Source organism: Halomonas sp. Ps84H-12 (assembly GCF_024124725.1).
Taxonomy (GTDB): domain Bacteria; phylum Pseudomonadota; class Gammaproteobacteria; order Pseudomonadales; family Halomonadaceae; genus Vreelandella; species Vreelandella aquamarina.
Genome location: NZ_JAMXSJ010000004.1, coordinates 1 through 55,814, shown reverse-complemented (window position 1 = coordinate 55,814; position 55,814 = coordinate 1). Strand labels below are relative to the sequence as shown.

59 protein-coding genes and 1 pseudogene (1 of these 60 running past the window's edge) are annotated in these 55,814 nt (G+C 57.2%); 20 read left to right on the top strand and 40 right to left on the bottom strand.

The window, feature by feature from the left end; translation table 11 throughout:
• Positions 1-904, top strand: the 3' portion of a protein-coding gene (gene chrA, locus NH344_RS02910) for a chromate efflux transporter (protein WP_062359217.1). It extends 473 nt beyond the left edge of the window; only the last 904 of its 1,377 coding nucleotides appear in the window; its start codon lies beyond the left edge, outside the window; it ends in the stop codon at positions 902-904.
• Positions 905-1,050: 146 nt separating this feature from the next.
• Complete coding sequence (locus NH344_RS02905; RefSeq protein WP_228168775.1) at positions 1,051-1,488, top strand: cation diffusion facilitator family transporter; 438 nt, start codon at positions 1,051-1,053, stop codon at positions 1,486-1,488.
• A 35-nt stretch (positions 1,489-1,523) separates the two neighbouring features.
• On the opposite strand, the gene NH344_RS02900 is transcribed toward NH344_RS02905, so the two are convergent.
• Together NH344_RS02900 and NH344_RS02895 are read right to left on the bottom strand one after the other, a co-directional pair.
• A complete protein-coding gene (locus NH344_RS02900; protein WP_253027515.1) occupies positions 1,524-2,021 on the bottom strand; it encodes a type II toxin-antitoxin system YhaV family toxin in 498 nt (165 codons plus the stop codon).
• Positions 2,018-2,353 carry a type II toxin-antitoxin system PrlF family antitoxin gene (locus NH344_RS02895; RefSeq protein ID WP_137093994.1) on the bottom strand — a complete coding sequence of 112 codons (336 nt, stop codon included), beginning with the start codon at positions 2,351-2,353 and terminating at the stop codon, positions 2,018-2,020. The genes NH344_RS02900 and NH344_RS02895 overlap by 4 nt, the downstream gene beginning before the upstream one ends.
• Before the next feature lie 198 nt (positions 2,354-2,551).
• Here NH344_RS02895 and NH344_RS02890 point away from each other — a divergent pair, with 198 nt between their 5' ends.
• Positions 2,552-4,060: a YifB family Mg chelatase-like AAA ATPase gene (locus tag NH344_RS02890; RefSeq protein WP_137093991.1), complete on the top strand. Its 1,509-nt coding sequence runs from the start codon at positions 2,552-2,554 to the stop codon at positions 4,058-4,060.
• On the opposite strand, the gene NH344_RS02885 is transcribed toward NH344_RS02890, so the two are convergent.
• On the bottom strand, positions 4,057-5,025 hold the full coding sequence (locus NH344_RS02885) for an alpha/beta hydrolase (RefSeq protein ID WP_172416676.1): 969 nt from the start codon (positions 5,023-5,025) through the stop codon (positions 4,057-4,059). The genes NH344_RS02890 and NH344_RS02885 overlap by 4 nt on opposite strands.
• Before the next feature lie 219 nt (positions 5,026-5,244).
• Here NH344_RS02885 and NH344_RS02880 point away from each other — a divergent pair, with 219 nt between their 5' ends.
• The 4 genes and pseudogenes from NH344_RS02880 to NH344_RS02860 all read left to right on the top strand — a co-directional run bounded on the left by NH344_RS02880 (position 5,245) and on the right by NH344_RS02860 (position 9,336).
• Positions 5,245-7,419 carry a malate synthase G gene (locus tag NH344_RS02880; RefSeq protein ID WP_253027514.1) on the top strand — a complete coding sequence of 725 codons (2,175 nt, stop codon included), beginning with the start codon at positions 5,245-5,247 and terminating at the stop codon, positions 7,417-7,419.
• A 126-nt stretch (positions 7,420-7,545) separates the two neighbouring features.
• Positions 7,546-8,199 (top strand): annotated as a pseudogene (locus NH344_RS18320) (transposase); the annotation flags it as partial.
• 22 nt (positions 8,200-8,221) lie between these two features.
• The gene (locus NH344_RS02865) at positions 8,222-8,884 is read left to right on the top strand and encodes a nucleotidyltransferase family protein (protein ID WP_137093984.1); all 663 of its coding nucleotides are present in this window, start codon (positions 8,222-8,224) and stop codon (positions 8,882-8,884) included.
• 71 nt (positions 8,885-8,955) lie between these two features.
• Positions 8,956-9,336 carry an EAL domain-containing protein gene (locus NH344_RS02860; RefSeq protein WP_232068190.1) on the top strand — a complete coding sequence of 127 codons (381 nt, stop codon included), beginning with the start codon at positions 8,956-8,958 and terminating at the stop codon, positions 9,334-9,336.
• Here NH344_RS02860 and NH344_RS02855 read toward each other — a convergent pair.
• Positions 9,323-9,763 carry a DUF411 domain-containing protein gene (locus NH344_RS02855; protein WP_044629873.1) on the bottom strand — a complete coding sequence of 147 codons (441 nt, stop codon included), beginning with the start codon at positions 9,761-9,763 and terminating at the stop codon, positions 9,323-9,325. The two genes, NH344_RS02860 and NH344_RS02855, sit on opposite strands and share 14 nt — an antisense overlap.
• A 165-nt stretch (positions 9,764-9,928) precedes the next feature.
• Between NH344_RS02855 and NH344_RS02850 the strand changes: the two genes are divergently transcribed.
• Entirely contained in the window at positions 9,929-10,684 is a 756-nt protein-coding gene (locus NH344_RS02850; protein WP_074211279.1) for a glutaredoxin, read from the top strand.
• Positions 10,685-10,690: 6 nt separating this feature from the next.
• Here the strand turns inward: NH344_RS02850 and NH344_RS02845 are convergent, their stop codons facing one another.
• Positions 10,691-11,071, bottom strand: coding sequence for a DUF423 domain-containing protein (locus NH344_RS02845; protein WP_054640754.1), 381 nt, complete (start codon positions 11,069-11,071; stop codon positions 10,691-10,693).
• A 141-nt stretch (positions 11,072-11,212) separates the two neighbouring features.
• On the opposite strand from NH344_RS02845, the gene thiS reads away from it, so the two are divergent.
• From thiS to trmB, 3 genes are read left to right on the top strand one after another with little or no spacing between them, the layout of a single operon-like run.
• On the top strand, positions 11,213-11,434 hold the full coding sequence (gene thiS / locus NH344_RS02840; RefSeq protein ID WP_044629870.1) for a sulfur carrier protein ThiS: 222 nt from the start codon (positions 11,213-11,215) through the stop codon (positions 11,432-11,434).
• Positions 11,435-11,461: 27 nt separating this feature from the next.
• The gene (locus NH344_RS02835) at positions 11,462-12,256 is read left to right on the top strand and encodes a thiazole synthase (protein ID WP_062359228.1); all 795 of its coding nucleotides are present in this window, start codon (positions 11,462-11,464) and stop codon (positions 12,254-12,256) included.
• A 12-nt stretch (positions 12,257-12,268) separates the two neighbouring features.
• Positions 12,269-13,018 carry a tRNA (guanosine(46)-N7)-methyltransferase TrmB gene (gene trmB, locus NH344_RS02830; protein ID WP_054640753.1) on the top strand — a complete coding sequence of 250 codons (750 nt, stop codon included), beginning with the start codon at positions 12,269-12,271 and terminating at the stop codon, positions 13,016-13,018.
• A 3-nt stretch (positions 13,019-13,021) separates the two neighbouring features.
• On the opposite strand, the gene NH344_RS02825 is transcribed toward trmB, so the two are convergent.
• Both NH344_RS02825 and NH344_RS02820 read right to left on the bottom strand, forming a co-directional pair.
• Complete coding sequence (locus NH344_RS02825) at positions 13,022-13,624, bottom strand: glutathione S-transferase family protein (RefSeq protein ID WP_054640752.1); 603 nt, start codon at positions 13,622-13,624, stop codon at positions 13,022-13,024.
• Between the two features lie 366 nt (positions 13,625-13,990).
• Positions 13,991-14,905 (bottom strand): AEC family transporter, encoded by a 915-nt coding sequence (locus NH344_RS02820; protein WP_058577710.1) that lies wholly within the window; start codon positions 14,903-14,905, stop codon positions 13,991-13,993.
• A 122-nt stretch (positions 14,906-15,027) separates the two neighbouring features.
• Here NH344_RS02820 and NH344_RS02815 point away from each other — a divergent pair, with 122 nt between their 5' ends.
• Together NH344_RS02815 and NH344_RS02810 are read left to right on the top strand one after the other, a co-directional pair.
• On the top strand, positions 15,028-15,531 hold the full coding sequence (locus NH344_RS02815; RefSeq protein WP_062373046.1) for a hypothetical protein: 504 nt from the start codon (positions 15,028-15,030) through the stop codon (positions 15,529-15,531).
• 4 nt (positions 15,532-15,535) lie between these two features.
• Positions 15,536-16,141, top strand: a complete 606-nt coding sequence (locus NH344_RS02810) for an SCO family protein (protein ID WP_058577708.1) — start codon at positions 15,536-15,538, stop codon at positions 16,139-16,141.
• A 39-nt stretch (positions 16,142-16,180) separates the two neighbouring features.
• On the opposite strand, the gene NH344_RS02805 is transcribed toward NH344_RS02810, so the two are convergent.
• The 7 genes from NH344_RS02805 to NH344_RS02775 form a co-directional block, all read right to left on the bottom strand.
• Positions 16,181-17,248 (bottom strand): PHB depolymerase family esterase, encoded by a 1,068-nt coding sequence (locus tag NH344_RS02805; RefSeq protein WP_230834406.1) that lies wholly within the window; start codon positions 17,246-17,248, stop codon positions 16,181-16,183.
• 3 nt (positions 17,249-17,251) lie between these two features.
• The gene (locus NH344_RS02800; protein ID WP_054640749.1) at positions 17,252-17,932 is read right to left on the bottom strand and encodes an FKBP-type peptidyl-prolyl cis-trans isomerase; all 681 of its coding nucleotides are present in this window, start codon (positions 17,930-17,932) and stop codon (positions 17,252-17,254) included.
• A gap of 150 nt (positions 17,933-18,082) precedes the next feature.
• A complete protein-coding gene (locus NH344_RS02795) occupies positions 18,083-18,526 on the bottom strand; it encodes a universal stress protein (RefSeq protein ID WP_044629863.1) in 444 nt (147 codons plus the stop codon).
• A 21-nt stretch (positions 18,527-18,547) separates the two neighbouring features.
• Positions 18,548-19,831: a TRAP transporter large permease gene (locus NH344_RS02790; protein ID WP_044629862.1), complete on the bottom strand. Its 1,284-nt coding sequence runs from the start codon at positions 19,829-19,831 to the stop codon at positions 18,548-18,550.
• Between the two features lie 28 nt (positions 19,832-19,859).
• Positions 19,860-20,438, bottom strand: coding sequence for a TRAP transporter small permease (locus tag NH344_RS02785; protein WP_044629861.1), 579 nt, complete (start codon positions 20,436-20,438; stop codon positions 19,860-19,862).
• A gap of 309 nt (positions 20,439-20,747) precedes the next feature.
• On the bottom strand, positions 20,748-21,797 hold the full coding sequence (dctP, locus tag NH344_RS02780; protein WP_044629860.1) for a TRAP transporter substrate-binding protein DctP: 1,050 nt from the start codon (positions 21,795-21,797) through the stop codon (positions 20,748-20,750).
• 199 nt (positions 21,798-21,996) lie between these two features.
• Positions 21,997-22,569, bottom strand: coding sequence for a TIGR02444 family protein (locus tag NH344_RS02775; RefSeq protein ID WP_044629859.1), 573 nt, complete (start codon positions 22,567-22,569; stop codon positions 21,997-21,999).
• 29 nt (positions 22,570-22,598) lie between these two features.
• Here NH344_RS02775 and NH344_RS02770 point away from each other — a divergent pair, with 29 nt between their 5' ends.
• Complete coding sequence (locus NH344_RS02770; RefSeq protein ID WP_044629858.1) at positions 22,599-24,545, top strand: ATP-binding cassette domain-containing protein; 1,947 nt, start codon at positions 22,599-22,601, stop codon at positions 24,543-24,545.
• Between the two features lie 6 nt (positions 24,546-24,551).
• Here the strand turns inward: NH344_RS02770 and dtd are convergent, their stop codons facing one another.
• The 9 genes from dtd to NH344_RS02725 form a co-directional block, all read right to left on the bottom strand.
• A complete protein-coding gene (gene dtd, locus NH344_RS02765) occupies positions 24,552-24,989 on the bottom strand; it encodes a D-aminoacyl-tRNA deacylase (RefSeq protein WP_044629857.1) in 438 nt (145 codons plus the stop codon).
• A gap of 319 nt (positions 24,990-25,308) precedes the next feature.
• Complete coding sequence (locus NH344_RS02760) at positions 25,309-26,154, bottom strand: universal stress protein (RefSeq protein ID WP_172515100.1); 846 nt, start codon at positions 26,152-26,154, stop codon at positions 25,309-25,311.
• A gap of 120 nt (positions 26,155-26,274) precedes the next feature.
• Complete coding sequence (thiD, locus tag NH344_RS02755) at positions 26,275-27,105, bottom strand: bifunctional hydroxymethylpyrimidine kinase/phosphomethylpyrimidine kinase (protein WP_044629855.1); 831 nt, start codon at positions 27,103-27,105, stop codon at positions 26,275-26,277.
• Between the two features lie 142 nt (positions 27,106-27,247).
• Complete coding sequence (locus tag NH344_RS02750) at positions 27,248-28,357, bottom strand: TRAP transporter substrate-binding protein (protein ID WP_044629854.1); 1,110 nt, start codon at positions 28,355-28,357, stop codon at positions 27,248-27,250.
• A gap of 171 nt (positions 28,358-28,528) precedes the next feature.
• A complete protein-coding gene (locus NH344_RS02745) occupies positions 28,529-29,932 on the bottom strand; it encodes a TRAP transporter large permease subunit (protein WP_044629853.1) in 1,404 nt (467 codons plus the stop codon).
• Complete coding sequence (locus NH344_RS02740; RefSeq protein ID WP_044629852.1) at positions 29,932-30,492, bottom strand: TRAP transporter small permease subunit; 561 nt, start codon at positions 30,490-30,492, stop codon at positions 29,932-29,934. Before NH344_RS02740 ends, NH344_RS02745 begins: the two co-directional genes overlap by 1 nt.
• Positions 30,493-30,595: 103 nt before the next feature.
• Complete coding sequence (locus NH344_RS02735; protein WP_044629851.1) at positions 30,596-31,438, bottom strand: endonuclease/exonuclease/phosphatase family protein; 843 nt, start codon at positions 31,436-31,438, stop codon at positions 30,596-30,598.
• Positions 31,439-31,440: 2 nt separating this feature from the next.
• Complete coding sequence (locus NH344_RS02730; protein ID WP_044629850.1) at positions 31,441-32,073, bottom strand: thiol:disulfide interchange protein DsbA/DsbL; 633 nt, start codon at positions 32,071-32,073, stop codon at positions 31,441-31,443.
• A 116-nt stretch (positions 32,074-32,189) separates the two neighbouring features.
• Positions 32,190-32,819, bottom strand: coding sequence for a c-type cytochrome (locus tag NH344_RS02725; protein WP_044629849.1), 630 nt, complete (start codon positions 32,817-32,819; stop codon positions 32,190-32,192).
• Positions 32,820-33,129: 310 nt separating this feature from the next.
• On the opposite strand from NH344_RS02725, the gene yihA reads away from it, so the two are divergent.
• Positions 33,130-33,774 carry a ribosome biogenesis GTP-binding protein YihA/YsxC gene (yihA, locus tag NH344_RS02720; RefSeq protein WP_044629848.1) on the top strand — a complete coding sequence of 215 codons (645 nt, stop codon included), beginning with the start codon at positions 33,130-33,132 and terminating at the stop codon, positions 33,772-33,774.
• Between the two features lie 10 nt (positions 33,775-33,784).
• Here yihA and NH344_RS02715 read toward each other — a convergent pair whose 3' ends face one another.
• The 8 genes from NH344_RS02715 to NH344_RS02680 form a co-directional block, all read right to left on the bottom strand.
• The gene (locus NH344_RS02715) at positions 33,785-34,522 is read right to left on the bottom strand and encodes an HAD family hydrolase (RefSeq protein ID WP_044629847.1); all 738 of its coding nucleotides are present in this window, start codon (positions 34,520-34,522) and stop codon (positions 33,785-33,787) included.
• 2 nt (positions 34,523-34,524) lie between these two features.
• A complete protein-coding gene (locus NH344_RS02710) occupies positions 34,525-35,433 on the bottom strand; it encodes a tyrosine recombinase XerC (RefSeq protein ID WP_044629846.1) in 909 nt (302 codons plus the stop codon).
• Positions 35,420-36,142, bottom strand: coding sequence for a DUF484 family protein (locus tag NH344_RS02705; RefSeq protein WP_054640742.1), 723 nt, complete (start codon positions 36,140-36,142; stop codon positions 35,420-35,422). Before NH344_RS02705 ends, NH344_RS02710 begins: the two co-directional genes overlap by 14 nt.
• A 16-nt stretch (positions 36,143-36,158) precedes the next feature.
• Positions 36,159-36,992, bottom strand: coding sequence for a diaminopimelate epimerase (gene dapF, locus NH344_RS02700; protein WP_172515106.1), 834 nt, complete (start codon positions 36,990-36,992; stop codon positions 36,159-36,161).
• The gene (lysA, locus tag NH344_RS02695) at positions 36,992-38,263 is read right to left on the bottom strand and encodes a diaminopimelate decarboxylase (RefSeq protein WP_062373017.1); all 1,272 of its coding nucleotides are present in this window, start codon (positions 38,261-38,263) and stop codon (positions 36,992-36,994) included. Before lysA ends, dapF begins: the two co-directional genes overlap by 1 nt.
• Positions 38,263-38,391 carry a lipoprotein gene (locus NH344_RS02690; protein WP_074211274.1) on the bottom strand — a complete coding sequence of 43 codons (129 nt, stop codon included), beginning with the start codon at positions 38,389-38,391 and terminating at the stop codon, positions 38,263-38,265. Before NH344_RS02690 ends, lysA begins: the two co-directional genes overlap by 1 nt.
• Entirely contained in the window at positions 38,388-39,791 is a 1,404-nt protein-coding gene (gene argH / locus NH344_RS02685; protein WP_058577699.1) for an argininosuccinate lyase, read from the bottom strand. Before argH ends, NH344_RS02690 begins: the two co-directional genes overlap by 4 nt.
• 94 nt (positions 39,792-39,885) lie before the next feature.
• Complete coding sequence (locus tag NH344_RS02680; RefSeq protein WP_058577698.1) at positions 39,886-42,336, bottom strand: EAL domain-containing protein; 2,451 nt, start codon at positions 42,334-42,336, stop codon at positions 39,886-39,888.
• Positions 42,337-42,473: 137 nt separating this feature from the next.
• Between NH344_RS02680 and hemC the strand changes: the two genes are divergently transcribed.
• From hemC to NH344_RS02660, 4 genes are read left to right on the top strand one after another with little or no spacing between them, the layout of a single operon-like run.
• On the top strand, positions 42,474-43,418 hold the full coding sequence (gene hemC / locus NH344_RS02675; RefSeq protein ID WP_044629840.1) for a hydroxymethylbilane synthase: 945 nt from the start codon (positions 42,474-42,476) through the stop codon (positions 43,416-43,418).
• Positions 43,415-44,167 carry a uroporphyrinogen-III synthase gene (locus NH344_RS02670; protein WP_253027513.1) on the top strand — a complete coding sequence of 251 codons (753 nt, stop codon included), beginning with the start codon at positions 43,415-43,417 and terminating at the stop codon, positions 44,165-44,167. Before hemC ends, NH344_RS02670 begins: the two co-directional genes overlap by 4 nt.
• 43 nt (positions 44,168-44,210) lie before the next feature.
• Positions 44,211-45,641: a uroporphyrinogen-III C-methyltransferase gene (locus NH344_RS02665; protein ID WP_253027512.1), complete on the top strand. Its 1,431-nt coding sequence runs from the start codon at positions 44,211-44,213 to the stop codon at positions 45,639-45,641.
• Entirely contained in the window at positions 45,638-46,924 is a 1,287-nt protein-coding gene (locus NH344_RS02660; RefSeq protein ID WP_062373009.1) for a heme biosynthesis HemY N-terminal domain-containing protein, read from the top strand. The genes NH344_RS02665 and NH344_RS02660 overlap by 4 nt, the downstream gene beginning before the upstream one ends.
• A 100-nt stretch (positions 46,925-47,024) precedes the next feature.
• Here NH344_RS02660 and NH344_RS02655 read toward each other — a convergent pair whose 3' ends face one another.
• On the bottom strand, positions 47,025-47,468 hold the full coding sequence (locus tag NH344_RS02655; RefSeq protein ID WP_062373007.1) for a universal stress protein: 444 nt from the start codon (positions 47,466-47,468) through the stop codon (positions 47,025-47,027).
• 178 nt (positions 47,469-47,646) lie between these two features.
• Here NH344_RS02655 and NH344_RS02650 point away from each other — a divergent pair, with 178 nt between their 5' ends.
• Complete coding sequence (locus tag NH344_RS02650) at positions 47,647-48,549, top strand: LysR family transcriptional regulator (RefSeq protein WP_062373006.1); 903 nt, start codon at positions 47,647-47,649, stop codon at positions 48,547-48,549.
• 18 nt (positions 48,550-48,567) lie between these two features.
• Here the strand turns inward: NH344_RS02650 and NH344_RS02645 are convergent, their stop codons facing one another.
• From NH344_RS02645 to NH344_RS02610, 8 genes are all read right to left on the bottom strand, one after another.
• A complete protein-coding gene (locus tag NH344_RS02645) occupies positions 48,568-49,371 on the bottom strand; it encodes a universal stress protein (RefSeq protein ID WP_062373003.1) in 804 nt (267 codons plus the stop codon).
• 40 nt (positions 49,372-49,411) lie between these two features.
• Entirely contained in the window at positions 49,412-50,596 is a 1,185-nt protein-coding gene (locus tag NH344_RS02640) for a benzoate/H(+) symporter BenE family transporter (RefSeq protein WP_062373001.1), read from the bottom strand.
• Between the two features lie 80 nt (positions 50,597-50,676).
• Positions 50,677-51,408, bottom strand: coding sequence for an ABC transporter ATP-binding protein (locus NH344_RS02635; protein WP_253027511.1), 732 nt, complete (start codon positions 51,406-51,408; stop codon positions 50,677-50,679).
• Complete coding sequence (locus NH344_RS02630; RefSeq protein ID WP_062372993.1) at positions 51,405-52,172, bottom strand: ABC transporter ATP-binding protein; 768 nt, start codon at positions 52,170-52,172, stop codon at positions 51,405-51,407. Before NH344_RS02630 ends, NH344_RS02635 begins: the two co-directional genes overlap by 4 nt.
• 3 nt (positions 52,173-52,175) lie before the next feature.
• Complete coding sequence (locus NH344_RS02625; RefSeq protein ID WP_253027510.1) at positions 52,176-53,240, bottom strand: branched-chain amino acid ABC transporter permease; 1,065 nt, start codon at positions 53,238-53,240, stop codon at positions 52,176-52,178.
• Between the two features lie 12 nt (positions 53,241-53,252).
• Positions 53,253-54,113 carry a branched-chain amino acid ABC transporter permease gene (locus NH344_RS02620; protein WP_253027509.1) on the bottom strand — a complete coding sequence of 287 codons (861 nt, stop codon included), beginning with the start codon at positions 54,111-54,113 and terminating at the stop codon, positions 53,253-53,255.
• Between the two features lie 65 nt (positions 54,114-54,178).
• Positions 54,179-55,351, bottom strand: coding sequence for an ABC transporter substrate-binding protein (locus NH344_RS02615; protein ID WP_253027508.1), 1,173 nt, complete (start codon positions 55,349-55,351; stop codon positions 54,179-54,181).
• A 104-nt stretch (positions 55,352-55,455) separates the two neighbouring features.
• On the bottom strand, positions 55,456-55,814 hold a 359-nt coding region (locus NH344_RS02610), incomplete at its 5' end, for an aromatic-ring-hydroxylating dioxygenase subunit beta (protein ID WP_253027507.1).

Here is a 55,814-nt window from a genome sequence, read left to right as displayed (position 1 = left end):
CGCTATCTTCTTTTTTGAGGTGGCGTTTCCGCTGATTATTCTGAGCGCGGCCCTTCTGGGGTACTGGGGAGGAAAGCGCGGCATGCCGGCCTTCCAGGTGGGCGGTGGCCACGGTGATGCCGACGAGTCAGTGCTTAGCGACCGAGACTCTCTACTGGGAGAAGGGCTGCCTGCCCATGCACGCCCCAATCACCAGTGGTCGCTACGCATGTCAGGCACGTTACTCCTATTGTGGCTGACGCCCGTGGTACTGCTATTAGCGCTATTCGGTAGCGAGAATGTGTTCAGTCAGATCGCATTCTTCTTTAGCAAGATGGCGGTGGTGACCTTTGGCGGTGCCTACGCGGTATTGGGCTACGTCACTCAAGAGGCGGTGCAAAACTATGGATGGCTGGCACCGGGCGAGATGCTGGATGGCCTGGGCATGGCGGAGACAACACCGGGCCCATTAATTCAAGTCGTCCAGTTTGTTGGGTTTATGGGCGCTTATCGTGACGCCACAGGCCTTGATCCCATGTTGGCGGCAACGCTCGCCGCACTGCTGACCACATGGGTAACGTTCATTCCTTGTTTCCTTTGGATATTTTTAGGGGCTCCCTATGTGGAGCGTCTACGTGACAACCGCGCCCTAAGCGCTGCGCTGTCCGCCATTACCGCTGCGGTCGTCGGGGTTATCCTCAACCTGGCCATCTGGTTTGGCGTTCACGTTATTTTCGCTGACGTAGGCGAGTGGCACGTGATGGGGGCGCGTATTTTAGCGCCGAATTTAGCGTCTCTTGATCTATTGGCGTTGTTACTGGCGGCAGGCGCCATGGTCGCGATTTTTCATTTCAAGGTGGGCATGCTCAAAGTGCTGGCGGGTTGCGCGCTTCTGGGTATCTTAGCGTCTCTTGTGTTTTTTTAGCCAGCAGTCCCCGCCGGTGACGTTTCCGTCTCATTAGCGTCGTCCTTTATAGTTCGCTGCGCTTACTCTCACACGCTTGGTTGTGAACCCACCTGATCTCCACTAGTATCCCACCTATCCCCCCTGGGGGGATAGGTGGCGTCGCAATGCTCGATAGCGCCTACGCTGAATATGATCTTCTTTCCTTAGGTACGCCCGTCATGCATCACCATCGCCTTGACCAATGGCAACACGATCACACGTTTGGCCAGAATCATAAACGCTCCGGTGAGTCGCGGACGCTCATTGTGGTCGGGCTGACCCTGGCCATGATGGTGTGGGAAATTACGGCGGGGGTGATCTACGGATCAATGGCGCTGCTGGCCGATGGGTTGCACATGGGTTCTCACGCAGTGGCACTGGGCATTGCCGCCTTCGCGTATGCCTATGCTCGGAAGCAGGCTACGAGTGACCGGTTCTCGTTTGGCACCGGAAAGGTCAACGCGCTGGGCGGGTTTACTGGGGCGATACTGCTGGCCGTATTCGCCCTGTACATGGTGATAGAAAGCGTGGGCCGCCTGTTCGATCAGGCCAAATCCACATAAAGTGACGAAGAACCCCCAAAAAGATCTAGTATGATTTAGTTATCGTTGTTATCTGCCGCTAAAAGTAAATGAATTCGTTCAACTTCGCTCATTGAGGCTTTCTGTAAGGCTTTCCAGCTATCCGGTGGGTTGCCACTGCTGAGCATTTTCTGAAAGACAGAGTAAGCATCATGCTTACTGCCGTAAGCGCGTTTTGTGGCGTCATCATTGACCCATGCATAAATAATGATTTTGCTCGCAGCATCGTAGCGAAAGAACAGCCGGTACTGCTGGTAGAACGTTGCTCGTTGCCAATGAGTGTGCTCTGTGCCAAGCGTGTTCCCTTGACGGTAGTGAGTGCCTGATGGATCCTGCGGAATATCATTCAAGGCTAGCTTCATGATCGCTGCTAGGCGCTTGGTGGCCGCCTTGTTGCGATATCCGGCAGGATCTTTCGATTGAAGATGTCTCACTTTCAAGGTGAGTGCTTCGACTTGTTCCAAGAACAACGGATGGGCATAAATCGTCCATCCATTAACCTCCAGAGGCTTCATTCGTCGTCATCATCCTCTTCCAGCGCCTCTTCGAGGTCTACCTCAATACCTGCGGTAAGCCGTTCGGCCTCGGCAAAGCTACTGGCAGTCACCGGGCGAATATTTTCCGGATGCGCCAGAAGATCGCGCTCTAGAAAATTGAGGAAGTTGACCATCACAGGGTCGTGCTTGGCCTCATCACTCGCCCGGGAAAGCACCACTTCTCCATCAGGACGAACGGTATAATGGATACGGTCTCGGCGCTTCAGCTTTAGCGCCCGGCGAATCGATGCCGGAACAGTCGTTTGATAGCGATCCGTCAGAGTTGAGTCGTCTTCGATAAGCGTGCTCACTGTCGCTCTCCGCTTGATAGCAATGCAAAGGTAATGCATACAAAGTAATGCAGGCGCATTACCTCGTCAAGCCATCTCCGCTACTTGAACCAGTTGCTTAAGCGCTACCAAAGCCTTCTTAATTACGTTAGGTTAAATACTTAAGCTAATATAGCTTTATCCTACATTGGAGTAAGTGACAACAGCAGAGGAAAGGCGATGACGCTAGCCATTGTCGCCACGCGGGCAGGCGTGGGGTTGGAAGCACCGGCGGTGCATGTAGAGGTTCATTTAGCCAACGGTTTGCCGGGGTTAACCCTGGTGGGCTTACCGGAAACCGCCGTGAAAGAGAGCCGCGAACGGGTGCGCAGCGCCTTGATCAACGCGGGCTTTGACTTCCCCAACACCAAGCGCATTACCCTCAACCTCGCCCCGGCGGACCTGCCCAAAGAGGGTGGCCGTTTCGATTTGCCGATTGCGCTGGGCATTCTCGCGGCATCGGGCCAAATCCCGGTGGATGCGCTGGAAGGCATGGAGTGCGCAGGTGAGCTGGCCCTGGATGGCAAGCTGCGGGCGGTACCCGGTGTGCTGCCGTTTGCGCTGGCCACCCGGCGCGCCAACAAAGCGCTGATCGTGCCCCGCGCCTGCGCCGATGAAGCCGCCCTGGCGGGCGATTTGCCGGTGCTGCCCGCCGACTCTCTCTGGCAAGTGGTGGCTCACTTACTGGGCCAGGAGAAAATTCCGCCCCACCAGCTCTCCGCCTCCGTCAAATCTACCGCCCCGGTGGCGGACTTAGCCGACGTTCGCGGCCAGCATCAGGCGCGCCGGGCGTTAGAGGTCGCTGCTGCAGGAGGCCATAACCTATTGCTCGCAGGCCCACCCGGCACCGGAAAAACCATGCTCGCCAGCCGCTTGCCCGGCATTCTGCCGCCGCTTTCCGAGGACGACGCCCTGGAGGTGGCGGCGGTGCGTTCGGTATGTGGCTTGCCACTGGAAGCCGACTGGGGCCAACGGCCCTTCCGCCAACCCCACCACAGCGCTAGCGCCGCCGCACTGGTCGGCGGCGGCTCCAAACCCAAACCGGGTGAAATATCGCTTGCGCACCACGGCGTGCTGTTTTTGGATGAGCTGCCAGAGTTCTCCCGCAACGTACTGGAGGTCCTTCGGCAACCCCTAGAAACAGGGGAAATTCATCTGTCTCGCGCCAGCCATGAGCGCCGATATCCCGCTCAATTTCAGCTCGTTGCCGCGATGAACCCTTGCCCCTGCGGGCACCTGGGCGACCCACGCCAACGCTGCCAGTGCAGTGCCAGCCAAATTCAGCGCTATCAGGCACGCCTCTCTGGCCCGCTGTTGGATCGTATTGATCTGCAAGTGGAAGTGCCCGCGCTGCCCCCGGAGCAACTCACCGCACAAACCCAGGGCGAGCCCTCCAGCGCGGTGCGCGAGCGAGTGATGGCGGCCCGGGAGCGGCAAATGGCTCGGGGCGCGCTCAACAGCCAGCTCAGCGGTAAAGCGCTGGAAGCCGCCTGCGCCCTTAATGATGAAGAGCGCGCCTGGCTGGCAGGCGTGCTGGAAAAGCTCAAGCTCTCCGCCCGCGCCTACCACCGCGTGCTACGCGTGGCGCTGACGCTGGCTGACTTACAGGGCGAACCCAAGCCCTCCCAGCCGCACTTTATCGAAGCCATCGGCTACCGGCAGTTGGATCGGCTATTGAAGGGAGCTTAATGCACGTTCTCGATAAAGCGATCGAGCGCTTCAAACAGCACTTGGCGAATCGGCTCGGCTTCGTTCACCAAGTGGTGGCGCGCCTCCGGGTGGCGGTGAATCTCCGCGTTGGGGAATTTTTCCGCCAGGATGGCCAGGTTCCACTCCCAATCCACGGTGAGGTCCTGCTCGCCCTGCAGAATCAGCGTGGGCAGTGGGTTGGGCTCAAGCGCTAACAGGCGCGGCATCCAACGGCGCATGGCGGTGATCCAGGCCACGCTCAAGCGCTCGGGCTGTAGCGGGTCCTGGTCGCGTAGAAAGGCGGTGAACGCTTCATCGGTGGAGTTGGGACGATACTTGCGCGGCAGCTCTTTGACAAAGGGGCTGGCGATTAAATGCAGCCAGCTGGCTTGGCTCCAGCGCCAAGGGCGCACCAGCGGAGCCAGCAGCACGATACCGGCCCAATGGGCGGCTTCTCGGCGGGTGAGCGCGTCGGTGGCGAGAATCGCCGCGCCGGTGCTTTGGCCAACGCCCAGCCACGGTTCCGGTGCCATGCCGAGGGTTTGCAGCGCCTCTTGCAGATGCACCAAGCAGTGCTGGTAGTCATCGAAGTCCTCAATTTCCGCCCGGGGGCCGCTGGAAAGCCCGTGGCCGGGCAAATCCCACAGCACCACGCGCCAGCCTTTGGCCAGCAGGCAACTGAGCAGGTGGCGGTACAGTCCCAGATGATCGAAATAGCCATGAATCACGAACGCGGTGCCGGTGGGCGCAGGTGGGCTCCACACTTGGCACCACAGCGCGAACCGTCCGGTATCGACAAATCCGGCATGCACTTCGCTAGCGTCGTTGAGCAGCGCCTCTAAGCCGTAGTGGCGAAAGTAGTCATGCACAGCGTCCGTTAGCGCGTCGCCTGGCGTCAAGCGGGAGAGCGACGACTCCCCTTGCGCCTGCCGAAACAGACCTTCCAAGTGTTGGAAATTATGCATTAACGTCTCTCCGTGAACACCACACTTCCATGGACTGAGTAACAGCACAAAATAACAGTGGCGGTGCCGCCCGCTCTTATCATTTGGTCGAGCATTTTAACGCTTTAGGGTCTACGCTGTTTACATGCCAACGCAGGTGTGGAAGTATTTTCCATAAATCACCCTTCACCCGAACCGTGGCACTAGAACAATCCACGGGCACCTTCACAGGAGATCCCCATGAGCGAGCGTATCACGCGTCACCGTTTACAGGTGGCAGCCGACCTAGATCGTTTCATCAACGAGCAGGCTCTGCCGGGCACCGGCGTCGACGAAAGCGCCTTCTGGGCCGGTGTCGATGCCCTGTTCCACGATTTGACCCCGAAAAACCGCCAACTGCTTGAAGAGCGCGACGCGCTGCAAGAGAAGCTGGACGCTTGGCACCGGGAAAACCCCGGTCCGGTTCGTGATATGCCCGCCTACCGCAGCTTCTTAAAAGAGATCGGCTACCTGGCCGATGCACCGTCCAGCGTAAAAGCCACCACCGCTAACGTCGACCGTGAAGTGGCGATTCAAGCCGGCCCGCAGCTGGTCGTACCGGTGAGCAACGCCCGCTACGCCCTGAACGCGGCCAACGCCCGCTGGGGCAGCCTGTATGACGCGCTGTATGGCACCGATGCCATCTCCGAAGAGGACGGCGCGGAAAAAGGCACCAGCTTCAACCCGAAACGCGGCGAAAAAGTCATCGCTTACGCCCGTGGCGTGCTGGACCGTGCCGCCCCGCTGGCCACTGGCTCTCACCGGGATGCCGTGAAGTACGCCATCCGCGACGGCCACTTGGTCGTCAGTCTGGAAGGCGGCCGTGAAACCGGCCTAAAAGACGCTGGCAAGCTGATTGGTTTTAACGGTGATGCTTCCGCCCCCGAATCGATTCTGCTGGCCAACAACGGTCTGCATCTGGAAATCCAGATCGATGCCAACCATTCGATCGGCAAGACAGATCCGGCGCACGTCAAAGACGTCGTGGTTGAAGCCGCGCTGACCGCCATCATGGACTGCGAAGACTCCGTTGCGGCGGTAGACTCCGAAGACAAGGTCGGCGTGTACAGCAACTGGCTCGGCCTGATGAAGGGCGATCTGGAAGAGAACATCGAAAAAGGCGGCAAAACCTTCACCCGTAAGCTGCACGCCGACCGCACTTGGCAAACCACTGACGGCAACACCGTCACACTGCCGGGTCGTTCGCTGATGTTCGTGCGCAACGTGGGTCATCTGATGACCACGCCTGCGGTGCTGGACGAAAACGGCAACGAGCTGCCGGAAGGCATTCTGGACGCGGTAGTCACCTCGCTGCTGGCCCTGCACGACCTGAAGAAAGACGCCGACCAACCGCGCAACTCCCGCGCAGGCTCGGTGTATATCGTCAAGCCGAAGATGCACGGCCCTAAAGAAGTCGCCTTCGCCAACGAGCTATTTGGCCGCGTCGAAGACATTCTGGGCATGAGCCGTGACACCCTGAAAATGGGCATCATGGACGAAGAGCGTCGCACCACGGTGAACCTCAAGGCGTGTATTGCCGAAGCGACCTCACGCGTAGTCTTCATCAACACCGGCTTCCTGGACCGCACCGGCGATGAGATGCACACCGCCATGGAAGCAGGCCCGATGGTTCGCAAAGGCGATATGAAGAGCGCTGCGTGGATCACTGCCTACGAGAAAAACAACGTGCAGGTCGGTTTGGCCTGTGGCCTGCGCGGCCGCGCCCAGATTGGTAAAGGCATGTGGGCCATGCCCGATTTGATGCACAACATGCTGGAGCAGAAGATTGGCCACCCGAAAGCCGGTGCCAACACTGCGTGGGTACCTTCCCCCACGGCGGCTACCCTGCACGCCCTGCACTACCATCAGGTAAACGTGGCCGACGTTCAGCGCGAGCTGGAAGCCCAGGGCGAGCCGGACTTCCTGGACGACCTGCTCACCGTGCCGGTAGCGGAAAACGCCAACTGGTCAGAGGAAGAGATTCAGCAAGAGCTGGATAACAACTGCCAGGGCATTCTGGGTTACGTGGTGCGCTGGGTGGAACACGGCGTCGGCTGCTCGAAAGTGCCGGATATTCACAACGTCGGCCTGATGGAAGACCGCGCCACGTTGCGTATCTCCAGCCAGCACATTGCCAACTGGCTGCATCATGGCATCGTCGATGCGCCCCGCGTTGAGGAGACCCTCAAGCGCATGGCGAAAGTGGTTGATGAGCAGAACGCTGGCGACCCCACGTACACCGCCATGAGCGCCGACTTTGAAGGCTCTACCGCCTTTAAAGCGGCCTCAGACCTCATCTTCAAGGGCCGTGAACAGCCTTCTGGCTACACCGAACCACTCCTGCACGCGTGGCGTCAGGTGCACAAATCGAAGTAAACGCTTCGCGCTGACTAGACAATAGTCGCTAAAAGCCCCTCATGGTCTCGCACCTTGAGGGGCTTTTGTTTAGCTTAATAACATGCTTACGTTGACGTTAACGAAATAAATCATAGGAAAATAACAATGACCGTCATGAACGCCGAACAAATCGAACGCTTCCTCGATGATGTCTTTCCCCAGCGAATGGGCAAGATAGAGAGCGTTGGAGAGATGTGCGCTACCATGCTCCTAAGCATTGGCCATGAGCACCTGCGCCCTGGCCCCCGCGTTTCCGGCCCCACCATGATGGGCTTTGCGGATGTGGCGCTGTACGTGGCGATACTCGCCCAAATTGGCCCCGAAGCGATGGCCGTGACCAGCGATTTAAACTGCCACTTTTTACGCGCAGCCTCCGGCGACCACGACATTATTGCCCACGCCAAGCTGATCAAGCTGGGCCGCCGCCTGGCGGTGGGCGAAGTGCAGATTTTCTCCGCCAGCGATGACACGCGCCCCGTGGTGCATGTCACCGCCAGCTATGCGCTGCCGGATAAACTCTAGGCAGCCGAACAGCGCGGCCGTCCGCTCATCGGCCTGGAGCGCATGCTGCGGATCTACTTCCTGCAACAGTGGTATGCGCTCGCCGACGAGGCGCTCGAAGATGCGATCTACGATAGTCAGGCGATGCGCGACTTCGTGGGTATCGATCTGACCATCGAGAGCGTACCAGACGCGACCACGCTGCTGCACTTCCGTCATCTGTTGGAGAAGCATGCGCTGACCCAGCGGATCTTCGAGGTGACGAAAGGACTCAATATTGATGCAACACTTGGATCGGCAGGTGATTGAACATACTCAGCAAAACAGGCAGTGCGCGGAGAGCGCTCATCACGTCGTCGCGCTCGTGATGGCAGCAGGTTACTCACGGCGCTATGGCGACGCCGATAAGCGCCAAGCGCGCCTTGCCGATGGCAGAACGCTGTTGGCCACGACGGTGGCACGCATTGAGCAGGCGTTTCTCCAGGTAAGGGTTGCGATTCGAGAGGAAGACGACGCACTTCAGCTCGGCTTGGCGCCGAGCACGCCGCTGATTCGATTGCATCGGGCGCCACTGGGTTTGGGTGCGAGCCTTGCCGAAGCGGTGGCGGCGTTGAGTCGTGATCGTCGCCTAAAAGACGCTCAGGCCGTCGCGGTGCTGCTAGGCGATATGCCTCGCTTTCAGCCCGAAACGCTACTGACGCTGCAGCAGTGCATCACCCGAGACACCATCTGGCGGCCATGCTTCCGCGGCCAACCTGGACATCCGGTACTGTTTGGGCGGGATTTTTGGCCAGCCCTGGCAGGCATCGACGGCGAGTCAGGGGCAGCGTCTTTGATTCGGCAACATGCTTCACACTACCGTACCCATGACGTGGACGATGCCGGGGTGGTATTCGATGTTGATACGCCAGACACACTCTCCAACCTCAAGGACGCCCTGTAGGATGGCGTGGTGCTATTTGATGATGGAGCGCGCATCAGCGCTTAACCTTGGAGCTCACTGAATCGCTGCTAATGAGCGACCCAGAAGGCACCATCGATAAGATGCTGCGCCTGCGGCAACTGGACATCCGCTTTGCGCTGGATGATTTTGGCACCGGCTACTCATCGCTGGCGTATCTCAAATCACTGCCGCTGGACACGCTCAAAATCGACATTGCCTTCGTCAAGGATTTAACCTTGGATATGCAGGCAACGCCGATAGCCGCCACCATTATCGCCCTAGCAGAGAGCCTGGGATTAGACGTGATTGCTGAAGGCACGGAAACTGCCGACCAGTGCACGGTGCTGGCTCGCTTAGGATGCCATGTGTATCAAGGCTACTATTTTGGCAAGCCAGCACCCGCAGCAGAGTTTGCGCGACGCAACGGCGCTTCTTCGCCTACAGCGTCATAAACGGCTGGGCGTCTTGATCGCTGAATAGGTAAACGTTGTAAGGCTCGCTTTGGGGCCCTGGCATGCCCGGTGTGCCAATCGGCATACCGGCTAAGCCGATGCCATCGACATCCGGTTGCTGTTCAAACAGTGCCTCAACCGCTTCCATCGGCACGTGCCCTTCAATCCAATAGTTGCCTATCTCAATGGTGTGGCAAGAGCCCATGCCGTAAGGCACGCCCGCCTGCTGTTTGATATCACCCAGCTCGACGTCATCAATAATGGTGACGTCTACGCCCAGCGCTTCAAGATGACGCGCGTACTCATCGCAGCAGCCGCATTGCGGGTTTTTATACAGCGTCGCCTCATCGGGCAGCGCCGCTTGGGCTGTTGCGGCACCAAACATCAGTGCACCGGATACCAAGAGCGCCGTGGCGTTACGTTTCATATGTATCTCCTGTTAAATGGTCTCTGTTATAAAGCTTACAACCTAGGGGTTACCCATAGGTCAAGCCCGCTGCAGCAGCATCAGCCCGGTTATTTGACCTATGGGCGGCACCAGGTTCTACGCTAAAGGTTGGACGTTGATCGCAAGACGACAAGGAGGCTAACCATGGCAGCAACGACCCACCACACTGCCCAGGTGTATCGGATGAAAACCGCCGAGCACATGTGCCCGTTCGGCTTGAAGGCCGTCGACCTGCTCAAACGCAAAGGCTACGCGGTGGATGACCACACCCTCACCTCTCGTGAGGAGATCGACGCGTTCAAGGCGCGAGAAGATGTCGATACCACGCCGCAGGTGTATATCGATGGGGAGCGTATCGGCGGCTACGAAGAGCTGCGTGAGCATCTAGGGATGAGCGTTCCCAATGCCAAAGAGACTACCTACCGCCCGGTGCTGGCCATTTTTGCCATCGCGCTATTGATAGGCCTGGCGATGAGCTGGACGACCCAGGGCACGCTGCTCACGGCGCGCATGCCAGAGTTTGCCGTAGCGACCGCGATGGTGCTGCTGGGCCTGCAGAAGCTGCAGGATATCGAAAGCTTCAGCACCATGTTTCTCAACTACGACCTGCTCGCCCAGCGCTACGTGCCCTATAGCTACGTTTACCCCTACGCCGAAACCGCCGCCGGGCTGTTGATGCTGGCTGGTACACTGATTTGGGTAGCCGCGCCGCTGGCGCTATTCGTCGGCACCGTGGGCGCGGTATCAGTCTTCAAAGCGGTTTACATCGATAAGCGCGAACTCAAGTGCGCCTGCGTGGGTGGCAACAGCAACGTACCGCTCGGCTTTGTGTCGCTCACCGAAAACCTGGTGATGATCGGCATGGGCCTGTGGATGCCGCTGCGCATGCTACTGGGCTAGCATCGATTAAGAGCGGCTTAGCAGCGCCGTGACGCCCAGGGCCAGCCAACCGGCCATCAGCAGCAGCCCGCCGATCGGCGTCACGATACCTACGCTCAACCCGGCCAGCGCCATCAGGTAGAGCGAACCAGCAAAGGCCAGCACACCTAACGCCCATAAGGCGAGTACGACCTGCTGACCGGGGAGCGGACGTTGGCTGCGCCAAGCAAGCACCGCCAGCATGGCCAGCGTGTGCCACGCTTGGTAGCGCACGCCGGTTTCTACGATATCTACCATGGCAGCGCTGGTGCGTGCCGAGAGCCCATGGGCCGCGTAAGCCCCCAGCATCACCATGGTTGCCCCTAAAAGCGCCACCACACACCACCACAGCTTGTCGATTCGCTGCACGCCTGACTCCTTTTCACCTATGTTGGCGGCGCATCGCCACCCCGTTAATCATGAGATATTCACCCCGCTGCATACCTTGCACGGGTCGAAACCGCTACAATAGAGGCCGTTTTGCCTCATCCACCAGGGTGCTTACTGTTTATGCCTACCCCCAATGAGTCGATACAGCTTACGCTCAACGGCGAACCCTACGCCATGACCGCAGGCCTCACCGCTGCCGACTTGGTCGAGCAGCTTGGCCTGGGCGGGCGTCGTATCGCTGTCGAAATCAACGAACAGATTGTGCCTAAGAGCCAACTGGCCGCGACCCCGCTGGCCGCAGGCGACCAGATCGAAGTGGTCCACGCCATTGGCGGCGGCTAGCTGCCGGTGCTTTTTCAAGGAATCGCTATGACGCAACTGACTGATACACCGTTCACCATTGCCGGACGTGATTTTAGCTCCCGCCTGTTAGTGGGTACCGGCAAGTACAAAGACTTTACCGAAACCGGTGCTGCCATTGCCCAGAGCGGTGCCGAAATCGTCACCTTTGCCGTGCGCCGTACCAACCTTGGCCAGGATGCCGATGCGCCGAACCTGCTCGACGTCATCTCGCCCAAGCAGTACACCCTGCTGCCCAATACCGCTGGCTGCTACAACGCCAAAGATGCCGTGCGCACCTGCCGCTTGGCCCGCGAACTGCTGGACGGCCACAACCTCGTCAAGCTGGAAGTGCTCGGCGACGATCACACGCTCTACCCCAACGTGGTCGAGACGCTCAAAGCGGCCGAGACCCTGCTGGCCGACGGTTTCGACGTGATGGTATACACCAGCGATGACCCGATTGTGGCACGCGAGCTGGAAGCCATGGGCTGCTGCGCCATCATGCCGCTGGGCTCATTGATTGGCTCGGGCCACGGCATTCAAAACCCGCATAATGTCCGCCTGATCGTGGAGCAGAGCAGCGTGCCGGTCCTGGTGGATGCAGGCATTGGTACGGCCTCCGATGCCGCTATGGCCATGGAGCTTGGCTGCGACGGCGTGCTGCTCAACAGCGCCATTGCCCACGCCCGCGATCCGCTGCGCATGGCCAACGCCATGAAGCTCGCCGTCGAGGCTGGCCGCGATGCGTTCTTGGCAGGCCGCATGCCGCGCCGCCAAAATGCCGATCCCTCTTCGCCTTTTGCAGGCCGAATCAACGGCTGATACAGAGACACCATGACCGATACGAACGACACCGCGCCCGAGAGCAACACCACTGGCCCCGAAAGTGCCGATGCGCCGCTGCACCGCCGCGGCATTAAAAGCTATGTGATTCGCGCCGGGCGCATGACCCAAGCCCAACAACGCGGCCTGGAAGACGTATGGCCGCGCCTGGGGCTGACCATTGCCGATGGCCGCCAGGATTTAGACGCCCTGTTCGGTCGCCAAGCCCCCCGCGTGGTGGAAATTGGCTTTGGTATGGGCAACTCGCTGATCGAGCAGGCCGAAACTCATCCCGATACCGACTTTATCGGCATCGAAGTGCACGCCCCCGGCGTTGGCAAACTGCTCGATGAAGTGGATAAACGCGGCCTGACCAACCTGCGCGTTTACCGGGAAGACGCCCTGGCAGTACTGGAGCAGTGTCTGCCCGAAGGCTCGCTGACTACGCTGCAGCTATTCTTCCCCGACCCGTGGCCGAAAAAGAAGCACCATAAGCGGCGCATCGTGCAGCCTGCGTTCGTGGAGCTGATTCGCACACGCCTCAAGCCCGGCGGCACGTTCCACATGGCCACCGACTGGGAAGCCTACGCCGAGTGGATGGCGGAAGTGATGGACGCCGCCCCCGGCTACGCTAACACCGCCACCGCCGAGACGTCGCCCTACGTGCCCCGCCCGGCCTTCCGCCCGCTCACCAAGTTTGAGGCCCGCGGCGAAAAGCTCGGCCACGGCGTCTGGGATCTGATTTACCGGCGGGAAGCGTAACGCTTACTCAAACGCCGTTAGCGCAAAGCTGTCGCACTCGGTCACCTTGGCAAACCACGCCTGCAGCCGTGGAAAGCGGTTCGGCCAATCAAAGGCCGGTAAGCGAAAGCTGAGGTAAGCCAGGGCAACAGCGACCACAATCGCCCCTAGCGTGCACTGGGTATGGCCAGCCAGCACGCTAGGGTGCGCTTCCAGCGTCACCAGTGTGCGCTCAATCGCTTTTAACCGCCGGTTTCCTAACAGCGTCTCATCCACGTCTGGCCCACCATGCTTGCGGCCAATCACCACGTTAAACGCCGCCTCCATCAAGCCCTGCCCCAGCCCCGCCAACGCCAGGGTTTCCGCTAAACCATCCGCTGGTAGCAGCTTCGCGCCTTCGCCCACGGCATCCAGATAGTGGGCAATCAGTAGCGACTCTGTCAGCACCTCGCCGCCTTCCGTCACCAGCGTCGGAATACGACTCAGCGGGGTAATCTTTAAAAGCTCGCTATCCGCCGCCCAGGGGTCGCACCAGCAGAGCTCTGTGCGCTCCATTAGCTCTTTTTCATACAGGCATACCCGCACGACACGGGCGTAAGGTGAAGAAGTATTGAGATAAAGCTGCATGGTGGACTCCCCTCAGGTGACGAAAACGTATCGTAAACCACTCGATGCGGCCTGCCGCTACCACTTTTGAGGTAGGCCACCGACGTCAACGCACAACCCATGGGAAAAAGTTTGCCCTGCAGCCCATCAACAGGGCATGAAGGGCTGAGTGGTATTTATAGGAAGGCATAAAAAAAGAAAGCCGCTCCAAAGGAGCGGCAAAAGACCGTGACTAGCAATGAGAGGGAGAAACCATGACAGGGTACCGGCGCTGAACTGCCTAGTCGCTGTCGTGGTTGCCAGCGGCTCATCAAACGCTGACAAACACAATATAATCATTCTCATTTACCCCGTCAACACAAATGCGAATACTTTTTATTTATTTTTTCACCCGACCAGCTTGAGCCAAAACGGCAGCGTCAGCATGGCAAGCAGTGTTTGCCCGGTGATAATGGCCGCCATTAATTCCGCATCGCCGCCCAGCTGGCGGGCAAGGATGTATGCCGAGGTGGCCGTGGGTAGCGCAGCAAACAGCAGCGCGACGTCCCGGCTGACGGGGTCGAGCCCCAGTAGCCACGCTAACAGCAGTACACATGCTGGCATGCACAGTAGCTTAATGGCGTTAGTAGCAATCACCCCTCGGTCAATACGCAGCAGCGCCATAGGCTTAAGCGCGACCCCCACGGCCACTAGGCCCAGCGGTAGTGCTGCGCGTCCCAGTAACGTGACGGTATCTTCGCTCCAGCCGGGCAGGCCAACGCCGCTAAGATTCAGCCCAATCCCTGCCAAGCAAGCCAAAATCAGCGGATTTTTCGCCAGCGCTAGCGCGCTTTTACCTAGGCTTGCGCGACCCAGCGTGCCCGCCGCCACAAAGCTGGCCACGCACATAACGTTCACCACGGGCACCATCAGCGCCACGGCGACCGCAGCCGTTGTGGCCCCCAACGGGCCGTGCAGCGCGGCGGCCCCCGCTACGCCCACATAGGTATTAAAGCGCACGGCACCTTGAAACACCGAGGTGAATGCCGCCGGGCTGAGCTGTAACCAGGCTCGAAAATGCCACAGCACAAGGCCAAACAGCGCCATTGCCCCCAGCAATGCCAGCGCCAACCGGCCAACGGGCACTTGGCTCACATCGGCTGTCGCCAGCGTGCCCACCAGCATGGCAGGGAACAGCACAAAATAGATAAACCGCTCCATTTGCGCCCAAAAATCGAGATGAGGCCAGCGCCCATACCCCATGGCGGCACCCAATAAAATCAATAAAAACAGCGGTCCTAGTGCTCCGGTAATGCTCTCCATTGTTCTTCCTTATTAAGTGCGACATCCCAGCACAGCGACATCTGCGGGATAGCTGTTACCATGAAACGCATACCATGTAATAAATTTCCCCGCCTTATGGCCTGCGTAGCGACTATTCTGCCATGAAGAATTTGCCTAAACCTGTCGATGTTACGGGTTTTCCAGCGCTAAAAGTGCTTATCCTGGTGACTGGCCTCGCGCTGGCTGCGTGCACATGGTACGTGTTCGCTAACTGGCTTCGTGCCGATAGCGATATCGTGTGGTTCTCTCCTAGCGGCGAATGCAACTTGCATATGACCCCCTGTTCGACAACGCTGGGGGACAGAGGCCGTCTTACGTTAGCCATTGATGCCGATGGCCGTATCGAGGCGCTTGAAGTGCTGCCCTTGGATGTCGAGGTGGAGGGCATCACCCCCAGCCAAGTGACGGTGGATTTTGTTGGCCGCGATATGGATATGGGGTTAAACCGCTTTGCGCTTACCACCACTGCGCCCGGACACTTTCATGGCCAGGGCCAAGTGGGCGTTTGCACGCAAGAGGTGATGCCGTGGCGCGCTAGGGTTATTCTGGAGACGCCTGACGGTAAGCTGGGTAGCTGGTTCGATTTCGATGTTAAAAGGAGTTAAGCGCATGGTAGCCCCCATAAAACGCAAGCCGCTTTGGCTTGGCCTAGCCCTATTAGGCGTGCTAGTGGTGGCGGCCACCCTGGGCCTTTACCAGCTAGGCGTCGGCCAGGAGAGCGACGAACCACAGGGCGGCCCTATCGCAATGCCCTCTACCCAGGGTGACTTCTCCCTTACCCAGCTAGGCGATAATGAAATTGCCATTATCTCCTTTGGCTACACTTACTGCCCCGATGTCTGCCCCATGAATCAGGCGGTCAAACGCCAAGCCCTGGCTCAATTGAGCGATGCTCAACGTGAGCGGGTTGTGCCTGTCATGATTACGGTCGACCCCGAGCGCGATACGCTCGACCGGATGAGCGAATATATGCAATTCTTCGGCAGTGAGTTTATCGGCTTAGCGGGAAGCCAAGAGCAGCTTACCGATGTGGCTGAGCGTTACGGGGTGATTTGGCGGCGGGTAGAAGCGCCGGAATCGGCCATGGCGTATACCATCGACCACAGCGCTTCGCTGTTTTTGGTCAACCGTGAAGGGGAAATATTGCAGCGGGTGCTCTACTCTCCAACGCCCCACGGGTTAGTATCGGCGCTGGAAAGCGAACTTGGCAGCTAACGCTAAAAGGGGAACCTCAATAAGTTAGCTGCCATGTAGTTACTCAGCCGTTGCGGCTTTGTTAGCAGTTGCCGATTGTAGATGATCCAACATCGCCATCAGCGCCTGTGTCTGGGTGCCATCGCGGGTATCGTGCAGCGGATTGATCTGCCACGTACTCTCAGCAAAGCCCCACCAGTCCCAGCACGCTTGCGGGTTGGCCATGCTGCTCTCTGCCTGTGGGTAAAGTACCACCTGACCATGTTCCGCCGCCCAGTGGTTTAAGCCGCTGTAGCGAACAAAGGTGTCGTCGATGGCCTCCGCGTTCATCTGGCAGCCGTGCAGCGCCACCGTTACCGGGCAGCCGCCCGCCTCACATGCCTCGGGTACGAACACATAACCGGTATCGGCAAAGCCCTTCGCTGCAAAGTCGGACTGGTCAAAAGCTAACAGCTCGCCTTCGCTGGCGTTCGTCTCACGCTCGGGATAGAGCCAAGCCATCATCTCACCGGCCACGTCTTCTCCACACGCCAGCACATGACTGCCGCCGCCGTTGTGACAATCGCCCAAAGACTGCGGGTCAATAGGGGCATCTTTTGGCATCGCTACCGGCCAGCCGTGCCCGGTGTTTGCCCGCTGAACGTAGCGCAGTTGCTGCTCAGGGCTTTCCAGCCAGCCTTGCCACTGCTGAGCCAGCAGATCTCCTAACGCAGGCGATACCGTCTCGTCCGCATCGCCATGCCACACAAAAGCGCGTAGCTGGCTTAGCGCGTCTTGGCTGCCTACTTGGTCTAATGAAAGATAGCGCTCACGCCGCTGTTCCAGTTCATCCAGCGATGGGAGCCCGCGGCGTGTCATCATGCACTGGTTCAGGGCTAGGCTTAATGCCCCTTGAGCGCACCCCCATGGGCCTGCGGCTAGCATGCCCACACCGCTAAAGCGCTCAGGCCAAGCAACTGCCAACTGAGAGGCCATATAGCCGCCAGAAGAGACTCCTACCACGCTGGCTTGGTCACTAGCAGCGCCCAGCGCAGGTAGGCCGGGCGCCTCTTCCTCGGCGTGGGCAACGGCGCTGCCCAACAGAATAAGCGCAGCCATAAGACGGCGCTGATGAACGGCTATGCCCATGGCTTATTCAATGCCTAGCAGTTCAACGCGGAACGTGAGCATTTCATTCGGGCCAATGGGGCCTTGGCCGCGTTCGCCATACGCAAGATCAGCAGGAATATAGAGCATCCAGCTATCGCCAACGCTCATCAGTTGCAGGGCTTCTTGCCAGCCTTCAATCACTTGGTTGACCTGGAAGCTAACCGACTCACCGCGCTCGAAGGAACTATCAAATACGGTACCGTCGAGCAGCATGCCTTCGTAGTTCACCTCTACGGTATCTTCTGCGCCGGGCGTTGCGCCGTCGCCAGACTCAAGCACTTCGTACTGCAAGCCAGACTCGGTTACTTCGACTTCATCCCGCTCAGCGTTTTCTGCCAGGAAGTCTTGTCCTTCTTCAAGATTCGTCTGCGCCAGCTCGGCGGCTTGCTGTTCACGCGCCTCCATTGAACTCTCTTGGAAAGCCATTAGCGCTTCCATCATCTCTTCTTCGTTCATCGCCAGCTCGTTGCCATCGAAGACATCGCGCATACCGTCGGTGAACGCATCAATATCGAGGTCTTCAATATCTGCCTGCATGCTTTCGCCCAGCGTAACACCCAGGCTGTAAGCCAAGCGCTGCTCGTCGGTTTCCGGGGCGGCGGCGGCAAACGGCGCTACCAGCAGAAGGCCAGTCAACGCGGTAGAAGAGAGTAGTGCTTTCATGGAAAAAACCTTATCCAGCGGCGCAGCGCGCCAAATGTTTTGGGTGCCTCAAAGACTAACACTCGCCGCTTCAGGCTGCATTACCTGAAACGGCGGGTGTTAGTCAGACCGCAATGATGCATAGAGGTTTAGCCAGTGCTACCGCGTACGTTACACCACCAGCGTTGGGCAGTGGGCGGCCCCGGCAACACGCTGGGACACACTGCCCAGCAGCAGATTTTTCTCACCGTTCGTGCCTTGAGCGCCAATCACAATCAGGTCGCACTCCCGTTTACGGGCAAAGCGTACAATTGTGCGGGAGGGTCGTCCTCCTTTCACAAAGGCACGTACTCGCATGCTATCCGCCCCTAACTCAATGGCGTGGGACTTAGCGTGCACAGCAATTTCCGTGGCGTACTCTTTGAGCGCATCATCGGGGATATCCAGCTTATTGGGGCGCACCATAGAGAGCGACGCTTCCAATAGGCTGTGGTGCTTAAATACGCACAGCAGGTACAGCTCTGCACCAGTGAGCATATGCAGGCCAACGGCTTTCTCTAGCGCTTTGATGGCCCCCTTGGAGCCATCGACCGGGACCAAAATGCGATTAAACATCTGCGTTCTCCTTGTGACTGCTTAACGGAAGGCAACATCACGCAGGAACAGCGCAATTTGCGGGAACATAATCAGCAGCGCCGCCGCCAAAATCAGCATAAAGATAAACGGTGGCGTGCCTTTGATCACCTCCCAGTAGGGGCGCTTAAAGATTGCAATAGCGGTAAAGATATCGCAGCCAAACGGTGGCGTTGCCGAACCTATCGCCACCTGCAAGGTAATTAGAATACCCACCAACACGGGGTCTAGCCCAGTGGCCGCAATCGCCGGTGCAAAGATAGGCGTCAGCACCAGAATAACCACGATAGGGTCAACGAACATACAGGCCACAAAGAACGAAATACAGATAGCGATCAGTACGCCCGTTGGCCCGGCGTCATTCACGCCCACGGCCTCCAGGATAGCCTGGGGTATCTGCGCAAAAGAGATAATCCAGGAGAACCCATTGCCTACGGCCACCAGGATAAATACCACGGCGGTAATCAGGCCAGTGGATTTGGCGATGGCGTAGATATCGCGCATTTTCAGCGAGCGGAACACCACAAACTCTAACAGCACCGCGTACAGCACACAGGCTGCCGCCGCTTCGGTGGGGCTAAAGATACCGCCGTAAATACCACCCACGATAATCACCGGGAAACCCAGCGGCCAGAGCGCTTTTTGCACGGCGGTGGCCCGCTCTTTCCAACTGGCACGCTCTTCGGTAGGAACATCTTTTACGATGGCATAAACGATGCAGTAGGCAGAGAACATAAACAGTATTAACAGGCCCGGCCCAATCCCAGCGATAAACAGCTCGCCAATCGAGGTACCGGAAATCACCCCATAAATAATCATGCCGATGCTGGGTGGGATCAAAAAGGCAATGTCACTGGCATTAATAATCAGCGCCAGCGTAAAGGGATCAGAGTAGCCCGCTTTTAACATCTTCGGACGCAGCGGAGACCCCACAGCCACCACGGTGGCCTGGGTCGAACCCGATACCGCCCCAAACAGCGTACAAGAAGCGGCAGTACTCACCGCCAGCCCACCTTTAATATGGCCAATAAACGACATCACCATATCAATCAGGCGGTTCGCGGATTGCCCACGAGTCATAATATCGGCGGCCAGAATAAACATCGGTACGGCGATCAGCGAGGCAGGGCGAATGCCCGCCATCATCTGCTGAATCAGCGTATCCATTTGGCCAAAGCCGTTAAACATCATATAGAAGCCAATCACCGCGGCGGTGATCAGCGGGATCATCATTGGAAAGCCCAGCAGCAGCAGGGCAATCATGGTGACTACCATTATCGTCGTCATAGCGTTCCCCTAGGGTGCAATCCCTGCTTTACACTTCTGTTTCGGTATCTTTGTAGCCGTCCACAACCCCAGTCGAGAGATACACGTCTCGGGTAGTCAGGTTTTTAATCGCGGTCAGCATGTACTGAATCCCGGTAATCAAAAAGCCCATGGGCACCCAGATATAAATAATCCATACCGGCAAACCTAGCGACGGCAGCACGCGCCCTTTGCTATACAGGTCGAGGATGTACACCACCGAGTAATAAAGTAGGAAAAACATCACCAGCGAGGTGAGGAACGCAATGCCGATCATCAATACTTTACGGCCACCCACCGGCAGCGCATCGTAAATCGCTGACATCCGAATATGACGACCGTGGCGGGCAGCGTAACCAATGCCCGCAAAGGTAATCATGATAATCAAGATACGGTTCAGCTCACCTGAGAACATAATGCTATTGCCGAATACAAAGCGGGCAATCACGTTGGTGACCGTATTCAGCGCCATTAGCAAAACCCCCATCGCCAGTATCACTGACTCGATTTTGCTAATTGCAGTGTCGATCACTCCCAAAAACCCGGGCAAACCGGACCGGTAGCTCTTTTCGGACTCTTCTTCCGTCATGGCCGTTCTCCTTTAAACCCAGCGTGGTCGCTTGCTATCTCAGCGTAGCGACTCTCCCGTCACTGACCACCGAACGGAGTATGTTCGGCCTTGCTTCATTTTGTAGCGTAACGGGTAATGACTCTTTTCGCTTCAACGCTGGATGTACGTAGATTTTTCTGTGTTACGCCGCCGAGGTACACATTTTTTCGTGGTGGGGCGAGCTGCGCCGATGAACCCACTCACCTGCAGGGCACTTTGGCAACAAAAAAGGGGCAGCGCTGGCTGCCCCTTATGACGTTACTTGATTAACGTAAAAGCGCTAACCCATTAGGAGTCGCTGTTAACGGCTTCAAGGTCCGCTTTGAACTGCTGCAACAGCTCTTCACCGCGATCGCCCGTCATTTCGAGGAACGCTTCCTCAACCTGCGGCGCACGCTCACGGAACGCTTGGATCTGCTCTTCGTTCAGGCGCGTGACGGTGACTTCATCAGATGCTTCCTGAATCTTGGCAAGTGCATCGTCGGCCAGACCTTTGATGTGCTCAATGGTGTGGTCGTAAGCCGCGTTGGAGGCTTCCTGCACCAGCTCTTTATCTTCGTCAGACAGGCCTTCGTAGAAGTCCTGGTTGGCCATCATGGCAGTGGTAAACCAGCCATGACCGGTAAAGGTCAGGTGTGGAGATACTTCATACAGACCGCCGGATTCGATCCAGAAAATCGGGTTTTCCTGACCATCGATAATGCCGGTCTGCAGGCCACCGTAAACTTCACCCCAGGGCAGCGGCGTCGGCGTCGCACCAAAGGCATCGTAGGTTTCCGACAGCAGCGGGTTGGTCATGGTGCGGATTTTCTTGTTATTCATGTCTTCCGGCGAGCTAATCGGCTCGTCGGTGGTGACCACCATTTCACCCTCGGGGTACATTTTTAGAAGCTCGAGACCCTGCTCGGCGTAAAGCTCCGGGAACATTTCATTGATGGCTTTACTCTCGTCGAAGAACGTTAGAACGGTCTCTTCGTCGGTCGGCAGCAGATACGGAATGAAGAAGATTTGCGCTTCTGGAATCAGCGCACCGGTAAAGCCAGGTGACTGGTTAACAAACTGGAGAATGCCGTTCTGAGTCTGCTCCATGATGTCATCAGACTCACCCAGCTCACCAAAGCGGTAAACTTGTACAGAGTGGTCGGAGTTCTCTTCGATATACTCTTTAAACGCGTAAGCAAACACATCCTGCACGTCGCCTTCGTACTCTTCGTGGGCATAACGCCAGTTATCCGCCTGGGCAGTGGCGCTTAGGCCTAACAGCAGAGCACCTACGCTTGCCGTAGTGATTAATTTGGTGGTAACAGAACGAGTTGAAACTAATTTGCTTGCCTTCATGCAGAGTTCCCCTAGCAGTGGTAAGCGCGCCGTACGAGAGCGCCAGAATCTAATTTTTGTCTATCCCTAGCAGCGTTGCGTTTATGCTCAGCCGCTAACACGCAGAAACGTCATTCGTAACTTTGTATGCATTGCTGTGGGTTAGCGGGCGAAATAAGCGCTGCCAACGCGGGTTGATCAAAAACAGCTTAAATTCAGGCTAGCGTGGTGGATCACAGCGGTCAAGCTGGCTTGTCAGGGCCATTAGTGCCGTTTGTGTGTTTTCGCGTACGCGTGACGCTTGCGGCGAACGGTTGTCAAGCGGTGCCGAAAACAGCGTATCTTGCAGCCACTGTGCAACATTGTGCTGGCTTATGTCGCTTTTTGTTAACCGGACTTCCTCCACCGAAGAGCGCAGTGCCCACTGCTGCCAACGTTGAAGGTTTTCACGCTCAGACTGCAGTTCCGCCTTTTGTAAGGTGGCACGCAGCGCCTTAATGTCATCGTTATGAGCAGCTTGAGGCTTTAATGTTCGGCGCAATTCGCGCAACGTTGCGGTGACCTGCTGCTGCCAACGGTAGCGCTCTTCCCGTATGGCCTTTAGCGGGCCAGATTCGGCGGCTAATCCGTGCTGATACAGCCAGCAGTGAAACAGTAACTCACACACATCCACGCCAGCCTCATCTTGCAAGGTGAGACAGGCTTGCTCTACGCCAGGCTTTGCATAAAGCGCTAAGGCAAAATCCCATAGCGGCCTCTGCTGCAAGCGCTGCAATCGGTTAGAATCGCGCATTGGTTTACCCACTTTTTTCGGGAGAAAACATGATCGCACTGCGCCAAGTCGCCCTGCAACGGGGCACGCAAACGCTCCTAGAAAACGCCGATCTGACGCTCCATAACGGCGTCAAGGCCGGCATCATTGGAGCCAACGGTGCCGGTAAGTCGAGTCTATTCAAACTCCTGCTGGGCGAGCTGGGCCCGGACCAGGGCGATGTAGAGATGAGCGGTGGCCAGCGGATCGCCCACATGGCCCAGGAAGTGGAGGCGCTGGATCGCCCCATCGTGGAGTACGTGCTGGATGGCGATCACGCATTGCGCAAGGCGCAAGCCGATTTGCTCGCCGCTCGGGAAGCGGGCGATGCCCATCGCGAAGCGGAGCTACACGGGCTGATCGAAACGCTGGATGGCTACACCGCCGAATCCCGCGCGGCCCAGCTACTGGTGGGGCTGGGCTTCGTCCAGTCGGACCTGATGCGCCCGCTTTCAGATTTTTCCGGCGGTTGGCGAATGCGGGTAAATCTTGCCCGGACGCTGTTTATGCCTTCCGACTTGTTGCTGCTGGATGAGCCGACCAACCACCTGGACCTAGACGCCCTGCTTTGGCTGGAGCAGTGGCTCACTCGCTACCCCGGCACGCTGCTGCTGATTTCTCACGACCGCGACTTTCTGGATGCTGTGTGCGATCACATTGTGCATATGCATCACCAAACGCTAGAGCTTTACCGGGGCAACTACTCTCGCTTTGAGCGCACGCGGGCCGAAAAGCTCGCGCTGCAACAGGCTGAAGCGGCCAAGCAGCAGGCCCGCCGTGAAGAGATTGAACGTTTTATTGCCCGCTTTCGCGCTCAGGCAACAAAAGCCAAGCAGGCGCAAAGCCGGGTAAAAATGCTAGAACGCATGGGGGATATCGCCGTCGCCCACACGGACTCCCCTTTCCACTTCACCTTGCCTGCCGCTGATAAAACGTCGCACCCGCTGCTGGTGCTGGACCAAGCCACCCTTGGCTATCGCGGCGAAGCAGGCGATGTCGCTCAGTTAGAGAAGGTCAACATTACGCTACTCCCCGGGAGCCGTATCGGCTTATTAGGTCCGAACGGTGCGGGTAAATCGACCCTGATCAAGTCACTCACGGGCGAGCTTGAGCTGTTAGAAGGCAAACGCGTACCCGGTGAACATTTAGCCATTGGTTATTTTGCTCAGCATCAGTTAGAAAGCCTGGACGTGACCACCACGCCCTTTGTGCATGTACAACGCCTCTCCCCCACAGCCAGTGATCAAGAAATTCGCAACTTCCTAGGTGGCTTTGGCTTCAAAGGCGATGACGCCTTTGGCGAGGTGGCCACTTACTCTGGCGGTGAGAAAGCACGCCTGGCACTTGCACTCGTGGCCTGGCAAAAGCCCAACCTGCTGCTGCTCGATGAGCCCACTAACCACTTGGATCTGGAAATGCGCGAAGCGCTGACCGAGGCGCTGGCAAGCTTTGAGGGCACGGTCATTTTGGTATCACACGACCGGCACCTGCTGCGTGCCACGGTGGATGAGTTTTGGCGGGTGGCCGACCACCGGGTTGAGCCCTTCGACGGCGACTTGGAGGATTACCGGGCTTGGCTTAAGGCGCGGTTGGAAGAGAACCGCCGCGACGCCCGTAGCGAAAAGAGCGAACGCCAGAGCCAACAGCCCAGCGGCGACCGTAAAGCCGCCCGCAAAGCAGCAGCGGAGCTGCGCGAAAAGCTGCGCCCACTGAAAAAAGAGCGCGACCAGGCGGAAAAGAGCATGGAAAAAGCGCAGCAGGCACTTGAGGAAGTAGAAGCGGTACTCGCCGACCCCGAGCTCTACACCGACAGCACCCGCAAGGCAGAGCTGACCCAAGCACTCGCCAAGCAGGCGGAGATTAAAGCGCGCCTGGATGCCGCCGAGCAGACATGGCTCGCCGCAGAAGAGGCGTTAGAGGCCATGGAAGCCGAGCTACTGGCCAGCGAAAACGCCTGATCAGCCCTAGCTTTCTAGCAAAAAGGTGACCGGCCCATCGTTGACCAAGGCAACCTGCATGTCCGCGCCGAACTTCCCTTCTGCAATATGGGTCCAAGCGGCGCGAGCCTGACTTACCAGATAGTTAAACAGCCGCTCTCCCTCGTCGGGCGGGGCGGCGCTGGAGAAGCTAGGGCGTAGGCCCTTGCGGGTATCGGCAACGAGCGTGAACTGTGATACCAGCAGCAGCCCACCCTGGGCCTGCTGCAGGTTATGGTTCATCTTGCCCGCCTCGTCACTAAACACGCGGTAGTGAAGCAGCTTATGCAGTAGCTTATCGGCATCCACCTCGCTGTCACCTTTCTCCACCCCCACCAGTGCCAGCAGCCCATGGTCGATGGCACCGACGCTGTTGCCTTCCACCGTGACACTGGCGCTCTTAACCCGTTGAATCAGTGCTTTCACGCTTGCCCCTTCGTCCGTTCATTAGGCGCTGTTGAAAGGGCAGAGTGTAAACGCAGGTGAGTGCTGACCCAAGCGAGTTCAATTTCAGCCTGGCAAACTCGGCGCTGCTATCTTCATAGAGCGTTTCGCCATTGAGCGCGAGACGCAGCTGCTAGCCGCGTTACTGGGCGCTACGCTCGTCACGACCAGTGCCGCTGCTAGCAGCTGCGTACTCTTTGTTGGTTTGGGTAACACTATGCATAGCTATACACACACAACCAGCTCATAAAGGCTCCATACAACCACTCGATTGAGGAGTCATTGCGCCGCCACAAAGCCTTTACCAAGGCCGACAGAGCATCACATCGCAGTGGGGCTCACTAAGCAGCATTTCGGTTAGCGGATTAGTTTGATGTGGTCGGCTGCGGCTGCCTAACATGACCAAGTCCGGCGAGTGCCGTTTAACATAGTCATGCAGCACATCGCAGGGCTGGCCCGGCTCTAGCGCAAGCTCAATGTCCGGCACGCCATCTAACTCCCGCAGCAGGCTTTCGACTTCGTTATCCAGCGCCTCCCGCAGGCGACTGACCTCGCGGTCACGCCACTGGGCGTAGAATGCTTGATTCCCCAGCTCCAATTCGCCGGGCAGGCTCCAGGCGTGTAGAAGCGTTAGCTTGGCCTCAGGAAAGCGAATCAGCGCTTCTTTCAGGGTCTGCCGAGCCGTCAGCGAGAAGTCGATAGGCACCACAATATGTTGCCACGGCTGAGTAGGCAGGTAAGACGCCACCACCACGGGGCACGGCGCGCTACGCAAAATACGCATCATGGTGGTGCCATAAAGCAGGTCTTTTTGACCACGTTTGCGGTGCATACCCAGCACGATGAGCGACGCCTGACGCTCGTGGGCTTCCCTCACGATTTCTACATGAGGCTCCCCAACCACCGTTTGAATCATCAGCGATGGCAGTTCCAAGGCGTAATCTTCGCGCAGGTCGGTGAGCGTCGCGCTAATATCGTCGTTGACGGCACGCTCCAGGTCATGGAGCATGCGATGCGGAAGGTAAGGGTCAAGCACGTGAAGGGTATCAAGCTGCGCGCCCTGCTGGTGGGCTAAGCGCAGCGCGCGGGCAAAGGCCGCGCGGTTTTCCTGGGAGAGGTCGGTGGCAAACAGCAGCGTGCGGGACATGGGCAGCTCCTTGGCCGAACAGCTCAGCCTAGTAGGCAAACAAACGGGCACCCTTCAGCATGGTGCCCGTTGACCTATTCCGCAAGGAGACTCTGCGCCCTCAACACGTCAGCGATGGATTTACCACCAGGCATGAAAGTGATGCACCGGGCCACGCCCTTTGCCAACACTTAAGCGATGGCTAGCGGCCAGAGCATGATGAAGCCACTGCTTTGCCTCCGTAATAGCCAGCTCTGGGGCCTCTGCGCTAGCATCTTCCGGCAACTTGGCTAGGCAAGCCGTAATGGCTGATGAGAGCGCGCAGCCCGTGCCATGAAGGTTCTCAGTGGCAATGCGTGAGGCGGGCAGCCACTGATGACCGTTAGGAGTCGCCAGCAGATCCGGGCAGGTATCACCCCGTAAGTGGCCGCCTTTCAGCACCACATAGGGCGCGCCTAGCGCCACCAGTTTGGGCAGCAGTGCTTCCATCTCGTCCAGGCTGGCGGGCGATGGGGAATCGAGCAGCACGGCGGCTTCCGGCAGGTTAGGAGTAATCACATCCGCTAACGGCACTAAAATCTCTTTTACGGCGCGAATACCCGCGTCATCCACCAGGATGTCACCGCTCTTCGCCACCATCACCGGGTCGAGCACGATCCAACGCGGGCGCTGCTGGCGCAGTACATCGGCAATCACTTCGGCCACATCGCGGCTGGCTACCATGCCTATTTTCACGGCATCAATGGCCACATCGCTCAACAGATGTTCAAGCTGCTCACGAATTGCCTGAGGGGAAACCGGGTACACCGAGGCCACGCCACAGGTGTTCTGGGCAATCACCGCAGTGATGACATTTGTGCCATACACACCCAGGGCAGAAAACGTCTTTAAATCGCCCTGCAGCCCAGCACCACCGGAAGGGTCGGAGCCTGCAATGGTGAGCACATTACGAAGGCGGGATTCGGTAGACATAGCGCTCCTTACGAGACAGAACAGTATCTGCCTTAGGATACCCAAGCGGTGGCGCTTACGCTGCTTTAATCGCAACCCTAGCCTGCCTATAACAAAATGGCCGCCCGAAGGCGGCCATGGTAAGGGTACTGCGCTACACCTGTTACTGCGAGGTGTCACCTTCCGGGTTACGGGCGTTGTAGTACGCCTGCTCGGAAATCGCGTGGTAATCTTCTACTTTATCCTGGAAGGCGCGGTAAGAGTCGTAGATCCGGGTCGCTAGCTCGCTGGAGGCGGCCAGTTCACCCACTACCTCAGCTGAGTGTTCGCGGGCTTGGGCTAACACGTCGTCAGGAATGCGACGCAGCTCAACGTTATGCTCATTCACCAAGGTTTCCAGCGCATCGTTGTTGCGAGCGGTATACTCATCCAAGACGCTTTGGTTCACATCACTGATCGCAGTACGCAGAATTGCCTGTAAGTCAGCGGGTAGCTCTGCCCAGGCCTCTTCATTGATGATGGCCTCAAACATCACCGTCGGCTCATGCCAGCCAGGGTAATAGTAATAATCGGCCGCCTGGTGCAGACCAAAGGCTAAGTCGTTGTAGGGGCCGATCCACTCAGTAGCATCAATCGCCCCCGACTGCAGCGATGTAAAGATCTCGCCGCCCGGCATGTTCACAATCGCCACGCCCATACGGCTCATGACTTCACCACCAAGGCCCGGCATACGCATCTTCAAGCCGTCAAGGTCAGCGACCGAGTTGATCTCTTTGTTGTACCAGCCGCCCATCTGTACACCGGAAGAACCAGCTGCCAGTACATCGACCCCGAACTCATCGTATAGCTCGTTCCACAGCTCCATACCACCGCCGTAGCTGAGCCATGCGTTCATTTCCTGGGCGTTCATACCGAACGGTACGGCGGCAAAGAACTGGGCCGCTGGCGCTTTACCCTTCCAGTAATAGGAGGCGGAGTGGCCCAGCTCAGCGGTGCCGTCTGCCACCGCATCGAACACTTCAAACCCAGGCACTAGCTGGCCTGCACCAAATACTTCGATGGTTAAACGACCGTCTGACATCTCTTCGACCAGCTGGGAAAGCCGCTCAGGGCCTTGGCCCACACCGGGGAAGTTTTTCGGCCAGGAAGTGACCATTTTCCAGCGGAAAGTCTCTTGCGCCTGAGCTTGGTTATCGAAGCTTGAAACCACCAGCAGGCTGGCAGAAAGAGCAGTCGTCATGGCAATGGCGACAGGCAGTGCTTTGGCTTTCATGCGTGAACCCTCTTGCTTATTTTATTGCTGTTATGGGTAGGGAATACCCACCTGACGCTTGCCGCCAGGCGGGTTGTTGCAAGCCATTATGTGTCTGCAGCTTGGCTGCTTTTGGTTAAGGTTGCCACTCCCTTGCGTTGATAGCAGGGTTATTTTTCAACTCAGAACACATTAGAACTGGGTCGGGAGCCATGTTGCCAGCTGCGGGAAAAACGTTAGCAGCAACAGCATGCCTAACTGCATCAAGATAAATGGCACCACACCGCGATAAATCGCCGAGGTAGGCACCGATGGCGGTGCCACGCCGCGCAGATAAAACAGTGCGAAGCCGAACGGCGGGGTTAGGAACGAAGTCTGCAGGTTAATGGCGATCATGATACCCAGCCAGATCGGATCTAACCCCATGGCCAGCAGAATCGGCCCGACGATCGGCACCACCACAAAGGTGATTTCGATAAAGTCGAGGATAAAGCCCAGCAGGAAGATTACCAGCATGACAATGATCGTCGCCCCGACCACGCCCCCCGGCATGCCTTCAAACAGCTCGGTGACCATGTGTTCACCGCCGTAGGCACGGAACACTAACGAAAATAGCGCCGCACCGATCAGAATCAGAAACACCATGGTGGTTACATGGGTGGTAGAGCGCAGCACCTCTTTCAGGGTGGCCCAGTCCAACTGGCGATAGGCCAACGCCAGCACCAGCGCACCAAAGGCACCCACGGCCGAGGCTTCGGAGGGTGTCGCAAAGCCACTCAGGATAGAACCCAGTACCGCCACAATCAGCACCACCGGCGGCACCAAGCCTTTGAGCAACAGGATGCCTAACCCCGAGGTGTGGCCAAGCTCTGCCATCAGCTCTTCGCGGTCAGCCGCGGGCGCCATGCTGGGGCGGAAAAACGCCACCAAACCCACGTAGATCATGTACATGACGACGAGAATCAGGCCTGGCACCAGCGCGCCCATAAACAGATCGCCAACCGAGACCGTTTTCGGGCTGAAGATCCCCATATCCAGCTGTGCTTGCTGATATGCAGAAGAGAGCACGTCGCCCAGCAGTACCAGGGCAATGGAAGGCGGAATAATCTGCCCAAGCGTGCCGGTGGCGCAGATGGTACCGGTGGCAAGAGAGGTGCTGTAGCCACGCTTAAGCATGGTAGGCAGTGACATCAGGCCCATGGTCACCACGGTGGCACCCACGATGCCCGTGGAGGCGGCCATCAACATACCCACCAGCGTGACCGAAATACCTAAGCCACCGCGCATGGAGCCAAACAGCAGCGCCATGGCATCCAGCAGCGTTTCGGCCACTTTTGACTTCTCTAGCAGCACGCCCATTAACACAAACAGCGGCACCGCCAGGAGTGTCTGGTTGGTCATAATGCCGTAGAGCCGGTTCGGCAGGGCGGCAAGGTAGCCACTATCAAAATTGGCATCAATACCAACGGCTTCCAGGCCTAGCCCAATGCCAGCAAACAGCAACGCGGTTCCCGCTAGCGAAAGCGCCACAGGAAAGCCGAACATCAACACGATACAGATGGCGGCAAACAGAATAAGCGGCATAAATTCGAGCATCAAACACGCTCCTCAAGGTGATTTTCATCGGCGGCTGGCGGCGTTATCCGCCCGGTGAAGATATAGCCATTGCGCACTAGTTCAATCAGGCCTTGAATAATCATCAATAAGGCAAAAACTGGAATGAGCGTTTTCAGTGCGTATACAGCGGGGATGCCACCGTAATCTGAGGAGGTTTCCATGATGCGCCAGGAGTTAGCGACGTAGCCATAGCTTGACGCGATGACAAACACCATCACCGGAATCATGAGCAGGAGGATGCCCAGGATATTTACGAGTGCTTGTCGGCGGGGTGTCATGCCTCGATAAAAAATATCGACGCGCACGTGGCCATCGTGGCGAAAGGTGTAAGCAGCAGCGAGCATGAAGACGCTGGCGTGCATGTACATCACCAGCTCTTGCATAAAAATGCTATTCACACTGAACATATAACGAAGCAGTACAATCGCGAACTGAATCAGCATCATAATGATGATCAGCCACGCAAGGGTACGCCCGAACCACTCCGAAGCGCGGTCCAGCGCACCGATAAACGCAGGTAGTTGTGTTGTGTCCGACATGGAAGTGTCTCGCGTAAAACGACTAAGGGGGGGTCAGCGCCCCAGACAATAGCGCATATACGCAGACAATGCAGCGCCCGACAAGCGTTCTGCGAGCTTATTGTTAAACGCTTGGTTGAATCGCCGCGAGACACGCCGCTGGCAGCGGCAAATCAACCGCAATCGGCAGGTGGTCAGAGAACAGGTGATCCAGCACGCGCACATCGGCCGCTTCAAGGGTTTGCGAGAGTAGAATATGGTCCAACGCGCGACGCGGCTGCCACGACGGATAGCTAAGCAGCGGCTTGACCGGGTATAGCGGCAATGACGTACTAAACCGCTCGTGAGCATGGAGCTGCTCAGGCGTACAATTTAAATCACCCATCACCACCACATGGCGCAACGGCTCAATAATATCGCTTAAATAATTGAGCTGGCGCACACGGCCACGGTGGCTAAGCGCCAAATGCGCCACAAAAATATGCAGGGCATCAGGGCCTTCGCCGTAGCGCACGTGAATAGCACCGCGTCCAGGCAACATCCCAGGCAGCCGGTGCTCTTCAATATGGCTAGGGGTTAAACGTGAAAGCAGACCATTACTATGCTGTGCAAAATGGCCTAGGTTACGATTAAGTTGCTGGAAGTAGTGAGGAAACTTGGCCTGGGCGGCTAAGTACTCCACCTGATTCACACGGCTGGAGCGAAAGCTTCCACCATCCACCTCCTGCAGCCCCACCACGTCAAACTGCTCTAATACGCTACCTACCAGCGCTAAACGCTTAAGCCGCTGAGGATTAGGCAGCACGTGCTGCCAGCTCCGCGTGAGATAGTGGTGGTAGGCTGAGGTTTGAATGCCCACCTGCAAATTAAACGTTAGCAGCCGGATATGACCACGCTCAACTAGCGCGGAGGTGGACGGGGACGCAGGAGAACGAGTCTGTCCGCCTGTGTGGCCGTGCTCAAGCACCGTTATTGTGTGCGCTCGCTGCGAACTTTTTCGATCAACGCGTCAGCGATTTGCGGCATGTTTTCCAAGCTGCCTGCCGACTGCGGTGACACTACATAGCGGCCATCCACAATCAGCGCAGGAACCCCCATCAGGCGCATTTCACGCATACGGCTGTTGGCCTTATTGACCTCACTACGCACGCTAAAGGCGGTGAGCGCCTGTTTGGCTTCCTCTTCGCTAACGCCGTAATCAGAGAAGAATTCCGCAATCTTGTCAGCGTCGGTCAGTGAACGGCCATCCTGGTGAATCGCATCGAAGAAATCCGCATGCAGCTCCTCTTCAATACCCAGCGATTTGGCCGCATAGAAGGCCGTGGCATGGGTGTTCCAGTCACCGCCCATGGTCGCTGGCATTTTGACAATGCTGACATCGTCATCCAGGGTTTCGTACCACTCGTTTACTGGCGTTTGCAGCCGGTAGCAGTGCGGGCAGCCAAACCAGAACGCTTCGGTCACTTCAATCTGATCTTCGTCTACCTGGGTCGCCACTGGCGATTCAAGCAACGTGTAGTGCTGACCTTCTACCAGCTCCTGGGCACTTACCGCAGCAGACAGGCCAAGACCAGCAAGCGCGACCATCAACGTTTTCAACATAACGAGCACTCTCCAAATAAGCGGCCAACAAAAGTGAACCTGTGACCGTTAATGTGTCAGGCAGGTTCCCCACTCTGTTGATGTTTCACAGAATGGGGAGGCCAACAGTGGGGGAATTAGTTCAAGCCCAGTACATAGTTGGCTACAGCTTCCATATCCTGGTCACTCATTTTGGAAGCGATATCGCCCATCAGGTTGTTCGGGCTATTGGTACGTTCACCCGATGCAAATGCCTGCAGCGTAGAGATGGTATATTCCGCATGCTGACCCGACAGAGCCGGATACACAGCGCTACCAATACCTACCCCGGTGGGAGTGTGGCAAGCGCTACAGGCGGGAATGCCTTTGGACATATCGCCTGCGCGATACAGCTCTTCACCGCGGGCCAGCAGCTCAGCATCTTCATCGCTGGTTTGGCCGAGGTTGGCATCTTGGCCTGCAAAGTGTGCTGCCACATCCCAAGCATCTTGGTCGGAGTAGTCATCGACTAACCCTGCCATCTGCGGGACCACGCGATTGCCATCACGGATATCCATGATTTGCTTGGCGAGGTAGGACATTTGCTGCCCTGCCAGGTTGGGGAAAGTACCCACTGCGCTGATACCTTGCTGGCCATGGCAGGCTGCACAGGTTTGGGCGAGTTCACGTCCTGCCGCTGCGTCAGCGTCGGCTTGAAGGTCCGCTTGGGCGTGGGCGGTGCCAACGGCACCCATGGTAATTGCCAGGCTTGCCAGTAACTTTCTCATTGCTAATCCACTATGCCGTTTGATTATTGACTGGTACGCACCCTGGGCGCTGCCCAGGTTCAGCACATTACCAGGGTCAGCTCCGCCAAAACGAACAACAATGTCGTGTTGGTCGCTGCTGGCTAAAGCGCGATGGTACACTAGCGCCCCAGGTCGCAGTTATAAACCGCTTGCATTATAACGAATCACCCTAGCGGCGGGAATGCAAGTCCAGGTCTGCTTTTGGGGTAATTCGTCGCGGTACCGCTCTCTCTCACACTAGGGTTGGCCAGCGGGCCGTGTTATACGTTTGTTTTTCAGGATTAATTCCATGTCTACCCCCCATGATAGCCCAGTCCCTCGGCTGAACTACCCCACGGCGCGTTTTATGATCAGCGCGCCAACCCTGGCACTGTGTCCTGACGATACCGGTGCAGAAGTAGCGTTTGCCGGACGCTCAAATGCCGGTAAATCCAGCGCCATTAACGCGCTAACCCAGCAAAATGCGCTGGCGCGCACCTCGCGCACTCCGGGCCGCACCCAGCTCATCAACTTCTTCACTGTGATGAACGACGAGTCGCGCCGCTTGGTGGATCTACCCGGCTATGGCTACGCCAAAGTGCCTGAAGCGGTCAAAATCGAGTGGCAAAAGCATCTTTCTGACTACCTGCGCGGCCGTTTTAGCCTGCGTGGTTTAGTGCTGCTTATGGACGTGCGCCACCCGCTGACCGAGTTCGACCAAATGATGCTCGACTATGCTGACCAGCGCGGGATGCCGGTGCATATTCTGCTGACCAAAGCCGACAAACTGAAGCGTGGTCCAGCCAGCGCCGCCCTGCAGAAAGTGCGCTCCCGCTTAAAAGAGTGGGAAGACCTCGTATCGGTACAGCTGTTTTCATCGCTGAAACGCGACGGGGTCGATACCCTTTCCCAAAAACTAGACCAGTGGCTGCACACTCCAGAAGACGCCCGTTAATAGGCGTGGTCTAGGCACGCCTCTCCAGCCATGCAATCAGCTCCGGCAGCTCTTTGACATGGGCTATGCGGTGCACCCGCTCAGGCAGCATCTGGTCGCCGCATTCAGCCACCCAGGCGGCATGCATACCCAGTTGCTGGGCGGGAAGCACGTCCTCATTCCAGGAGTCGCCCACGTGCATGGCGCGCTGCGGTACGGTATTCAGTCGCTCCAAAGCGGTGAGAAAAGGCTTGGGGTCAGGCTTGGGAGCCAGCAGCTCTCCAGCGGCAATCGCTACCGGAAAATGGGCCGCCAATGGTTGGCGCTTAAGGTGAATATTGCCGTTGGTAATCGCCGCTAGCCGATAGCGCTCGGCAAGCGCCGATAGCAGCCCAGCAGCCTCTGGGTGCGGCGTGACCTGCACCCGCAGGCGGTGGAACTCATTCATTGCCGCAGCGGCCCATAACAGCGCAGCGCTGCGTGGCAAACCGCTGGTTTCCAATTGGGCCTCCAACGCTCGTAGCCTTAGCCAGGTAAAGTCACCTCGCCGTTCAGGCACTTGGCTTGCCCACTGCTGGCGGCGCTGCAGGTAATCCGCCACGCCCTCATCATACGTTAACGGTAGCGGCGCCTCTTGACGGGCAGCACGCCATGCTGCCAGCGCTTCCAGCAGCCAGCGGTAATGGCCCTCTTCGGTTTTCAGCATGACGCCCTGGTTGTCCCATAGGGTGTCATCCAAATCAAAGGTGATGGCGTCTAACGTGACCATGCTTAACTCTCACTGGGGCGGTGTTTGGCGCGCGGGTGGGCGGCATCGTAACTGTCTGCCAAGTGCTGCCAATCCAGCCGCGTATACACTTGAGTAGTGGATAGATTGGCATGACCAAGCAACTCCTGCACGGCACGCAGATCCTGGCTAGATTCCAGCAGGTGGCTGGCAAAAGAGTGGCGCAGGCGGTGGGGGTGAAGATGTTCGGGCAGGCCGCGCACCACCGAGAGCTGTGCTAAGCGTTTCTGGATCGCTCGATGCCCCAACCGCTGCCCCCGCTGCCCGACGAACAGCGCCGTTTCAGCGCTGGCCGCCAAACTGGCCCGGCAGGTGAGCCACGCGGTGAGTGCCTGCTGGGCACGCCGTCCCACCGGCACTTGGCGGGGCTTGCTGCCCTTACCCATCACCCGCACATGATTGGCCGTTAAGTGGCTCATATCCAGCGCCGCCAGCTCGGCTAAGCGCAGGCCGCTGGAGTAGAAAAGCTCCAGCATGGCTTGGTCGCGAAGCGCCAGCGGCGAGCCGTCGTGGGGCGTGTCCAGAAAGCGCGCCAGCGCATCCACATCCAGCGGTCTGGGCAGATGACTGGGCTGCTTAGGGGTGCGCAGTAGGCTGACCGGGTTATCTGCCAACACGCGATGCTGCACTAGCGCATCGGCAAAGCGAGATAGCGCCGCACGTCGGCGGGCTAGGCTTCTCGGTGCCAGCCCCCGGCTACGTTCAGCGCCTAAAAAGGCTCTCGCCAGCGCCGTGTCCAGCGCGCTGGCCTGAGTGATGCCACGCTGTTCGGCAAACTGGCAAAAGGCGGATAAATCCTGACGATAGGCCGCCACCGTGGCCGGGCTGGCATGGGTGGCTAGCTGCGCTAAGTAGTTAGTGACCGTGTCTGCCAGCAAGCTATCGCTGTCCATGCGGCTCCGATCCCAACCGCAGCAGTAGGCGCGCGACAATATCGCCCAGGTACTCGGTAAACAGCGTATCCATACTGGCGCGGTAACATTCAGGGTCGGGGCTAGCGAGCAGCAAATAACCCAGCTGCTCCCCCGCCGAGAGGCGTGTAATCGCACAGGAACCCGCTTTACGGGGTGCTTTGGTATGGGGCAGTAGGCACTTCCAATCGCTGACGCTCAGCTTGGCGCAGCGACTGGTGCGGCCATCCAGCAGCGCCGCCAAGCGAGCGCTGGCGTGCTGGTCGAGAATATGGCGTGGCGGCTGGGGTGGCGTGGACTCTGCATCGCTTAACGACGCGGGACACCATAGGGCCATCGCCGGGGTTTGAAAGCGCTCGTTAAGCTGAGTCGCCAGCGCTTGGGCCAGGGCATCACGGTCTTCCGCTTCAACTAAGCTGAGCAGCGTTTCCCGCAGGCGACGGTACTGAGCCTCGTTATGACGAGCGGTTTCCAGCAAATGCTCAAGCCGCCCTTCCGCCGTTTCAGCTCGCTGGCGCAGGTCGATCACCAGCCGCTCCAGCAGCGACACAGCACCATCGATATTCGGGTGGGGCACTTTGAGCTGCTGCAGCAGCCCTTCACGGCCAATAAAAAAATCGGGGTGACGGGCCAGCCAAAACGCTACTTGGTCAGGGTCGAGCGTTTTGCGCGGCTCAGGAGCTTGAGACATCGCCGTTCTCCTCGCATTAGTTGAGTGATACCCGACCATCAAACACCCGGGTAGCAGGGCCCACCATGACGAGTGACGCTTCGGGGTCAGGCCACTCGATACTGAGCTGCCCGCCGGGCAAGTGCACTTTCACTGGGCTCTTCAGAAGCCCCTGACGAATCCCACTGGCCACCGCCGCACAGGCACCGGTGCCGCAGGCCAGGGTTTCACCGCTGCCACGCTCGAACACCCGCAGACGAATCTCGCTGGGCGAGACCACCTGCATAAAGCCGACGTTGACCCGCTTGGGAAACCGAGGATGCGACTCCAACAGCGGCCCCAAGCGCTCCACCGGGGCGCTATCCACGCTCTCTACCTGGAGGACAGCATGGGGATTGCCCATGGAGACCACGCCAAGCTGCAGCGTTTCACCGCCTACATCTATCTCATGCAGCGGTTGATCACCCGGCGCTTCAAACGGCAGCATCGCCGGGTTAAAGCGCGGCCTACCCATATCGACCCGCACCATGCCATCGTGCTGAACATTGAGCACCAGCGGGCCACCGGCGGTTTCCACATGGATTTCATGCTTGTGGGTTAAACGCTGGTCGCGCACAAAGCGGGCAAAGCAGCGCGCGCCGTTGCCACAGTTCTCCACTTCGCTGCCGTCGGCGTTATAGATACGGTAGCGAAAGTCCATGTCCGGGTCGCGGGGCGGCTCGACGATCAGCAGTTGGTCAAAGCCAATGCCAAAGCGCCGGTCCGCCAGTTGGCGGATCTGCTCGTCCCGCAGGCGCGCCCGCTGAGTGACCAGGTCCACCACCATGAAGTCGTTGCCCAGGCCGTGCATTTTGGTGAAGTGCAGCAGCATCAGCGCGCCCCTTCCGGCAGCAGCGCCTCACCGGCCCACAGGCTTTCCAGCGTTTCCCGAGCGCGCACCACGTGGTACGTGTCGCCATCCACCATCACCTCGGGGGGGCGCGGGCGGCTGTTGTAGTTCGACGTCATCACAAAACCGTAAGCTCCGGCGGAGCGCACCGCCAACAGATCGCCTTCGGCGATAGCAAGCTCACGCTCTTTACCCAGGAAGTCACCGGTTTCACACACAGGGCCGACCACGTCGTAGGTGGCGCTCTCACGAGGCTGGCGGGTATCCACCGGCACAATCGCCTGCCACGCCTGATACAGCGCCGGACGAATCAGGTCGTTCATGGCCGCATCGACAATGGCAAAGTTCTTGGTCTCGCCGGGTTTCAAGAACTCTACCCGGGTGAGCATCAGCCCGGCGTTGGCCGCAATAGAGCGACCCGGCTCAAACAGCAGCGTGAGCTTTTCGCCGCCTTCCCAGCGGGAGAGGCGCGCCAGCAGTTGGCTAGCGTAATCGAACGGTTGAGGTGGCTTCTCGTCACGGTAGGGCACGCCTAAGCCGCCGCCTAAATCCAGATGGTCGATCTCGATGTCCCGCTCGCGAAGGCGCTCCATCAGCACCAACAGGCGCTCCAGGGCATCTAGAAACGGCGCGGTTTCGGTGAGCTGCGAGCCGATATGGCAATCCAGGCCCGTCACACGCAGGTTTGGCAAGCTGGCAGCCAGTTGGTACACCTCCAGCGCGTCATCCACCGGAATGCCAAACTTGTTATCTTTCAGGCCGGTAGAGATATAAGGGTGAGTGCCCGCATCCACATCAGGATTGACGCGCAGCGAGACCGGAGCGATTTTCCCCAGCTCACCTGCCACGGCATTCAGGCGCTCAAGCTCTGGGCGCGACTCGACATTAAAGCATTTGATGCCGACTTCTAGCGCCCGCGCCATTTCATGGGGCTGCTTAGCCACGCCGGAAAACACCACTTTGGCGGGGTCGCCGCCCGCTTTTAGCACCCGCTCAAGCTCACCCACGGAGACAATATCAAACCCGGCCCCCATGCGGGCCAAAAGGCCCAGCACGGCAAGGTTAGAGTTGGCTTTCACCGCGTAGCAGATTAAGTGCGAGTGGCCACCCAAGGCTTCGGTGTAGGCGCGAAAATGGCGCTCAAAGGTCGCTTTTGAGTAGACATAGCAGGGCGTGCCCAGCTCGGCGGCCAGCTGCGTTAGCGGCACATCTTCGGCGTAGAGCACGCCATCGCGGTAGTTAAAGTGATCCATTACCCCTCCTGCTCGGCGGCCGAATCATTGGTATCGTCAGGCAGATAAAGTGGCCCCTTTTGACCACAGCCAACAAGCAGCAATGCGGCCATCAGCAGCGCGCTAAGTGTGATTGCACTGCGTTTCATGACGCACCTTTCAGGGCTGCCAGCGCTTCTCGCGCACGGTTTGCAGCGGCGCGCACTTGGTCAGGCGCCGTGCCGCCAATGTGGTTGCGGGCAGCGACCGAGCCTTCCAGCGTCAGCACTTCAAATACGTCCTGCTCAATGATATCGGAGAACTGCTGGAGCTCTTCGAGGGTCATTTCAGAGAGGTCTTTCTTGGTTTTCAGGCCGTAGGCCACGGAGAGACCCACGATCTCGTGAGCATCACGGAAGGCCACGCCTTTACGCACCAGGTAATCCGCCAGGTCTGTGGCGGTGGAGAAGCCGCGCCGCGCCGCTTCGTACATGCTCTCTTTCTTCGGCTCAATGGCAGGCACCATGTCCGCAAAGGCTTTCAGACAGTCGCGCACGGTGTCGACGGCGTCGAACAGCGGCTCTTTGTCTTCCTGGTTGTCCTTGTTGTAGGCCAGCGGCTGCGACTTCATCAGCGTCAGCAGCGCCATCAGATGGCCATACACACGGCCGGTTTTACCGCGCACCAGCTCAGGCACGTCGGGGTTTTTTTTCTGCGGCATAATGGAGGAGCCGGTGCAGAAGCGGTCGGGCAGGTCGATGAAGTTGAACTGCGCACTGGTCCACAGCACGAGCTCTTCGCTCATCCGCGACAGGTGCATAAGCAGGATGCTGGCGAAACTGGTGAATTCAATTGCAAAATCACGATCCGACACGGCGTCCAGCGAGTTTTCTGCCGGGCGATCAAAGCCGAGCAGCTCAGCGGTCACGTGGCGGTCAATGGGGTAGGTCGTGCCCGCCAGCGCCGCGGAGCCCAGCGGCATCACATTCACCCGTTTACGGCAATCCAGCAGGCGCTCGTGATCGCGGGCCAGCATTTCCTGCCAGGCCAGCAGATGATGGCCGAAGGTGACCGGCTGTGCCGTCTGCAGGTGAGTAAAACCGGGCATGATGGTGTCGGCTTCGCGCTCGGCAAGCTCAATCATGCCGTCACGCAGACGGGTTAGCTCCGCTTCGATCACGTCGATTTCATCGCGCATGAACAGGCGAATGTCGGTGGCCACTTGGTCGTTGCGCGAGCGGCCAGTGTGTAGCTTCTTGCCAGTAATGCCGATTTTATCGGTCAGGCGCGCTTCGATGTTCATGTGCACGTCTTCCAGCGGTACCGACCACTGGAACTCACCGCGATCAATCTCGCCCTGAATCTCGGTCAGGCCGTTAATAATGGCGTCGCGCTCCTCTTCGGTGAGCACGCCCACCCGCGCCAGCATGGTGGCATGGGCAATCGAGCCCTGAATATCCTGGCGCGCTAGGCGCTGGTCGAAGTTCACAGACGCGGTAAAGCGTGCAACAAAAGCATCGGTGGGCTCGCTGAAGCGACCGCCCCAAGACTGGTTCGTAGCTTGGCTCATCGGAGAGATATCCTGCTGACAAATCTAATGGAGTCGTTAAAAGAAAGTGTACCAGAGTCACTGCGTAGAGCGGCATGCCGTTTTATGGCAGTGTTTATAACGAGGCAGGAGATTCTTGGCTAGCAACGACTACTAGCGGCGTTTTCAAATATGCCTTCAGCGCACTCAAGGCCATGGGACGAGCAAAGTAGTAGCCTTGGTAGTGGTCGCACTGCAGGGTACGCAGGAAGTGAAACTGCTCGGCGGTTTCAACGCCTTCAATTAACACCTCGAGTCCCAACTTATCTGCCATGGTGACAACACCCTCTACAATAGCGGCGTCACGGGAATCAACGGCCACATCGCCCACAAACGAGCGGTCAACCTTCAGCTTATTGATGGGTAGGCGTTTTAGATAGCTAAGGCTTGAGAAACCGGTGCCAAAGTCATCCAGCGCAATGTGCACGCCCAGTTGGCGCAGGGCCTGTAAAGCCTGAATGGTGTGTTCGGCGCTATCCATTAACACACCTTCGGTCAGCTCCAGCTCTAATAGCGCGGGGGGCAAGCCACTACGCGCCAGCACCTGCTTTACGGAGTCTAAAAAGCCTGGGCGCTGAAACTGCATGGGTGATACGTTAATCGCCATGGTGATGGGGGTCGCGCTTTCGGCATTGAGCACCACCGCATCGCGGCAGGCGGTTTCCATCACCCACTCACTGATGGGAATAATCTGCCCGGTATCCTCGGCCAAAGGAATAAACTGCCCTGGCGGGATGTTGCCACGCTCTGGGTGGTACCAACGGATCAACGCTTCAACTCCAGCGACCCGCCCACTATGGTGAATTTGCGGCTGGTAATGGAGCTCAAACTGCTCCTGCTCAATGGCCTGCTGCAGGGCATGGCGCAAATTCACCCGCTCGGTGACCTTACGGTTAAGTTCGTCGGTATACCACTGAAAGGTGTTGCGCCCCCTGCGTTTGGCCTTGTACATGGCAAGGTCGGCCTGCTGAATGAGCTGACGCGGCGTTTGAATAGTGCCATCGTTGGTGGCGATCCCAATACTGGCAGTAATTCTTAGCTCGTTGCTGCGATACCAGTAAGGTGCCGAAACTCGTGTCAGCAGCCGCTCGACCACCTGTAAGACATCGTCTTCGTGGGCTAAATCCGGCAACAACACGATAAACTCATCGCCGCCAAATCGGGCCACGGTGTCCCAGGGGCGCAGCTCCTCCTCCAAGCGCTTGGCGACCTCTAGCAAAATATAGTCGCCCACTTCATGGCCGAGGGTGTCATTGATTGGCTTAAAGTCGTCTAAATCAATGAACAGCACTGCTAAATAACGCTGGTAGCGCCTGGCTAACAAACAACCTTGGGCAAGGCGCTGGTCCAGCAACAGCCGGTTGGGCAGCCCGGTCAGCGCATCGTGATTGGCGTTATGACTCAGCTGGGCCTGATACTCTCGCTGGGCGGTAATATCGTTTTGCGCGCCGATAAAATGTGTGACTACGCCAGCTTCATCGCGCACCGGGGAGATATAAAGATCGTTCCAGAAAGGCGCACCGTTACGGCGATAGTTGCGAATCACCACGTGCACCTCGCGCTGCTCTTTGATGCCTTTGCGCAATTGCACCTGGGTCGCAGGGTCCGTGTCGATTCCTTGTAGAAAACGGCAGTTGCGGCCCAGCGCGGCCTCTCGCGAGTAGCCGGTGATGCGCTCAAAGGCAGCGTTCACATACACTATCGGCAGATCAGGGCGCTGAGCATCCACAATGATCACGCCATTGGTGCTAGACTCCACGCTGCGCTCCAGCAGCGCCAACTGCCGTTCAGTGTCTTTGCGCTCGGTAATATCCTGAGTAGAGCCCTGAGCTTGAATAATTTTTCCTAGCTCATCGCGCACCGCTCGGCCAATCACTCGCACCCAACGCCGTCGCCCCTGCTGGGTAATAATCTCCAGCTCTTCGTCAAAACTTATCCCCTTCTCACAGCAGTTGGTAAACACGGCTTGAATACGCGACCGAGAGCTTGGCGTGTAAAAAGCAATCGCCTCCTCCAGCGTGGGCTGGTGGCCAACAGGCATATCGTGAAGGCGGCACACCTCCTCCGACCAGATCGGCAGCCCCACCGCTAAATCCATATACCAGCCGCCTATATGCGCTGTCTCACCGGCAATACGGAACAGCCGCTGATTACGCCGTAGCTGCTTTTCCACCGCTTTGCGACGAGAAATATCTCGGGCAATCACATAAATCACCTGCTCACCGGCAGAAGCGGACACTTCCAACCAAACGCGCCTACCATCTACCGCTAACGCACAAATATCGAAGGCATTAATTTTTTCACCCCGGCATACCCTTGCCAACGCTGCTTCGATAACGGGATGATCACGCGGCTCTACCACGACACCACAGGGCCTACCCAGCAGCGCTTCTGCTTGGTAACCCAGTAACGACTCAAAGGTTGGGTTGATGCTGAGCAGCGTGCCCGCAAAGTCGATGCAGCAGAACAAATCCTGCGAAAGCAGAAAGAATTGGTCTAGCTTACCTTGCGGTTCAACAGGGGGCATGGCATTTCCTAACAGGCGTTAAACGCGTTCAGCGCTGGCCCTAAATTCGGCCGGTTATTTTTACTGTGTGGCTGGGTGCTTTATGATGAGAATTATCACAGTTCGACGCGCCGTGTCAGCGGCAAAGGGAGAATCAGGTGTCATCCATCACTAAATTGCGCATTGCCACGCGTAAAAGTCAGTTGGCCATGTGGCAGGCCGAGTACGTCCGCGACCGCTTGATGGCGGCACATAGCGGTCTGGAAGTTGAGCTTGTCCCCCTCTCCACCAAAGGCGACAAAATTCTCGATACGCCTCTCTCCAAAATTGGTGGCAAAGGGCTATTCGTCAAGGAGCTTGAAGACGCCATGCTGGATGGACGCGCCGATATTGCCGTTCACTCCATGAAAGACGTACCCATGCACTTCCCCGAAGGCTTGGGGCTATCGGTGATTTTAGAGGGGGCAGACCCCACCGATGCATTCGTGTCCAACCACTATAACAGCATCGACGAGCTGCCCGAAGGTGCGCGCATCGGTACCGCCAGCCTACGTCGTGGCCTACAAATACGTGAAGCCCGTCCGGACCTGCAAATCCTCAACCTGCGCGGCAACGTCCAGACTCGCCTTGGGAAGCTCGACGATGGCGAGTTCGACGCTATCATTCTGGCCACCTCTGGCCTGCAGCGCCTGGGGCTCGATGCGCGAATCGCCCAAGCACTGCCCCCTGAAATCTGCTTGCCCGCCTGCGGCCAGGGCGCACTAGGCATCGAATGTCGCTTGCACGACCCCGAATTGATTGCGCTACTGGCCCCCTTGGACGATCAGGATACCGCCACCCGCGTGCGCGCCGAGCGCGCCATGAACACGCGCCTGGAAGGTGGCTGCCAAGTACCGATTGCCGGGCACGCCGTACTGGATAAAGCCAACGATACCCTGTGGCTGCGCGGGCTAGTGGGCAACCCAGAGGGCACCGAGGTACTGCGTGCCGAGGGCCGTGGCTCTATCCATGAGCCGGAAGCGCTCGGCATTCGTATTGCCGAAGAGCTGCTGGATCAAGGCGCCGGCGATATCTTGGCAGAGGTTTACGGCCGCAACGTATGAGCCAGCCGGTACTGATTTGCCGCCCTGGGGAGCGGGGCGAAACGCTGGCTGATGCCCTGCGGGCAAGCGAAGGCTGGGTGGAGTCGCTTGACGTGATGCATCTGGAAGCGCTGCCTGAAGATGCTACGCAGCGCCAAGTCTGGTTGGATATTGATCGGTACCATAAGATAGTGGTGGTCAGCCCCTTTGCCGCTTACTGTTTAAGCGAGGCGCTGGATCGCTACTGGCCGCAGCTACCTATCGGTATTGATTACTATAGCGTTGGACGGGGCACTGCCAGCATACTGTTCGATCAGCTTGGGGTTCGGGTACGTATTCCTCCACCCCAGCAGGGTGAAGACACCAGCGAAGCGCTGCTTTCGCTAGCGTCGCTTCGCCACCTAGCACATCAACGAGTACTGCTGGTGGCAGGAGAAGGCGGCCGCACGCTGATCGCCGATACTCTAGCGGCACGCGGGGCCACTATTACCCGGCTGGCGGTCTATCGGCGGGTTTATCAGCCGCCTTCGCCAGCGATGCAAAAGCGCCTCGCCACAGGTGTCTACCGGGCGCTCATCGTCACCAGCGGCGAACTGCTTGAATATCTGGCAAAATGGTGTGGTCCAGCAGCGTTGAACCAACCGCTAATCGTTTCCAGTCACCGTTTAGCTACACTGGCCGGTAAACTGGGTTTTTGTGACCTCAAGGTGGCGTCGGGAGCAACGCCGGCTGCGCTGGTGGCCGCGTTGGATCGGTCCTGCAACCCATAGGGTGCCGATGTCGATCAAGGAACTTAATAAGGGCTAGCGACAGATGAGCAAACAACCAAACGAGCAGGAAGGCGTTAACAACACGTCTGCCGATGCATCCCAAGATAACGCGCAACCGAGCGATACTACGGCATCATCGGCGAAAAGCGAGTCGACTGCTGGCAGCGCTTCCTCCTCTTACGCGGCCAAAAATAGCCGTTCGCGCCGCCGCCATAAGAGTGGCAACAGTGCCTCTTCGGCACCGCAAACCGGCACGGCGAGCAATAACGGGCCGACGTCTGACTCGGCCAAAACGTCCGCCGCTAGCAACACCAAGGACACGAAAGACACGAAGGACACTAAGGACGCCAAGAACAGCGCCGCCGACACCAAGCCAGCCGCTTCGTCGGGCAGTGCCGGTAAGCCAATCCCGCCCGCCACTACAGCCGGTAGTGGTGACAGCAAAGGCGGCGGTCTTGCCATCGCGTTGGTGATTATCCTGGCACTCGCCCTGGGCCTGATCACTTGGCAAGGCTGGCAGCGCCTGGATAGTCAGCAGCAGCGCCTGGACGAATTGGCCCAGCAAGCGCAAAACAGCGCTTCCCAGCAAGCGGTCAGCGAGCTTGAGTCACGGATCGAAGAGGGCGAAGCCGAACGAAGCCAAGCGCTGGAGAGCACCGTGAGCGAACTGCGCAGCGAGCTGGATAGCTATCGCAGCGACATCAACAGCACGCTGGACGAGGTGCTGGCGCAGCTCTCACAAGAGCAGGACACCGACGAGCGCGATTGGCTTCACGCCGAAGCGGCCTACTTGCTGCGTTTGGCGAATCAGCGCCTGCAGCTGGAGGGTGATGTGGAAGGTGCCGCCGCTCTGCTGCGCACCGCCGATGCCCGTCTGGCCGATGCCGATAACCCGGCGCTAACGCCCGTGCGTCGTGAAATTGCCAACGAGCTCGCCGCGCTGGACGCCGTTCCTCAAGTGGACCGCACAGGCATTTACTTAGCTCTGAATGCCCAGCAAGAGCGCGTAGCGGGTCTGCGCCTATCTCAAGAGATCGAAGAGCGCGCCGTGACGTCGAGCATTGAGCAGCCGCCTACCGGCACTTTCCAGCGCCAGCTCGCCCGCTTCGGTGAAGAGCTAAAAGATCTCGTGGTCATTCGTCAGCACGATGAAGCGCTGGAAGCGTTGATCACGCCGGAGCAGGAGTCCTACCTGCGCCAGAGCCTGCGCCTGATTCTCGAGCAGTCTCAGCTAGCGCTGCTCAAAGAGGAGCCCGAGCTGTACGAAGCGAGCATCGACAAAGCCCTGGAGCTGCTGAACGGCTACTACGACACCGAGCGTGCAGAGACCCAGAGCGTCATAGCCCGCCTTCAAGAGCTGAAGCAGGCCGAAGTAAAGCCCGAGCTGCCGGATATCAGCGCCTCACAGCAAGCGCTGGCCAGCTTCATCGACAACCGTTTCGAGTCGCGTCGTCAGGATGGAGGTGATGCATGAGAAAACTCATCCTGTTGATCGTCGCGGGCCTTGCGGTTGGCGCGCTCTTTGGGCACCTGATGATGTCAGTGCCCGGTTACTGGCTGATTCGAGTGGGCGACACCTCGGTTCAAACCTCGTTCTGGTTTGGTCTGGTGCTGCTGCTGGGTGCCTTTATTGTGCTGCACTTCGCGCTGCGCCTGCTTACCGGCATTATTCGCCCGGTTGGTCGCTTCCGTACCTGGAACAGCCGCGCCCGTAACCGTCGCGCCATGAAACGCACCGTGCGTGGTTTGGTGGCACTCACCGAAGGCCGCTGGAAAAAAGCCGAGAAAACCTTGGTGCGCGCCGCCGACGACTCCAGCACACCGCTGGTGAACTACCTATCGGCCGCGCTGGCAGCCCACTATCAGGGCGACCACGAGAAGTCCCAGGAGCATCTGAACCAGGCCCAGCTGACCACCGACGGTGCGGATACCGCCGTTGGCCTGATGCAGGCGCAGCTGATGATTGACCGTCAGCAGCCGGAAGAGGCTCTGGCAATTCTCACTCGCCTGGATAAGCAGCTCACCAATCACCCGCAGGTACTGAAGCTTTTGAAGCAGGTACACCTGAGCGTCAACGACTGGGAAGGCCTGCGCCGCCTGATTCCACGTCTGGCCGCGCAGAAGCTGATTACCCAGCAAGAGCGCGAACAGCTGGAACTCAAAGCGTATCGCGAGCTGATCATCTTCGAAGCGAAGAACCCTACCAATATCGAACGGGTTCGCGGGCTGTGGGCGGATATGCCCGACTACCTGCGCGGCAATACCGAGCTGATCGTGCTCTATACCGAGGCACTGCTACATGCCAACGAAGAGCCGATTGCCGAGCGTCTGCTGAACCACTCACTGGATAACCACTGGGACGCCCGCTTGGTCAAGCGCTACGGCCTGCTCAATGTCGATGCCGCTCGCCAGCTCGCCAAGGCCGAAAAGTGGCTACAAGAGCGCCCCAACGACCCCGAGCTGCTGCTCGCCTGTGGACGCCTGTCACTACGTGTTGGCCAGTGGGAAAAAGCGCTGGAATACTTTGAAGCCAGCCAGCGCCAGCGCCCCAATGGCGAAGTGTGTGCCGAGCTTGCTCGCCTCTACGCAAGCCTAGGCGAGCACAACAAGAGCCAGCTCTACTATCGTCACAGTGTTGATATGCTAGCCAAATCTCTGCCATCGCTGCCCCAACCCAGCGACGCCAGTGACAGCAAGCAGAGCGACCAGAAAGGTAAAACCGTTGATCAGAAGGAAAACCAGAAGAAAAGCGCCTAACCCGCTATCTTCGAGCGTTAACCTTATGCTCTAAACTTAAGGAAGGGTGCCTATCATTGGGCACCCTTTTTTAGTGTTGACGCAATTTGGTTGTTGCGCGCTACTGGCTTGCGGTAATGACATGGCACTTAGCGAGGTGGCTCACTTTGTGTGAAACACTACCAATTACAACCCCGCCTAAATCGCTTAGCCCACGGCTCCCCATAACAATGGCATCAGCTCCACACTCCTCTGCAGTCGCTAATATCACCCGTACTGGATCGCCGTTGATAAGCTGCTTTTCCACATGCTGAGCACCATGCTCTTTGGCTGATTTTGCTGCTTGCTCTAAAAGCTCGTTGCCCAACTTTTCCCGCTCAGCATTGGAAGCTTCCGCATTAACGGCACCAAGCCCCCATACCAAGGTGGCTGCATACATCAGTGATTCGGGCACATGCAGTAGATGGAGTGTTGCATCGTTGCTATCTAATAACTGGCAAGCAATCCGCAGGGCATGCTGTGCATGAGCAGAGCCATCTATGGGAACCAAAATACGTGTATACATAAGGGCCTCGTCTCCTATTCAACTAAAGCATTAGGCGTTTTGTTTCTTAAAACTGGTAGGCTATACTTTTTAAGTATTCCAAACAGTTATGTATTAAAACCATACAGCCGATAGCTTGTGGCCTCTCATACAACAATTCCAATATTATTTGAATAACTGACTATACTCTGGAGGTATCATGGAACTACGCCACCTCAGATACTTCTGCGTTGTTGCCGAAGAGCTCAACTTCACCTGTGCCGCTGAACGGCTGCACATGTCTCAGCCTCCGCTGTCTCGCCAAATCAAGCAGCTAGAACAAGAGGTGGGTACAGAGCTTTTCGAACGTAACTCACGAGGGCTACAGTTAACTCCTTCTGGAATCTTCTTCCAGCAACACGCCATCCAGATACTCGAAAAGGTCGAAGTCACCATTGAAGCTACACGGCATATGGCCCGTAACAAGCGTCAACTATTTGGTATTGGCTTTGTTCCTTCCGTCTTTTACGGTCAGCTTCCCATGCTGGTTCGCGACTTGCGACAAATGGACAATGTCGAGTTATCTTTAGCAGAGCTTACGACAGTTCAGCAAATTCAGGCTTTGAAGGCAGGTCGGATCGATATGGGGTTTGGCCGTATACGGATTGATGACCCAGACGTAGAGCAAGAAATTCTTTTCGATGAGCCAATTATTGCTGCTTTACCCAGCGGGCACCCACTTGAAGGCACAGCCCCAAGCTGTGAAGAGCTGGCCTGCTACCCTCTCATTCTCTTCCCAGCCAAGCCACGCCCGAGCTTAGCTGATATGGTGCTGGGTATTTTTCGTAGAAGGGGGCTGAAAGTACAGGTTGTTCAGGAAGCGAATGAAGTACAAACCGCTCTGAGCCTAGTAGCTTCAGGTATAGGCATTACACTCGTACCAGAACAGGTCAAGCGTGTTCAGCGAGATGGTATTACCTATGTACCGCTAGCGGATAGCAGTATCACATCACCTGTTATATGTAGCCGCCGTCGTGGTGAAAAGCCTTCTCACCTCATGCAAACAGCCAATGCTATTTTAGATGTGCTGGTTGAAAACCGGCGCTCAGGCCGGTATCCATAATTGTGGAAATGTTCTGTTTTAAGGTCGGAGCACAGCGACCGGACAAGGAGCTTCATGGACGACCTCATGGCTAACGCTTCCTGTGACTACCTGAGTGATACCACTACGGCCATGGGTGGTCATGGCCAGCATGGTATTGTGGCTATCTGCTAAGTAATTCACGATAGAGTCAGCCGGATCGCCATGGAGCACTTCCCAGTCAACCTCAAGCGCTTGCTCGCTTTCAACACGGCGTGCCAATTCAGCCAAATAGGCCGACTCTAACACGTCGGTATGACCTAACGACGTTGGTTTGCTAACAGCAAACGTATCTATTACCTGAAGCAGCTGTAAGCGCGCTCCTAATCGCTTCACCAGCGCTGCGGCATAGGGCAGTATTTGTTCGGATAGCGTAGAACCATCAACGCAAACAGCCAATACGTCAACTTGCTGGTGAAGACGGTTATTATAGCGCGGCCCGCACAGAAACACCGGCCGCTGAGAGCGCCGCACAACGCCTGCCGTTACGCTGCCGATCAGCATCTCCGGTACAGGGCGCCGCCCGTGTGCCATCATGCACACTCCTGTATCCTCGCGACTGGCAAGCTGACCAAGGTAAGCTTTAGCGCTGTCATGAACGACAACATCAATAGCTATGTTATGGAGTTGGTGGGCCTCAAAGCGTGTTTTCAGCGTAGCACGGCGTGAAGCTACCGCATCTTGCTCTGGCACCACAGAGATAGCCTTTACCTCTATGCCCAGCTGCGATGCGAGACGTTGTCCAAACTCTACAGCGTTCAGTGAGTACTCGCTGTCATCAATAGCAACCACTATATTATGCATAGTTATTCTCCAAAGACTGTTTAAGCAGTCCTTATTGTTATTAAGCCTTGTGGTTAAGTAGGGTGAAACGCCGGTGCAGCAAGTTATACGCCAGCGCTCCAACGATCACTCCCCAGAAAGCTGAACCAAGACCTAAAAAACTGATTCCCGATGCCGTGGCAATGAACGTCATCACAGAGGCCTCTAAATGGCTTTTCTCGGCAGCGAACGCGCTGATATTGCTACTGATAGCGCCAATCAGTGCTAAGCCTGCAAGTACCGCAACAAATTCGCTAGGCAAGGAGGTAAATAGCGCCACAATGGTGCCCGCAAAAATGCCACCAACTAGATAGAACACTCCATTTGCTACACCTGCGACGTAACGCTTATCGGGGTCTTCATGAGCCTCCTTACTGGTACAGATAGCTGCTGTAATCGCGGCGATCACAGTGGTAATACCGCCGAAAAAGGCCGTCCCGAAAGATGTTAGACTAGCCACAGTAACAATTGGCTTAGCTGGTGTTGAATAGCCTGAGGTACGCAGAATGGCCATGCCGGGCAAGAACTGCCCCGTTAGACTGACCAAGACCAAAGGTATAGCCAAGCTCAAGGTAGCGTTCCACGTCCACTCCGGACGGATGAACTGCGGCTGCGCAAACTCCACTGCAACCCCTTCCAAACTTGCACCTTCTAATAAGACCGCCAAGGCAACGCCGACCACCAATAGCAGTACTAGGCTGTAACGCGGTGTTAGCCGTTTAAATACCAAGTAGGCAATCAACATACCAATCGCCAATGCTGGCACACTTTCCAATGAAACGAAGACGCCAATACCGAATTGAAATAGGATGCCCGCCATCATGGCACTGGCAATGCCGGGCGGAATCATCTGGATAATACGGTCAAAAGAGCCCGTTATACCGATCACGAAAATGATCATCGCTGCCGTCAGATACGCCCCCACTGCTTCATTGAGAGATAATCCCGGAAATAGGGTGACCAGCAAGGCAGTGCCTGGAGCAGACCAGGCAGTCACGACCGGTACTTTCAGCCACAGGCTCAGCAAGATACCCGAGACAGCAGCCCCAATAGAGATGGCCCAGACCCAAGAGGTCATCATCGTGTTTGAGATGTCAGCGCTCTGAGCCGCCTGAAAAAAGATAGCCAGCGGGCCAGAGTACGAGACCAGCACTGCCACAAAGCCTGCGGTGATCGCGGGAACCGACCAATCCTTATGTAATTGCATGCAACAAACTTCCTAGTGCCATTGAATTGCACTGCCTGCCATCAATAGCCCGACAAGTATTGGCTTGCCGGGCTCTCTTCTCAGGCAACGCCTAGGTGAGTTTCCAGGAGCGCAGGGTTGTTTTTTAGCCCCTGAAAATCGCCGCTGTACATCACTTCACCCTTGACTAGCAGTAATTGTTTTTCGGCTACTTCCAGCAGGTTATCGATATTCTTATCGACAATGATGGTCGAAATGCCCGTCGCCTTAATCGTACGAATGATCTTCCAGATTTCATCACGGATCAGCGGCGCTAACCCTTCCGTTGCCTCATCGAGAATCATCAGATCTGGGTTCGTCGTTAGTGCGCGACCAATCGAGAGCATCTGCTGCTCTCCGCCTGACAACAGCGCTCCATCATGATTAATGCGCTGCCCCAAGCGCGGAAACGTGTCCAAAACTCGCTCCATGGTCCAGGGGGTCTCTCCCCGCTCATTGGGGCGCGCCGCCATGATGAGGTGCTCACGCACGCTGATGCCGGGGAATATCCCACGCCCTTCCGGCACGTATCCGATCCCTTGACGCATCAGCTGCCAGGGACGACGCTTCGCGGTTGACACACCCTTGATAAAGACTTCCCCCCGGCGTGGCGGTACAAAGCCGAGGATAGACTTCAACGTGGTGGTCTTGCCCATGCCATTACGGCCCAGCAGGCTGAGGGTCTCTCCGGGCATTAGGGTCAAATCGACCCCATGCAATACATGGCTTTCGCCGTAGTAGGTATGCAGCCCTCGGGCATCAATCAAGGGCGTCTCTGTAGCGTTTGTGGTCATGCGGTTGCCCCCTCATCATGGCGTCCCAGGTAGACATCACGGACTTTCTCACTGTTACGTATCTGCTCCGTTGGGCCACTTTCTAGCACACAGCCATCGACCATGACCGTGATACGGTCGGCCAAGCGGAAGACCGAGTCCATATCGTGCTCAATCAGCACCAGGGTGTAGCGGTCGGTCAAACTGGCGAGCAGCTCCGTGACCTGGGCAGTCTCTTCACGCCCCATGCCTGCCATCGGCTCATCCAACAGCATTAGTGTCGGAGCAGTTGCTAGTACCATGGCAATTTGGAGCTGGCGCTGTTCACCGTAGCTCATGTCCGAGGCGGTCGTATGCGCCCGGTGGTTCAGCTGACAAGTTTCCAGTACCTCTTGAGCCCGCTCGCTCACCTGTCGAGCGGTATGCCGTGAACGCCAACTGCCAAACACACCGCCCAGATGAATACGCGCTGCGAGCTCACAGTTTTGCAGGCATGTAAGACGGGGGAAGATATTGGTCTTTTGATGGCTGCGACCGATACCTAGGCGTGCGATCTGACGCGCATTTTTGCCTTGAATCGGTTGCTGTTGATATAGCACCTCACCTTCCGAGGGTGGAATCTCGCCAGAAAGCAAATTGATCAGCGTGCTTTTTCCAGCTCCATTCGGCCCCAAGATGGCATGTATCTCGTGAGCTTTTACATCAAAATCAACGTCGTTGACGGCGACCAGACCACCAAAACGACGGGTCAGGCCCTGGGTGGCTAAGACAATATCATTGCGCATGGTTTAGTCCCCCTTACTCTGTGTAGCGGGTTGAGCGGAGGCTGAAGATGCTTGTTTTGTCTCGTCCTCGTTGCTAGAAACCGTAGTGCGTTTGCGTTGCCAGGGGGGCGCTATCATCACACCTGCAATACCTCGAGGGAGAACCAAGACAGCGACGATAATCGTCAAGCCCATCAGGATCGGCCAGTGCGTTGTGGCGTGTTCATAGACAAACAGCAGTATCTCGTAAGCAAAAGCGCCTAGGATGGGGCCAAAAATGGTACCCATGCCGCCTAAAATCAGCATCATTAACACTTCGCCAGAGGTGTGCCAGCCAAGCTGAGCCGGGTTGGCGAAACCGTACTGCATCGCCGCCAACATGCCAGCAATGGCTGCCATGACCCCGGCAATCACAAAGGCAATCAATTTGTAGCCACTGGTGGCATAGCCTAGGGCCTGCATGCGGTGCTCGTTGTCGTGAATACCGTCCAGCACCTGGCCGAAATAGGAACGGGTCAACCAGCGTAGAAAGAGATATCCGACCAGCAGCATTCCCAGGCAGAAGTAAAAGAAGCTATAAGGATTATCCAGGTCCACCAGCGTGGTATCGCCTATTGCGAGGCTGGGTCGGAACATAATAAAGACGCCGTCGGTTCCACCCGCAAACTGGGAAGTACTAATGAAGTAGTAAAGCATCTGGCCAAATGCCAGGGTCGTCATAATAAAGAAGATGCCTTTAGTACGAATGACCAAGATGCCAACTATTAGCCCAACGCAGGCCGAGACGCCTATGACCAGTGGTAACATCCACCACATAGACGCTGGGCTAAAATCAGGACTGGCCAAGGCCAGCGTGTAAGCTCCTAAACCGAAAAAGAGCGCATGCCCGAGGCTTACTAGGCCTACGATGCCCACTAACAGATCCAGGCTCATCGCAAACAGCGCCAGAATCAGCATCAACGTCAGCTTCTCTAACATGAAATTAGCTTGGCTACCGAACACGGCCACTCCCCAAAGCGGGAAGGTAGCTACCAGCGCCGTCAATGCCAGCATGATGTAGGCAACGCGCTTGGGGTATCTATGTAACATTGCTTATTCTCCTCACGCGAAAAGACCGCGCGGTTTCACCAGTAAAACCGCCGCCATGATCAGATAGATCACCATGCTGGCGAGACTGGGGATGAGCACCGCCCCAAAGGTGGTGGCCATGCCAATGATAATGGCGCCCCAAAATGCCCCTTTAATGGAACCAATCCCACCGATGACCACAACCACAAAACACGTGATCAAAATGCTGTCGCCCATGCCAGGCGCAATAGAGGTGAGTGGTGCGGCGATCATGCCCGCAAAGGCTGTCAGCGCCACACCAACACTGAAGATGAGCGTAAAAAGAGTACGAACATTGATCCCCAGCCCTTCCACCATGTCGCGGTTGACGGCACCAGCACGAATGATGATGCCCAGGCGCGTATGACGAATCACCCCATAGATCACCCCGGCCAAGGCCAAACAGACGCCCATCACAAAGAGCCGGTAGACCGAGTACTGTAGGTTGTCGGTCAGTTGGATGCTGGCGTCAAACGGTGCGGGTACCGGCACGCGATGTACATCGCCTCCCCAGATCATTCGCTGTGCTTCGTTAAGCACTAAAATCAGCCCGAAGGTCAGCAAGACCTGGTACAGATGGTCACGCTTGTAAAGCGTATCAAGAAACAAGCGCTCAATGATGAGTCCCAGGGCAATCGCGATGGGGATGGCCGCCAACATGGCCAGCCAGAAATTGCCAAAGCGCAGAGTCAAGTCATACACCAGATAGGCGCCAATCATGTACATGGCACCATGGGCGAGATTAATGATGCCCATAATGCCAAAAATCAGTGTTAAGCCACTGGCGATCAAAAACAGCAGCAACCCGTACTGCAATCCATTCAGAAGCTGTACGCTAAAAAATGCGAGATCCATACGATCCCTCCGAGAATCCGAGTGAGGGGCGGACTATTCCCGCCCCAAGGTGATGCAAGAAGCCGTTACATCTGGCAAGCGTCATCAGGGACTTCAAGATTCTCGGCAGCGATACTGACGACCTCATGTTTGCCGTCGCGAATCTCGCGTAGATACACATTCTGGATAGGATGGTGGGAAGCAGAGAAGCTGAGCGGGCCACGGGGGCTGGCCAGTTGCACATTGGCTAACACATCGATCAAACGCTCCCGATCAGACGTATCACCACCCAGCACACTGAGCGCCTGTGCCAGCATCATACCTGTGTCGTAACCTTGCACGGCATAGGTATCAGGCGTTTCTCCGTAAGCATTCTCGTAGGCGGTCACGAAGGACTGATTGGCGTTATTTTCGAGGGTTTCAGCGTAATGAAGCGTCGTCATTACCCCTTCACCCGCCTCGCCCAGCGCTTCCAAGTTACCTTCGGTAAGGAAACCTGAACCCAGCAGGGGGATGCTCTCATTTAACCCTGCTGCAGCGTAATCTCTAACGAAGCTGACACCGCCGCCGCCAGCAAAGAAGGTGTAGACGGCGTCCGGCTCTAGGCTGGCAATCTGGGTTAGGTAGCTCTGAAACTCGGTGCTTGGGAATGGCACCAAAATCTGCTGAACGATTTCGCCATCCTCAGCGGTGAAAGCCTCTTCAAAGCCAGCCAGGTCTTCTTTGCCCCCAGCGTAATCCCATGTAATGGTGACAATTTTTCGATGCCCTTGATTGTACGCCACCTTGCCCATTGGATAGCTGTCTTGCCACATGCTGAACGAAGTGCGGAACACATTCGGCATACACAGCTCATTCGTGGCGGCACCCAACCCTGCGTTCGGAATGATGGTGATAGCGCCAGTCTGTTTGGCAACACGCAACATTCCCATTGCAACCCCGGAGTGAACCGGGCCGATTACGAAGTCAACATTATCTCCATTGACCAAACGGCTCATGTTCTGAGGTGCCTTGGAAGGGTCAGCCTCTGAATCAAGCTCGATATACTCCACATCACGGCCACCCAGTTGGCCACCTTCTTGATCAATGGCCAGCTTCAGGCCGTTAGTGATGGCTTCTCCAAGAGCGGTGTAGGTTCCTGAATAGGGCAGCATTAAGCCAAGTTTTACGGGATCTTCATTAGCAGCGACACTCATCGCTGATAACATCGTAGTGGCACTTAGCAGAGTGGCGAGGGAGGTCTTTTTGAAAGTTTTCATTATATTTTCACCAGGGTTAAGTGGTTTTGAAATTGTTATTTCTAACGTGCTATCGCTTCGAGTGATAGCAGGATAAGTGACTTCCCTGTCTTCATCGGCATCGATTAAACGTGATACACATCAATGACCTGATGGATATAGTCGTTATTCAGCTGCACGACTTTTCTTGTGATCAATGGACGCTCGCTCGACACGTCCAGGGTGTAAAACGAGGTGCCAAAAAAGCTGTCGGTCTTTTTATATCGATGACTCAACGTGTGCCAGTTGAACCGCAGTGTGACCGTGTCACCCTCGTGCGTCAGGATCTCCAGGTTGCTTACCTGGTGCGTAGTACGTGGCTCCGGTGTGCTGGCACCACTACGCTCGGTCTTGATGCGATACACCCGGTCTTCCAACCCTTCGCGGTTGGGGTAGTAGATCAGGGAGATCTCGCTATGGGGGTCGCGGGTGAGCTGGTCGTCGT

Bases quoted from the DNA above. Each gene is read 5' to 3' on its own strand.
- NH344_RS02905 (WP_228168775.1), top strand. From the start codon at position 1,051: ATGCTCGATAGCGCCTACGCTGAATATGATCTTCTTTCCTTAGGTACG.
- NH344_RS02900 (WP_253027515.1), bottom strand. From the start codon at position 2,021: ATGAAGCCTCTGGAGGTTAATGGATGGACGATTTATGCCCATCCGTTG.
- NH344_RS02890 (WP_137093991.1), top strand. From the start codon at position 2,552: ATGACGCTAGCCATTGTCGCCACGCGGGCAGGCGTGGGGTTGGAAGCA.
- NH344_RS02885 (WP_172416676.1), bottom strand. From the start codon at position 5,025: ATGCATAATTTCCAACACTTGGAAGGTCTGTTTCGGCAGGCGCAAGGG.
- NH344_RS02880 (WP_253027514.1), top strand. From the start codon at position 5,245: ATGAGCGAGCGTATCACGCGTCACCGTTTACAGGTGGCAGCCGACCTA.
- NH344_RS02865 (WP_137093984.1), top strand. From the start codon at position 8,222: ATGCAACACTTGGATCGGCAGGTGATTGAACATACTCAGCAAAACAGG.
- NH344_RS02860 (WP_232068190.1), top strand. From the start codon at position 8,956: ATGAGCGACCCAGAAGGCACCATCGATAAGATGCTGCGCCTGCGGCAA.
- NH344_RS02855 (WP_044629873.1), bottom strand. From the start codon at position 9,763: ATGAAACGTAACGCCACGGCGCTCTTGGTATCCGGTGCACTGATGTTT.
- NH344_RS02850 (WP_074211279.1), top strand. From the start codon at position 9,929: ATGGCAGCAACGACCCACCACACTGCCCAGGTGTATCGGATGAAAACC.
- thiS (WP_044629870.1), top strand. From the start codon at position 11,213: ATGCCTACCCCCAATGAGTCGATACAGCTTACGCTCAACGGCGAACCC.
- NH344_RS02835 (WP_062359228.1), top strand. From the start codon at position 11,462: ATGACGCAACTGACTGATACACCGTTCACCATTGCCGGACGTGATTTT.
- trmB (WP_054640753.1), top strand. From the start codon at position 12,269: ATGACCGATACGAACGACACCGCGCCCGAGAGCAACACCACTGGCCCC.
- NH344_RS02825 (WP_054640752.1), bottom strand. From the start codon at position 13,624: ATGCAGCTTTATCTCAATACTTCTTCACCTTACGCCCGTGTCGTGCGG.
- NH344_RS02820 (WP_058577710.1), bottom strand. From the start codon at position 14,905: ATGGAGAGCATTACCGGAGCACTAGGACCGCTGTTTTTATTGATTTTA.
- NH344_RS02815 (WP_062373046.1), top strand. From the start codon at position 15,028: ATGAAGAATTTGCCTAAACCTGTCGATGTTACGGGTTTTCCAGCGCTA.
- NH344_RS02810 (WP_058577708.1), top strand. From the start codon at position 15,536: ATGGTAGCCCCCATAAAACGCAAGCCGCTTTGGCTTGGCCTAGCCCTA.
- NH344_RS02805 (WP_230834406.1), bottom strand. From the start codon at position 17,248: ATGGGCATAGCCGTTCATCAGCGCCGTCTTATGGCTGCGCTTATTCTG.
- NH344_RS02800 (WP_054640749.1), bottom strand. From the start codon at position 17,932: ATGAAAGCACTACTCTCTTCTACCGCGTTGACTGGCCTTCTGCTGGTA.
- NH344_RS02795 (WP_044629863.1), bottom strand. From the start codon at position 18,526: ATGTTTAATCGCATTTTGGTCCCGGTCGATGGCTCCAAGGGGGCCATC.
- NH344_RS02790 (WP_044629862.1), bottom strand. From the start codon at position 19,831: ATGACGACGATAATGGTAGTCACCATGATTGCCCTGCTGCTGCTGGGC.
- NH344_RS02785 (WP_044629861.1), bottom strand. From the start codon at position 20,438: ATGACGGAAGAAGAGTCCGAAAAGAGCTACCGGTCCGGTTTGCCCGGG.
- dctP (WP_044629860.1), bottom strand. From the start codon at position 21,797: ATGAAGGCAAGCAAATTAGTTTCAACTCGTTCTGTTACCACCAAATTA.
- NH344_RS02775 (WP_044629859.1), bottom strand. From the start codon at position 22,569: ATGCGCGATTCTAACCGATTGCAGCGCTTGCAGCAGAGGCCGCTATGG.
- NH344_RS02770 (WP_044629858.1), top strand. From the start codon at position 22,599: ATGATCGCACTGCGCCAAGTCGCCCTGCAACGGGGCACGCAAACGCTC.
- NH344_RS02760 (WP_172515100.1), bottom strand. From the start codon at position 26,154: ATGTCCCGCACGCTGCTGTTTGCCACCGACCTCTCCCAGGAAAACCGC.
- thiD (WP_044629855.1), bottom strand. From the start codon at position 27,105: ATGTCTACCGAATCCCGCCTTCGTAATGTGCTCACCATTGCAGGCTCC.
- NH344_RS02750 (WP_044629854.1), bottom strand. From the start codon at position 28,357: ATGAAAGCCAAAGCACTGCCTGTCGCCATTGCCATGACGACTGCTCTT.
- NH344_RS02745 (WP_044629853.1), bottom strand. From the start codon at position 29,932: ATGCTCGAATTTATGCCGCTTATTCTGTTTGCCGCCATCTGTATCGTG.
- NH344_RS02740 (WP_044629852.1), bottom strand. From the start codon at position 30,492: ATGTCGGACACAACACAACTACCTGCGTTTATCGGTGCGCTGGACCGC.
- NH344_RS02730 (WP_044629850.1), bottom strand. From the start codon at position 32,073: ATGTTGAAAACGTTGATGGTCGCGCTTGCTGGTCTTGGCCTGTCTGCT.
- NH344_RS02725 (WP_044629849.1), bottom strand. From the start codon at position 32,819: ATGAGAAAGTTACTGGCAAGCCTGGCAATTACCATGGGTGCCGTTGGC.
- yihA (WP_044629848.1), top strand. From the start codon at position 33,130: ATGTCTACCCCCCATGATAGCCCAGTCCCTCGGCTGAACTACCCCACG.
- NH344_RS02715 (WP_044629847.1), bottom strand. From the start codon at position 34,522: ATGGTCACGTTAGACGCCATCACCTTTGATTTGGATGACACCCTATGG.
- NH344_RS02710 (WP_044629846.1), bottom strand. From the start codon at position 35,433: ATGGACAGCGATAGCTTGCTGGCAGACACGGTCACTAACTACTTAGCG.
- NH344_RS02705 (WP_054640742.1), bottom strand. From the start codon at position 36,142: ATGTCTCAAGCTCCTGAGCCGCGCAAAACGCTCGACCCTGACCAAGTA.
- dapF (WP_172515106.1), bottom strand. From the start codon at position 36,992: ATGCTGCTGCACTTCACCAAAATGCACGGCCTGGGCAACGACTTCATG.
- lysA (WP_062373017.1), bottom strand. From the start codon at position 38,263: ATGGATCACTTTAACTACCGCGATGGCGTGCTCTACGCCGAAGATGTG.
- NH344_RS02690 (WP_074211274.1), bottom strand. From the start codon at position 38,391: ATGAAACGCAGTGCAATCACACTTAGCGCGCTGCTGATGGCCGCATTG.
- argH (WP_058577699.1), bottom strand. From the start codon at position 39,791: ATGAGCCAAGCTACGAACCAGTCTTGGGGCGGTCGCTTCAGCGAGCCC.
- NH344_RS02680 (WP_058577698.1), bottom strand. From the start codon at position 42,336: ATGCCCCCTGTTGAACCGCAAGGTAAGCTAGACCAATTCTTTCTGCTT.
- NH344_RS02670 (WP_253027513.1), top strand. From the start codon at position 43,415: ATGAGCCAGCCGGTACTGATTTGCCGCCCTGGGGAGCGGGGCGAAACG.
- NH344_RS02665 (WP_253027512.1), top strand. From the start codon at position 44,211: ATGAGCAAACAACCAAACGAGCAGGAAGGCGTTAACAACACGTCTGCC.
- NH344_RS02660 (WP_062373009.1), top strand. From the start codon at position 45,638: ATGAGAAAACTCATCCTGTTGATCGTCGCGGGCCTTGCGGTTGGCGCG.
- NH344_RS02655 (WP_062373007.1), bottom strand. From the start codon at position 47,468: ATGTATACACGTATTTTGGTTCCCATAGATGGCTCTGCTCATGCACAG.
- NH344_RS02650 (WP_062373006.1), top strand. From the start codon at position 47,647: ATGGAACTACGCCACCTCAGATACTTCTGCGTTGTTGCCGAAGAGCTC.
- NH344_RS02645 (WP_062373003.1), bottom strand. From the start codon at position 49,371: ATGCATAATATAGTGGTTGCTATTGATGACAGCGAGTACTCACTGAAC.
- NH344_RS02640 (WP_062373001.1), bottom strand. From the start codon at position 50,596: ATGCAATTACATAAGGATTGGTCGGTTCCCGCGATCACCGCAGGCTTT.
- NH344_RS02635 (WP_253027511.1), bottom strand. From the start codon at position 51,408: ATGACCACAAACGCTACAGAGACGCCCTTGATTGATGCCCGAGGGCTG.
- NH344_RS02630 (WP_062372993.1), bottom strand. From the start codon at position 52,172: ATGCGCAATGATATTGTCTTAGCCACCCAGGGCCTGACCCGTCGTTTT.
- NH344_RS02625 (WP_253027510.1), bottom strand. From the start codon at position 53,240: ATGTTACATAGATACCCCAAGCGCGTTGCCTACATCATGCTGGCATTG.
- NH344_RS02620 (WP_253027509.1), bottom strand. From the start codon at position 54,113: ATGGATCTCGCATTTTTTAGCGTACAGCTTCTGAATGGATTGCAGTAC.
- NH344_RS02615 (WP_253027508.1), bottom strand. From the start codon at position 55,351: ATGAAAACTTTCAAAAAGACCTCCCTCGCCACTCTGCTAAGTGCCACT.